The 57,671-nt window shown below is 49.6% G+C and carries 53 protein-coding genes and 1 tRNA gene (2 of these 54 cut by a window edge); 14 read left to right on the top strand and 40 right to left on the bottom strand.

What is annotated here, in order from left to right:
• A protein-coding gene (locus AC3Y23_RS18845; protein WP_379201894.1) for a calcium-translocating P-type ATPase, SERCA-type crosses the window boundary here: on the bottom strand, positions 1-1,095 show its 5' portion. The gene continues 1,725 nt to the left of window position 1, outside the view; the window shows 1,095 of its 2,820 coding nt (coding positions 1-1,095); it begins with the start codon at positions 1,093-1,095; the stop codon falls past the left edge of the window.
• Between the two features lie 193 nt (positions 1,096-1,288).
• Between AC3Y23_RS18845 and AC3Y23_RS18840 the strand changes: the two genes are divergently transcribed.
• Complete coding sequence (locus tag AC3Y23_RS18840; RefSeq protein WP_379201743.1) at positions 1,289-3,133, top strand: Rqc2 family fibronectin-binding protein; 1,845 nt, start codon at positions 1,289-1,291, stop codon at positions 3,131-3,133.
• A gap of 215 nt (positions 3,134-3,348) precedes the next feature.
• Here AC3Y23_RS18840 and AC3Y23_RS18835 read toward each other — a convergent pair whose 3' ends face one another.
• The 10 genes from AC3Y23_RS18835 to AC3Y23_RS18790 all read right to left on the bottom strand — a co-directional run bounded on the left by AC3Y23_RS18835 (position 3,349) and on the right by AC3Y23_RS18790 (position 13,456).
• Entirely contained in the window at positions 3,349-4,239 is an 891-nt protein-coding gene (locus AC3Y23_RS18835; protein WP_379201741.1) for a PHP domain-containing protein, read from the bottom strand.
• Between the two features lie 50 nt (positions 4,240-4,289).
• Positions 4,290-5,189: a selenium metabolism-associated LysR family transcriptional regulator gene (locus AC3Y23_RS18830; RefSeq protein WP_379201739.1), complete on the bottom strand. Its 900-nt coding sequence runs from the start codon at positions 5,187-5,189 to the stop codon at positions 4,290-4,292.
• Positions 5,190-5,282: 93 nt separating this feature from the next.
• A complete protein-coding gene (locus AC3Y23_RS18825) occupies positions 5,283-5,720 on the bottom strand; it encodes a hypothetical protein (RefSeq protein WP_379201892.1) in 438 nt (145 codons plus the stop codon).
• Positions 5,721-5,873: 153 nt separating this feature from the next.
• Positions 5,874-6,833 carry a GGDEF domain-containing protein gene (locus AC3Y23_RS18820; RefSeq protein ID WP_379201737.1) on the bottom strand — a complete coding sequence of 320 codons (960 nt, stop codon included), beginning with the start codon at positions 6,831-6,833 and terminating at the stop codon, positions 5,874-5,876.
• 204 nt (positions 6,834-7,037) lie between these two features.
• Positions 7,038-7,301 carry a YlbG family protein gene (locus tag AC3Y23_RS18815; RefSeq protein ID WP_066372879.1) on the bottom strand — a complete coding sequence of 88 codons (264 nt, stop codon included), beginning with the start codon at positions 7,299-7,301 and terminating at the stop codon, positions 7,038-7,040.
• A gap of 35 nt (positions 7,302-7,336) precedes the next feature.
• Positions 7,337-7,774, bottom strand: coding sequence for a YlbF/YmcA family competence regulator (locus AC3Y23_RS18810; RefSeq protein WP_379201735.1), 438 nt, complete (start codon positions 7,772-7,774; stop codon positions 7,337-7,339).
• Positions 7,775-7,790: 16 nt separating this feature from the next.
• Entirely contained in the window at positions 7,791-9,977 is a 2,187-nt protein-coding gene (locus tag AC3Y23_RS18805; protein WP_379201733.1) for a helicase-associated domain-containing protein, read from the bottom strand.
• Positions 9,974-11,665, bottom strand: coding sequence for a DNA repair helicase XPB (locus AC3Y23_RS18800; protein ID WP_379201731.1), 1,692 nt, complete (start codon positions 11,663-11,665; stop codon positions 9,974-9,976). Before AC3Y23_RS18800 ends, AC3Y23_RS18805 begins: the two co-directional genes overlap by 4 nt.
• A 117-nt stretch (positions 11,666-11,782) precedes the next feature.
• Positions 11,783-12,214: a CBS domain-containing protein gene (locus AC3Y23_RS18795; protein ID WP_379201728.1), complete on the bottom strand. Its 432-nt coding sequence runs from the start codon at positions 12,212-12,214 to the stop codon at positions 11,783-11,785.
• Between the two features lie 60 nt (positions 12,215-12,274).
• Positions 12,275-13,456, bottom strand: coding sequence for an amidohydrolase (locus AC3Y23_RS18790; protein WP_379201726.1), 1,182 nt, complete (start codon positions 13,454-13,456; stop codon positions 12,275-12,277).
• Positions 13,457-13,694: 238 nt separating this feature from the next.
• On the opposite strand from AC3Y23_RS18790, the gene AC3Y23_RS18785 reads away from it, so the two are divergent.
• Both AC3Y23_RS18785 and ftsW read left to right on the top strand, forming a co-directional pair.
• On the top strand, positions 13,695-14,042 hold the full coding sequence (locus tag AC3Y23_RS18785; RefSeq protein ID WP_379201724.1) for a YugN family protein: 348 nt from the start codon (positions 13,695-13,697) through the stop codon (positions 14,040-14,042).
• Positions 14,039-15,277 carry a putative lipid II flippase FtsW gene (gene ftsW / locus AC3Y23_RS18780; RefSeq protein ID WP_379201722.1) on the top strand — a complete coding sequence of 413 codons (1,239 nt, stop codon included), beginning with the start codon at positions 14,039-14,041 and terminating at the stop codon, positions 15,275-15,277. The genes AC3Y23_RS18785 and ftsW overlap by 4 nt, the downstream gene beginning before the upstream one ends.
• Before the next feature lie 215 nt (positions 15,278-15,492).
• Here the strand turns inward: ftsW and AC3Y23_RS18775 are convergent, their stop codons facing one another.
• Positions 15,493-15,858, bottom strand: a complete 366-nt coding sequence (locus AC3Y23_RS18775; RefSeq protein ID WP_379201720.1) for an Asp23/Gls24 family envelope stress response protein — start codon at positions 15,856-15,858, stop codon at positions 15,493-15,495.
• A gap of 153 nt (positions 15,859-16,011) precedes the next feature.
• Between AC3Y23_RS18775 and cax the strand changes: the two genes are divergently transcribed.
• The gene (cax, locus tag AC3Y23_RS18770) at positions 16,012-17,082 is read left to right on the top strand and encodes a calcium/proton exchanger (protein WP_379201718.1); all 1,071 of its coding nucleotides are present in this window, start codon (positions 16,012-16,014) and stop codon (positions 17,080-17,082) included.
• A 127-nt stretch (positions 17,083-17,209) separates the two neighbouring features.
• Here the strand turns inward: cax and AC3Y23_RS18765 are convergent, their stop codons facing one another.
• From AC3Y23_RS18765 to AC3Y23_RS18745, 5 genes are all read right to left on the bottom strand, one after another.
• Positions 17,210-17,500, bottom strand: coding sequence for an Fpa/YlaN family protein (locus AC3Y23_RS18765; protein ID WP_066370804.1), 291 nt, complete (start codon positions 17,498-17,500; stop codon positions 17,210-17,212).
• A gap of 223 nt (positions 17,501-17,723) precedes the next feature.
• The gene (locus tag AC3Y23_RS18760) at positions 17,724-17,969 is read right to left on the bottom strand and encodes an HPr family phosphocarrier protein (protein WP_175374537.1); all 246 of its coding nucleotides are present in this window, start codon (positions 17,967-17,969) and stop codon (positions 17,724-17,726) included.
• Positions 17,970-18,071: 102 nt separating this feature from the next.
• Positions 18,072-19,187, bottom strand: coding sequence for an aminopeptidase (locus AC3Y23_RS18755; RefSeq protein ID WP_379201715.1), 1,116 nt, complete (start codon positions 19,185-19,187; stop codon positions 18,072-18,074).
• A 97-nt stretch (positions 19,188-19,284) separates the two neighbouring features.
• Entirely contained in the window at positions 19,285-20,118 is an 834-nt protein-coding gene (locus AC3Y23_RS18750) for a hypothetical protein (RefSeq protein ID WP_379201713.1), read from the bottom strand.
• Between the two features lie 1,298 nt (positions 20,119-21,416).
• Positions 21,417-23,390 carry a sensor domain-containing diguanylate cyclase gene (locus tag AC3Y23_RS18745; RefSeq protein ID WP_379201711.1) on the bottom strand — a complete coding sequence of 658 codons (1,974 nt, stop codon included), beginning with the start codon at positions 23,388-23,390 and terminating at the stop codon, positions 21,417-21,419.
• A 394-nt stretch (positions 23,391-23,784) separates the two neighbouring features.
• Here AC3Y23_RS18745 and rpsD point away from each other — a divergent pair, with 394 nt between their 5' ends.
• Positions 23,785-24,384: a 30S ribosomal protein S4 gene (rpsD, locus tag AC3Y23_RS18740; RefSeq protein WP_066370830.1), complete on the top strand. Its 600-nt coding sequence runs from the start codon at positions 23,785-23,787 to the stop codon at positions 24,382-24,384.
• A 344-nt stretch (positions 24,385-24,728) separates the two neighbouring features.
• Positions 24,729-27,713 (top strand): transglycosylase domain-containing protein, encoded by a 2,985-nt coding sequence (locus AC3Y23_RS18735; RefSeq protein WP_379201708.1) that lies wholly within the window; start codon positions 24,729-24,731, stop codon positions 27,711-27,713.
• Between the two features lie 109 nt (positions 27,714-27,822).
• Here AC3Y23_RS18735 and acsA read toward each other — a convergent pair whose 3' ends face one another.
• Positions 27,823-29,547, bottom strand: coding sequence for an acetate--CoA ligase (gene acsA / locus AC3Y23_RS18730; RefSeq protein ID WP_379201706.1), 1,725 nt, complete (start codon positions 29,545-29,547; stop codon positions 27,823-27,825).
• A 163-nt stretch (positions 29,548-29,710) separates the two neighbouring features.
• On the opposite strand from acsA, the gene AC3Y23_RS18725 reads away from it, so the two are divergent.
• Positions 29,711-30,343 (top strand): GNAT family N-acetyltransferase, encoded by a 633-nt coding sequence (locus AC3Y23_RS18725; protein ID WP_379201704.1) that lies wholly within the window; start codon positions 29,711-29,713, stop codon positions 30,341-30,343.
• 13 nt (positions 30,344-30,356) lie between these two features.
• Here AC3Y23_RS18725 and AC3Y23_RS18720 read toward each other — a convergent pair whose 3' ends face one another.
• The 3 genes from AC3Y23_RS18720 to AC3Y23_RS18710 form a co-directional block, all read right to left on the bottom strand.
• On the bottom strand, positions 30,357-31,052 hold the full coding sequence (locus AC3Y23_RS18720; protein ID WP_379201702.1) for a 5'-methylthioadenosine/adenosylhomocysteine nucleosidase: 696 nt from the start codon (positions 31,050-31,052) through the stop codon (positions 30,357-30,359).
• Positions 31,053-31,149: 97 nt separating this feature from the next.
• A complete protein-coding gene (gene ccpA, locus AC3Y23_RS18715; protein WP_066370851.1) occupies positions 31,150-32,160 on the bottom strand; it encodes a catabolite control protein A in 1,011 nt (336 codons plus the stop codon).
• A gap of 296 nt (positions 32,161-32,456) precedes the next feature.
• On the bottom strand, positions 32,457-32,891 hold the full coding sequence (locus tag AC3Y23_RS18710) for a hypothetical protein (RefSeq protein ID WP_379201699.1): 435 nt from the start codon (positions 32,889-32,891) through the stop codon (positions 32,457-32,459).
• Positions 32,892-33,118: 227 nt separating this feature from the next.
• Here AC3Y23_RS18710 and AC3Y23_RS18705 point away from each other — a divergent pair, with 227 nt between their 5' ends.
• Positions 33,119-33,643 (top strand): type 1 glutamine amidotransferase domain-containing protein, encoded by a 525-nt coding sequence (locus AC3Y23_RS18705; protein ID WP_379201697.1) that lies wholly within the window; start codon positions 33,119-33,121, stop codon positions 33,641-33,643.
• A 90-nt stretch (positions 33,644-33,733) separates the two neighbouring features.
• Here AC3Y23_RS18705 and AC3Y23_RS18700 read toward each other — a convergent pair whose 3' ends face one another.
• The 6 genes from AC3Y23_RS18700 to aroA all read right to left on the bottom strand — a co-directional run bounded on the left by AC3Y23_RS18700 (position 33,734) and on the right by aroA (position 42,349).
• Complete coding sequence (locus tag AC3Y23_RS18700; RefSeq protein WP_379201694.1) at positions 33,734-35,155, bottom strand: DUF4179 domain-containing protein; 1,422 nt, start codon at positions 35,153-35,155, stop codon at positions 33,734-33,736.
• Position 35,156: 1 nt separating this feature from the next.
• A complete protein-coding gene (locus tag AC3Y23_RS18695) occupies positions 35,157-35,663 on the bottom strand; it encodes an RNA polymerase sigma factor (RefSeq protein ID WP_379201692.1) in 507 nt (168 codons plus the stop codon).
• A gap of 1,002 nt (positions 35,664-36,665) precedes the next feature.
• Positions 36,666-38,432 (bottom strand): phosphoenolpyruvate--protein phosphotransferase, encoded by a 1,767-nt coding sequence (ptsP, locus tag AC3Y23_RS18690; protein WP_379201690.1) that lies wholly within the window; start codon positions 38,430-38,432, stop codon positions 36,666-36,668.
• Positions 38,429-40,315, bottom strand: coding sequence for a glucose PTS transporter subunit IIA (locus AC3Y23_RS18685; RefSeq protein WP_379201688.1), 1,887 nt, complete (start codon positions 40,313-40,315; stop codon positions 38,429-38,431). The genes ptsP and AC3Y23_RS18685 overlap by 4 nt, the downstream gene beginning before the upstream one ends.
• A gap of 224 nt (positions 40,316-40,539) precedes the next feature.
• A complete protein-coding gene (locus tag AC3Y23_RS18680) occupies positions 40,540-40,974 on the bottom strand; it encodes a CoA-binding protein (RefSeq protein WP_379201686.1) in 435 nt (144 codons plus the stop codon).
• Between the two features lie 82 nt (positions 40,975-41,056).
• Entirely contained in the window at positions 41,057-42,349 is a 1,293-nt protein-coding gene (gene aroA, locus AC3Y23_RS18675) for a 3-phosphoshikimate 1-carboxyvinyltransferase (protein ID WP_379201684.1), read from the bottom strand.
• Between the two features lie 114 nt (positions 42,350-42,463).
• Here aroA and AC3Y23_RS18670 point away from each other — a divergent pair, with 114 nt between their 5' ends.
• Entirely contained in the window at positions 42,464-42,778 is a 315-nt protein-coding gene (locus AC3Y23_RS18670; RefSeq protein ID WP_379201682.1) for a rhodanese-like domain-containing protein, read from the top strand.
• A 23-nt stretch (positions 42,779-42,801) separates the two neighbouring features.
• Here AC3Y23_RS18670 and AC3Y23_RS18665 read toward each other — a convergent pair whose 3' ends face one another.
• The 3 genes from AC3Y23_RS18665 to AC3Y23_RS18655 form a co-directional block, all read right to left on the bottom strand.
• Positions 42,802-43,308, bottom strand: coding sequence for a shikimate kinase (locus tag AC3Y23_RS18665; protein WP_379201680.1), 507 nt, complete (start codon positions 43,306-43,308; stop codon positions 42,802-42,804).
• Positions 43,309-43,483: 175 nt separating this feature from the next.
• Entirely contained in the window at positions 43,484-44,899 is a 1,416-nt protein-coding gene (gene gndA, locus AC3Y23_RS18660; protein ID WP_379201678.1) for an NADP-dependent phosphogluconate dehydrogenase, read from the bottom strand.
• A 349-nt stretch (positions 44,900-45,248) separates the two neighbouring features.
• Positions 45,249-45,845 carry a hypothetical protein gene (locus AC3Y23_RS18655; protein ID WP_379201676.1) on the bottom strand — a complete coding sequence of 199 codons (597 nt, stop codon included), beginning with the start codon at positions 45,843-45,845 and terminating at the stop codon, positions 45,249-45,251.
• A gap of 275 nt (positions 45,846-46,120) precedes the next feature.
• Here AC3Y23_RS18655 and AC3Y23_RS18650 point away from each other — a divergent pair, with 275 nt between their 5' ends.
• The gene (locus AC3Y23_RS18650; protein ID WP_379201674.1) at positions 46,121-46,744 is read left to right on the top strand and encodes a YktB family protein; all 624 of its coding nucleotides are present in this window, start codon (positions 46,121-46,123) and stop codon (positions 46,742-46,744) included.
• A gap of 116 nt (positions 46,745-46,860) precedes the next feature.
• Here AC3Y23_RS18650 and AC3Y23_RS18645 read toward each other — a convergent pair whose 3' ends face one another.
• Complete coding sequence (locus AC3Y23_RS18645) at positions 46,861-48,147, bottom strand: MFS transporter (protein ID WP_379201672.1); 1,287 nt, start codon at positions 48,145-48,147, stop codon at positions 46,861-46,863.
• Positions 48,148-48,237: 90 nt separating this feature from the next.
• Here AC3Y23_RS18645 and AC3Y23_RS18640 point away from each other — a divergent pair, with 90 nt between their 5' ends.
• Positions 48,238-49,713, top strand: a complete 1,476-nt coding sequence (locus tag AC3Y23_RS18640; protein WP_379201670.1) for an aminotransferase class I/II-fold pyridoxal phosphate-dependent enzyme — start codon at positions 48,238-48,240, stop codon at positions 49,711-49,713.
• Positions 49,714-49,837: 124 nt separating this feature from the next.
• On the opposite strand, the gene AC3Y23_RS18635 is transcribed toward AC3Y23_RS18640, so the two are convergent.
• Complete coding sequence (locus tag AC3Y23_RS18635) at positions 49,838-50,161, bottom strand: DUF1292 domain-containing protein (RefSeq protein ID WP_379201668.1); 324 nt, start codon at positions 50,159-50,161, stop codon at positions 49,838-49,840.
• A gap of 92 nt (positions 50,162-50,253) precedes the next feature.
• Positions 50,254-50,805 (bottom strand): copper amine oxidase, encoded by a 552-nt coding sequence (locus AC3Y23_RS18630; RefSeq protein ID WP_379201666.1) that lies wholly within the window; start codon positions 50,803-50,805, stop codon positions 50,254-50,256.
• Positions 50,806-50,973: 168 nt separating this feature from the next.
• On the opposite strand from AC3Y23_RS18630, the gene AC3Y23_RS18625 reads away from it, so the two are divergent.
• Complete coding sequence (locus tag AC3Y23_RS18625) at positions 50,974-51,711, top strand: MBL fold metallo-hydrolase (RefSeq protein WP_379201664.1); 738 nt, start codon at positions 50,974-50,976, stop codon at positions 51,709-51,711.
• Between the two features lie 79 nt (positions 51,712-51,790).
• On the opposite strand, the gene AC3Y23_RS18620 is transcribed toward AC3Y23_RS18625, so the two are convergent.
• The 5 genes from AC3Y23_RS18620 to AC3Y23_RS18600 form a co-directional block, all read right to left on the bottom strand.
• On the bottom strand, positions 51,791-52,024 hold the full coding sequence (locus AC3Y23_RS18620; RefSeq protein WP_175374823.1) for a DUF3892 domain-containing protein: 234 nt from the start codon (positions 52,022-52,024) through the stop codon (positions 51,791-51,793).
• Between the two features lie 114 nt (positions 52,025-52,138).
• Positions 52,139-52,582, bottom strand: coding sequence for a GNAT family N-acetyltransferase (locus tag AC3Y23_RS18615; protein WP_379201662.1), 444 nt, complete (start codon positions 52,580-52,582; stop codon positions 52,139-52,141).
• 110 nt (positions 52,583-52,692) lie between these two features.
• Positions 52,693-52,926 carry a hypothetical protein gene (locus tag AC3Y23_RS18610; protein ID WP_379201660.1) on the bottom strand — a complete coding sequence of 78 codons (234 nt, stop codon included), beginning with the start codon at positions 52,924-52,926 and terminating at the stop codon, positions 52,693-52,695.
• Between the two features lie 460 nt (positions 52,927-53,386).
• Complete coding sequence (locus AC3Y23_RS18605; protein WP_379201658.1) at positions 53,387-54,028, bottom strand: stalk domain-containing protein; 642 nt, start codon at positions 54,026-54,028, stop codon at positions 53,387-53,389.
• A gap of 90 nt (positions 54,029-54,118) precedes the next feature.
• Positions 54,119-55,129, bottom strand: coding sequence for a site-2 protease family protein (locus AC3Y23_RS18600; RefSeq protein WP_483874851.1), 1,011 nt, complete (start codon positions 55,127-55,129; stop codon positions 54,119-54,121).
• A gap of 376 nt (positions 55,130-55,505) precedes the next feature.
• On the opposite strand from AC3Y23_RS18600, the gene AC3Y23_RS18595 reads away from it, so the two are divergent.
• On the top strand, positions 55,506-55,700 hold the full coding sequence (locus tag AC3Y23_RS18595; protein WP_379201654.1) for a hypothetical protein: 195 nt from the start codon (positions 55,506-55,508) through the stop codon (positions 55,698-55,700).
• Between the two features lie 119 nt (positions 55,701-55,819).
• Here AC3Y23_RS18595 and AC3Y23_RS18590 read toward each other — a convergent pair whose 3' ends face one another.
• Positions 55,820-56,797, bottom strand: a complete 978-nt coding sequence (locus AC3Y23_RS18590; protein ID WP_379201652.1) for a stalk domain-containing protein — start codon at positions 56,795-56,797, stop codon at positions 55,820-55,822.
• Between the two features lie 321 nt (positions 56,798-57,118).
• Here AC3Y23_RS18590 and AC3Y23_RS18585 point away from each other — a divergent pair.
• Positions 57,119-57,190: transfer RNA gene (locus tag AC3Y23_RS18585), tRNA-Val, on the top strand.
• Between the two features lie 401 nt (positions 57,191-57,591).
• Here the strand turns inward: AC3Y23_RS18585 and AC3Y23_RS18580 are convergent.
• On the bottom strand, positions 57,592-57,671 hold the 3' portion of the coding sequence (locus AC3Y23_RS18580; RefSeq protein ID WP_379201650.1) for a DUF1643 domain-containing protein. 532 nt of this gene lie beyond the right edge of the window; 80 of the gene's 612 nt are visible here — the last part of the coding sequence; its start codon lies off the right edge, out of view; its stop codon occupies positions 57,592-57,594.

Genomic DNA, 57,671 nt, shown 5'->3' with positions numbered 1-57,671 from the left:
CAAAATCTGACCGGTAGGTGAATATCCCTCTCCCGTGACCTCCAGACTGCGACCCCCGGTCCAAACCTGGGTCACGGTCATCTTGTTCTGGGTCAGCGTGCCGGTCTTATCGGAACAGATTACCGAGGCGCAGCCCAATGTCTCCACCGAAGGCAGCTTACGCACAATAGCTTTGCGCTTGATCATGCGCTGAACGCCTAGCGCCAGTGCAATCGTGACGATAGCCGGCAAGCCTTCAGGAATGGCCGCAACCGCAAGACTGACGCCGGCCAGAAACATCGCTGTGGCGGGCTGTCCGTGCATAATACCGGCCAGCACCACCACGACGGTTAGGCCAAGCGCAACATAGATCAGAATCTTGCCAAGCTGCTCCAGCCGATGCTGGAGCGGCGTTTCCTGCGCGTCCGTGTTCTGGATCAGATCCGCGATCTTGCCCATCTCGGTATCCATCCCGGTCCGGACTACGATGGCCTTGCCCGTCCCACGCGTGACCATGGTTCCCATGAAGCCGATATTCTTCTGGTCACCCAGCGGAATCTCTTCAGCATGGATCGGCTCCGAATGCTTGGACACCGGCAGGGATTCCCCGGTAAGTGCAGACTCCTCTGCATAGAGCGCGCTGCATTCCAGCCAGCGGACATCTGCCGGAATCCGGTCCCCGCTCTCCAGCAGCAGAATATCACCAGGCAACAGCATTTTGGCGGGAATGGTCTGACTTTTACCGTCGCGAATGACCTTCGCTGTGGGCGCTGACAGTTGCTTCAGCGCCCGCAAGGAGCGTTCAGCCCTGAACTCCTGCACGAAGCCAAGCACCCCGTTAAGTAGAATAATCGCAATAATAGTGATTGCATCCAGATACTCGCCAAGCAGACCCGAGATTAACGTTGCTCCCATCAGGACAAGTACCATAAAGTCCTTAAATTGATTCAGCAGCAATGTTAGCGGAGAGATAGCCTTGCCTTCGGTCAGCTCATTGTAGCCGCTCTCCTTGCGCCTTTCCGTGGCCTCCTCCTCTCGGAGTCCGGTCTGCGGATGAACACCGAAGATTTTCTGCAGTTCCTCTGCACCGAGCCGGTGCCAACTGTTTTGTTCCATGTCTTTTCTTTCCCCTCCCGGTCGTTTCTTGACTTCCGGCGGCGCACAGCTTTTCCACCTGTTCATGACCAAGTTTATTCGGGGTCGTCCCAAAATATCACCCTGCAGACTTCTCCTTTTGCACGAAGACCGCGAAGTATGGCATCATAGAGGGATAACAATTTCAATTTTATGGCGACAGGAGATCTATATCATGGCATTGGACGGAATCGTTACCCGGGCTATTGTGCAGGAATTGCAAGCCTTTACAGGGTCACGCATAGGCAAAATATATCAACCTAACACACATGACCTCATCTTTATTCTGAGAGGACAGGGAGGCGGAGGGAAGCTACTGCTGTCTGCGAACCCGACCTATCCCCGTCTGCATCTCACGGAAAGAAACAGCATCAATCCACCTGAAGCACCGATGTTCTGCATGCTAATGCGCAAACATTGTGAGGGCGGAACAATAGAAAGTATCACCCAGGTGGGCATGGAGCGGATTATTCATATTCACATTAAGCAAAGAGATGAGCTTGGCGATGTTTCCGCCAAAAAAATCATCATCGAGCTGATGGGCAGACATAGCAACATCATTCTTACGGACATGAACGGCACAATTGTGGATGGTATTCATCATGTGACGCCTTCGATCAGCAGCTATCGAATCGTTATGCCGGGCTTCTCCTATACTGAGCCACCCCAGCAGCACAAGCTGAATCCTCTGGAGCTGGGACGTCAGGAATTCCTGGAGCTGGTTGCTTCTGCTGAGAGAGACGCCGCTCTGCAAGTCACTGCCACTGACGAAACCGAGTCTGATGAGCTCTCGCTAGCACCGCAAAAAGACGGTTCGGGCGGACCGGCACCTTCTGCTGACCCTGTGGGGTGGATCGTGCATGCCTTTAGTGGTCTTAGCCCACTTGTCGCCGGCGAGATTGTGCATCGCTATCGTCAAGCCACTGATACAGTGGCAGCTGGTACAACAGAGGCAGAGACCTTATGGAACGCCTTTAACTCGGTCATGGAACCGGTACGGAATTTGTCGTTCTCTCCAGTTTCGGGTGCTAATGCAAGAGGCAAGCTGATCTTCTCTGCGATTCCTCTCACTCTCCCGGATGAGCAGGCGAAACACTATGAATCCATCAGCCAGTGCATGGAGGATTATTACGGAGACAAAGCCGAACGGGATACCGTCAAGCAGCGGGTCAGCGACCTAATCCGCTTCCTGACCAACGAACGGACGAAGAATATCAAGAAGCTGGCAAAGCTGCAGGAGGATCTGGAGGAAGCCCAGGAAGCGGATCGCTACCGGATTTGGGGCGAGCTGCTGTTCGCTTCATTGCATGCGGTATCCAAGGGTGACAAGCAGGCAGTGCTGGTCAACTACTATGATGAGGATCAGGCAGAGATTACGATTCCGCTTGACCCGCTCCTGAACCCTTCAGACAATGCACAACGCTTCTTCAAGAAGTACAACAAGTACAAGAACAGCTTGCTAGTCATTGATGAACAATTGATCAAAACGCATGAAGAGATCACCTATATGGAGAGCCTGCTGCAGCAACTCGATCACGCCTCGCTGAATGATATCGAAGAGATCCGCGACGAGCTGGTAGGACAGGGATATTTGCGGGATCGAAGCAAGAAAGGCAAGAAGAAGAAAAAAGCGACCCGCCCTACCCTTCAGGTATTCACTTCTTCAGAGGGCATCGACATCTATGTCGGCAAAAATAATCTGCAGAACGAGTACCTAACGAACCGTCTGGCCTCACCGAACGATACCTGGCTACATACCAAAGACATACCGGGTTCACACGTCGTTATCCGCAGCGAGAGCTTCGGGGATGCCACGCTGGAAGAGGCTGCGCAATTGGCTGCCTACTTTAGCCAGGCCAAGCAATCGAGCAGTGTTCCGGTGGATTGCACCCTGATCCGCCATGTGCGTAAGCCGAGCGGTTCCAAGCCGGGATATGTCATCTATGATCATCAGAAGACCCTGTTTGTGACACCGGTGGAATACATGATCAAGGGCCTGCCGAATACATTGAGAAGCTAATTGAAATAGACAGCACATGTCAAAAAAATAGAGCCTCCAGCCATCATCTGACAATATGCAGATGGGCCGGAGGCTCTTCTATTGATGGCATATGTACCTGGCTATAATAGCCAGGTTAATCTTTTACCTTGGACACGCTCAGCTTTTAGCTTTTAGCGTTTAGCTTTTAGCTTTTAGCTTTTAGCTTTTACCTTCTACTTTTCTCTTTTTACTTTCTATCTTTTTCCTAACTGATCCAGCACATCTACAGAAACGTTAACATTACCGAGCTCACCGTGAAAAACAACACCCTGTCGCTCACCATGAAAGTCCGAACCCCCGGTCACGGCCAGACTGTAATCCTGTGCCATCGCCAAATACCGTGCTTCTTCCTCCTGTCCATGATCCGAATGATAGACTTCGATGCCGGTAAAGGCCCCTTTCTGTAGAATGCTGCGTACCAGTTCATCATCACCGTAGAGTCCCGGATGGGCCAGCACTGCCTTACCGCCGGCTTCACCGATCCACGTGCAAGCTTCTTCCGGGGAAATACGAGGCGGTGAGACAAAGGCTGCAGCCCCTTCGGCCAAATACTTGTCAAAGGCCTCCCGCATATTTTGCACAACGCCCAGCCGAACCAGCTCATCAGCAATATGTGGACGCCCGACACTCTCATCTGGCCGCAGTTCCCGCCCTATGCCTGCTACTACCTTGTCCAAAGTAATTCCGATGCCTAGCTCCTGCAGCTTGCCAACAATCTGTTCATTACGCCGGTCACGGGTCTCTCTAAGCCCAGCCAGACGAGAGAGGAACCTTTCATCACCGGGATCAACATAATAACCCAATACATGGATATCCTTGCCCCCGGCACGTGTGCTGATTTCCACGCCTGGCACCACCGTGATACCGTACTCGGTTCCAGCCTGAAGCGCTTCCGTAATGCCCGCCACCGTATCATGATCCGTAATCGCCACCGCGCCAAGTCCTTTCGCCCACGCTAGTCTAACATTCTCCGCAGGGGGCTGCATGCCGTCAGAAGCCTGTGTATGCGTATGCAGATCACAGCGGCCCGCAAGGGCGGAACGCTCTGCAATCTTGTCTTCCTTATGCTTCGTGTCAATTTCCATAGTGCCACTCCGTTCCAGGTTAATAGGTTCCTGCTAATCTAGTATTCCCGTCAGTGTACGCCAGCATGCTCCCGCAAAAAAGTCAGGAACGTGACTGCCGAGATCGGCAACAACGTTGATTTGAGATGGATCGCATAGAATTGTCTTTTGAACGACGCATCCGAGATATTCACAATTTTCAACAAACCTAGCGTGACTTCATGCTTCACCGAGGAGGTCGAGATCATCGTAATGCCGAGTCCAGCTTCCACCGCTGATTTCACAGCTCCTGTACTGCCCAGCTCCATTACAATTTTCATAGACGAGGGATCAAGGCCTTTGGCCAAAAGCTGTTCCTCCATGACACGCCGTGTACCAGAACCCCGCTCGCGCAATATAAACGGATAGGCCAGTGCTTCCTCAAGCGTTACCTCTTCCCTCTCAGCCAGCGGATGGTCACGATGTACAATCAGCTTCAGCTCATCCCCCATAACAGGCTCGATCACCATATCCGGGTGGGTCACCGGGGCTTCAATGAGACCGAAATTCAACTGGTGCTTCGTAATCTCCTCTATGATCTGCGTGGTGTTGATCACTTTCATCATGATGGAGATGTGGGGATATTCCTTGCCAAAAGGGCCCAGTAACCTGGGCAGGACATATTCCCCAATCGTCAGACTGGCCCCAAGCTGGAGTCGTCCCTCAAGCATATGTGTAAATTCCGACATCGCCTGATCGGTCTCGCGCATAAGTTCAAGGCTGCGCAGCGCATAGGGCATAAGGGTCTGACCGGCCTCGGTCAGCATTATTTTTTTGGTGGTACGATTGAACAGCTTGGCTCCAAAATAGTCTTCGAGCGCCTGCACCTGCATGGTGACAGCCGGCTGGGTCATATGTAGCGTCTGTGCAGCCGCTGAGAAGCTGCCACGCTCAGACACGGTATAAAAAATATGCAGCTGATGAAAATTCATGCTCGCAACTCCTTCGTCCATTCTGATTCTGCCAGCTAGCGGGTTATAAAAAAGACATGCGGCTTACACCGCATGCCCCTGCTTCTGTACCCGCTATCTTCGTTTACGGCTTTTTCTAGCTAGCTGCATGCGGCGGGAATGACGCAGCCAAGAATAATACTGCTTCAAGTCCCGCAGCTCGGGAGCTTTCGAGAGGGAGCCGAGGAACGAAATGACGTTCATGATATACAACGGATGGCCGGAAACGGTTCGTTCACCCTCCAGTGCCGTGAATTCGGCAATGATCACCACATCGTCATCAATGAGGTACGCACTCTGTTCGCTGCCGGAATAGGCCTTCATCCGCTTCTGCTTCAGACACTGCCATAACCAGGCAGCAATCTGACCAGGGTCGGCAGCCTCCTCGCTAATCCGGTCCAGGTAACGGCTTCTTGCATGATTCGTGATCACAATATCTGCGACCCTATAGTCATTCAGCATGATGTGGAAGGGCTCATAGGTGCCCCACCGTTCCGTACCCTTGTCGCGCATCATCATCACACTCCACCGTCTAGGCATGCACTTATTGTTGTCATCTTACCTCATTTGCCGCAGCTTGTACAAGCACCTTGACCTCTGTATGGAGAATTACTCACGTACTATGATATATCTTTATTGTGACAGGGGCCTTGTCCCACCCCAAAACTACTTTACATGCACTGGCTCCGCATCATCGACATAGCAGCTGCCTGGCACCAGTTTGCATTTTTTCTTGATACGTGCGGCTTCCCCGGCAACCTCCTCAATGGAATCAAACTGCCGGAACCGATTCGTTACCACCGCAACGGATATGGACACCAGCGGGATTTCCCCGACAACCCCCGAGCGATCCTCTGTCAGAACATACTTCTGAGCCAGATGCTGAGAATGATAGAAATCCTTAATTGCTGCATCGAACTCTTCAATGAGAATTCTACAAGCCTCGGTATAGTGATGATTGTCAATGATAACGATAAAATCGTCGCCACCGATATGACCCAGGAAACCCTCCAGACGCAGTGCACAGTGCTTCGCAATCTCGGCGGTTGTCTGAATCATCCGATCGCCTTCCTTAAAACCATATGTATCGTTATAGGCCTTAAAGTGGTCAAGGTCAATATAGAGTACACTGAACCGCTCCTGGTGCAGGCACTTGACCAGACATTCATTGATGCTCATGTTGCCAGGCAGACCTGTTAACGGATTAAGATAGCTCGCTGCCATCGCCTGGATTTCGGCAAAATTCAGCAGCAGATCCCTGACGCTCACGGCCCCAAACATCTTTCCCTCATGGGTGACGATAACATTATCGTACAAATTCTCCACCTGCCGGTTCATGGCCAGCTTACTCACCTCGGTGATCGGTGTCTTGTATTCTACAATCAGCGGATCCTGGTCCATCACCAGTGAAACTGGTCTTCCCATATACAATGTATACCCGTACAAGGTTCCGATCTGCTGATAGAAGCGAATTCTCATGATCAGGGCCACCGGATATTCGTTATCGACCACGACCACTCCTTGAAGCTGGGGATCACTTTTGAAAATATGATCCACGGTTTCGCATTTGCTGGCAGGAGAAATCTGCGTAATATGCTCCGCAATATCCCCTATCTGGAGCAACATAGATTCAAAACCTCCTCCCTAGGTGACTATCACTCAGCATACACAGGTTATATTAACCCGCGATAAACTGTGTAAAAAGAAAGGGCGCGCGTCTCCAAAAGAGACAGGTTACTGTTCCCGTACAGATGCTAACTTGCTGCCCCCAATAAACCTTTACCGTTGTACAAAAAAACAGGCGCATAGCGCCTGTCCATATGGCAACAGTTATAGCCCGTAATAACGGCTCTTGTCCGGTCCGTTGCTGGTATACTCGGTCTTCAGTTCGTTACGGTAAGAACGTTCGATCTTCCGTACGTAGGAAAGTCTGCGGACGTTCTTCATCACTTCCTCAGCCCGATCCGAATTAACATACATTACTGCATAATGCATCTTCCGGGACACATAATGCAATGTGCCGTATTTCTCCAGATTGCGCGCCGCCTTAACGTCGCTGACCCAAACAATATATCCTGTACGTTCCGGAAACATAGTCTCATCCAACCTTTCTCTCTCTTCTGGTGACGCTATCCGCAGGAGCACTTCCCGCCGCTGCCACAACCGCCCTTGGGCGCCGGATCATTGCTTGGAACCTTGATGCTCTCCGATACAGAAAAAGCAATCGCTTCCGACATGGAATGCAGCATGTCATCCAGTGTCTTCTCTGCTGTCTTGAAGCGGACAACTGCCTCGAACTGTTCCAGCTCGATTTCCACAGCCAGCACCTCATCCTTGGCGGAATGATAGTTCGGATGGAAATGCCCAAACCGCTGGGTCTCTTCGAATAGATCCTTCTTGCTCTGGAGCTTTCTAACCATGGCCTGGATCTGCGGGTTAGCATCCACCTGACCCTTCCAGTATAGATAATCCGACACTTCGGCGGATTGATTAATCATATCGCCCAATTCATAGGCGTATGTCAGCACTTCGGCCATGTCAACCGTGTTAATCTCCGCTACGCTCATGAACTTCAACTCACTTCTATGTTAATGTTCTACCATTAGCAGTAGACTTTTCTATCATAACATAATCGGTTGCTCCAGCAGAAGAGGAATTTCTAGCAGCCGCTGGGAGAATAAGCTGTATTTCGTTCCACGCCGCTGCCGTCAATTCCACTTCCTCTACTTCATGGCCAGAATCCCGCAGCAGATGCCCCGTCACACGCCACGGATTACGCTGGATACGATGAGGAATGAAGTGGCATTCCTGCTCCTGCAAAGACATTCGCACCTTCACGCCCCAGCGCAGGCCCTGCTCCATCACCTTCTCTGCCGTCGTGACATGATAGACGCGCCACTCCCGGCTCCACATGGGCGGTACCTGCCCCTCATCCGCCAGAAATGAAGCCTCCAGCTCCGCATCAGCGAGAGGCAAATGGCGAAGCGGATTCCCCCTCACGGAAGAGAGCAGGCCCTGCTCCCAGGGCGGCACAGCATAGGCTGCAGGGGGGTGTTGTTCCTCTCGGTGATACAGCGGCATCTCCGCTGCCCGCTCTGGCTCCCGCCCATTGATCGTTCCCTGCGGTGACAGGCCTCCCTCCGCCAGCTCCTGGCGCACATCCTTCTCCTGCGCCCGCTGCACCAGAAAATGCAGCGGGCCAAGGCGGGTGAGCTTGTCCTGCAGCCGGGGATGGGCGGCGACCATCTCCGCTTCTGCCTCGCTAAGACAGCTCAGAAGCCGGACATCGGTAATGGCTGTACGGCCGATCCCCTGGCCCCATTGATTCAGCGAATACTCTACCTGCTCCGGGAGTCCGCCGGTCGTATGCTCCTGCAGCCAGGAGATGACCTCCCCAGGCGGCATTCCTTGAACCGCAGCATGCTCCAGCATCTCCCGGGTCAAGCGGAAGCTCCAGAGCACATCGCACTCGAGCAGCTCCGCACAGGCGGCCAGTGTCCAGCGCATGGCATAAGGAACTTCTGGGGGTACCAGCACCTCGAAGTCGGGCTGGACAATGAAGGCGGCCGCCAGGGCCTGTTCTTCCGCTGCGCCGGAAGGAGCAGGCCGGACGTCTTGAAGCTGCGGCTTTGCAGCCGTCCAGCGGAAGCAATGCTCCCCGGTGCGCAAGCTGCCCAGCTCGGCCCAGCCAAAGCCGGCCAGGGCGCGCAGCCAAGCGAGACAGGCCACTTCCAGGGCTAGCCGCTCCAGCAGGGCGGCGGGATTCATCGCCGCCAGCCAGTCCAGTACCCCGGCCAGAGCGTACCACTGGCCGGGCAAGAAGTCCTGGCGGGAGAGCAGCAGCCGGAAATGCTGCTGGGCCGGCTCCCGGCTGCCGTAACGTTCGGCTGCCGTTTCGTACAGGATGCCGCTCATCTGCGGCTCCGGCAGTTGCAACCAGTTCCTCAGTGCTTCCCGCTCAGGCGCATAGCCATTCTCCTGTTGGCTGATCAGCCCGAGGCTCAGCATAAGGTCCACAATGACCGTCACAGCAAGCGGATAGTCACCTGTGGTTTGGCCATTGGCTTGGCCTTTTGCTATACCCGTAGCTTGACCTTTAACTTGGCCTGTGACTTGGTCTATTGCTTGACCTGTAATCTGTCCTTTGTCTCGTACTTGGTCTCGCCCACCTTTTTTTCCTTCAGCTCGTCCTTGACCCAATGAACGTCCTTGCTCACGTCCTAATCCTGTCTGTTGTCCTGACTTTTGCAGTTGCACGTGCTCTCGCTCGTACCCTCGTTCATGCCTACGGCCTTGATCCAGGTCCGAACCAAGCGCTGTCAGGCCTTGCAGATGCTCATCTCCGAATGATAGCTGCCCAGCAAGACGGCTGACTTGCTTCTTGTGAATACTGCCCTTGGCCGTCATGGGCAGTCCTTCCCGGGCGGTGAACAGCAGCGCCCGGAATAGCTCACCGGACAGTCCCGGTCCGGCTTCCACCAACAGACTTACATCACCGGCCGCAAGCGGAGCCGGACTATAGGGGTAGAAGTGGAGTGACACGGCATCCAGAACCTCTGCCGTGATATGATACAGCTTCTCCCCCCATAATTTCTGCCGGGCCGTTAGCAGCCCGGCCCGGCGCAGCTCAGAGAGCGCCAGCCTCTGCTCCGCCCGGCTTAGATATGCGGGCCGCAGCTGTTCTTCTTTACCCTCTTCGAAAGCCTGACCACCGTACACCGCGCAGATTCTGCCTAGCAGCTCCAGCGCATCAGGTGTCAAATCCTTCATGTGATCTCCTCCCCAGACTGTTGTTCGCTGCGCACCTGATACTCATAACCCTGCTCCGTCAGGAACATCCGACGTTGTCTAGCAAATTCCTGCTCGCGGCTGTCTCCAGATACCAGCGTATAGAAATACGCCTTGTTCTCTCCCGCCTTCGGCCTTAGGATGCGCCCAAGCCGTTGCGCCTCTTCCTGCCGGGACCCAAACGCACCGGACACCTCAATCGCGACGGAAGCATCCGGCAGATTCACCGCAAAATTCGCCACTTTGGACACGATCAACACGGGGAGGGTGCCTTCATTAAAGGCGGCATACAACTCTCCCCGCTCCCGCTGCGGAGTCTTCCCCGTAATGAGCGGCGCTCCCAGGGCAGCTGAGAGCTGTGTCAGCTGGTCCAAATACTGTCCGATGACCAGCACACCCGCCCCCTGATGTGCTTTTAACAGCCGGGAGGCTGCATCTATCTTGGCTGGGTTCACAGCCGCAAGACGGAATTTCTCTCTTTTCCCTGCATAGGTGTACTCCCTCCTCCATTCCGGGTTCATCGGGACCAGCATTTCAGTACATTCCACGGAGGCGATCCAGCCTTGCTGCTCCAGCACCTTCCATGGAAGCTCATAGCGCTTCGGCCCGATCAAGGAGAATACATCCCCCTCCCGACCATCTTCCCGGACTAGGGTTGCAGTCAGACCCAGTCGACGTGTAGCCTGAATTTCCGCCGTTGCCCGGAACACCGGGGCTGGCAGGAGATGAACCTCGTCGTAAATAATCAGTCCCCAGTTCCGTTCATTGAACAGGCTCATATGCAGGAAAGGTCCGCCTTTAGAACGGCGGTGAGTGAGAATTTGATAGGTGGCGACCGTTACCGGTCGTACCTGACGCTTTTCCCCCGAATATTCACCGATTTCATCTTCCGTCAAGTTCGTACATCGCTCTAACTCCTCTATCCACTGCCTGACAGATGTAGTATTGGAGGTAAGAATTAGTGTTTCGCATTGGAGAGCCTCCAGCACGGCCATGCCAACGACTGTTTTACCAGCTCCGCAGGGCAGCACGACCACCCCACTCCCCCCACTGCCGACGGTTCCCTGGAATTGTTTCACCGCTTCTTGCTGATAATTCCGCAGTCGGAAGGGGATTCCATACTCTCCCTCACCTCTCCACTTCACCTGCAGCGCCTGTCCTTCATGGTATCCGGCATAATCAAGAACAGGATATCCCAGCCGGGTCAACTCCTGCTTTAATTCTCCCCGCAGCGCCGCCTTGCAAGTTAAGTCCTGCGGTCCCGTCCTCCACAGCCCCATATCTCCTAGTACTTTGCCGACCATCAGCTCATCAAGCAGCGCAGGCTCTTCGCTCCTAAGGACGATATGTCCGGGCTCATCTCCTGAGCTGTGAAGCGTCAATTTTCCATATCGGGACAGAAGCAGTCTGATCTCCTCCTCCAATCCCGCCGGAATTTCCCATCTGGAGAGCTTATGCAGTTGTTCAACAATGTTATCGGCGGTAGCCCCTAGCGCCGCTGCATTCCACAGAGTTAAGGGCGTTATTCGGTAAGTATGATAAGCTGATGGACTCTTGATCAGTTCAGCAAATACCGCCAGCTTCCGTCCTGCTGCCTGAGAGCCTGGATGAGCGCAATCCAGCAGCACCGTCCGGTCCCTACGTACAATACAGGATCCTGTCTCATTCATGACCCTTCCCTCCTCGCAATAAACTATTCTATGAGCAGTATGTACACACTCTGTTGTCGGAATAACAGGAAAAAGCCCACCTCCGCGAACACGGACATGAGCTTCCTGTATTAGTATTTAATGCAAGGTCTGCTGCGAGATGCTACTAAGCGCTTCTCCCGCTTCATCGGCAAAGATATTCCGTACGGCCAAGTCACCGATGGACACAATACCAATCAGCTTCTTGCCATTGACCACCGGCAGACGTCGAATCTGTCCCGCAGCCATTATTTCCGCAGCTTCATCTACGGAAGTGTCCTCTGTCACCGTACGCAGATCCCTGCTCATCACCGTCTCCACAGCAGTGGAGCCTGAATGCTTGGCAGCATACCCCCGGATGACAAGATCACGGTCTGTTATAACACCGATTAATTGGTTGCTGCTTTCTGAATCGACCACGGGAATAAAGCCGGTACCATTGTCTTTCATCTTGACAGCAACCTCATAAATATTATCCTTTTGCGTAACCGTCACCGGTCCTGCTGTCATAACTTCCTTAATTTTTTTCAACTGGAATCCCTCCTAAATCTCGCATAGTTCAGCGATTAGGTTGTCCAGTCGAGGTCAGCATTATGCTTCGGTTGTATCTTTAAGCCGGGAATCCGTCATGGCGATCAGCAGCTTAATGCCGTGCAGCATAGCGTCTTCGTCAAAATTAAAGCGGCTGTGATGATGCGGATATATAGCATCCTTATCGGGATTGCCTGCTCCTACAAACATAAAGCAGCCAGGTATATGATGCAAATAATAGGCAAAATCCTCCGCTGGCATCAATTTCTCCAGCGTCACAACCTGCACTTCTTCACCCAGCGCTCCAGGAGCTGTTGACTTAAATCGGTTGAACTCTTGTTCGTCATTCACTAGCGGCGGGTATCCAGTCATGAACTCAATCTTCGCTTCCGCTCCGTATGTAGCGGCAACAGCCAGTGCTATCTCCTCGATTCTGCGCCGGATCAACTGACGACTCTCATCATCAAAGGTCCGAACCGTCCCTGTTATACGGCACTGCTCCGCAATAATGTTCTGGGCGGTCCCGCCTTGAATGGTGCCCACGGTGACCACAGCCGGGCGCAGCGGATCAACGGATCGGCTAACGATGCTCTGGAGCTGTGTCACCAGAGCTGCTGCCGCAACTATGCTGTCTACAGCACGATGCGGGATGCCGCCATGACCGCCTTTACCGATGATGTTGATGAAGAACTCATCGGTTGACGCCATCAGGGGACCTGGGGCGCTGCCCACTGTCCCGACAGGCAGTGGTGTCCACAGATGCAAGCCGTAGACAGCATCCGCCCCTTCCAGCACGCCTTCGGCAATCATGCCAACAGCCCCGCCAGGACACACTTCTTCAGCAGGCTGGAAGAGGAAGCGGATCTCCCCCTCCACTTCACTGCGCCGGCTGCTGTAGTAGGCTGCTGCTCCTAGTAAAATTGCTGTATGCCCGTCATGACCACAAGCATGCATAACCCCGCTCTTGGTTGAGGCATATTCCACTTTGTTCTCTTCCTGTATCGGTAATGCATCCATATCTGCACGGAGGACAACAATCTTGCCGGGCCGAGCCCCTTTAAGAATCCCTGTCAAGCCGTAACTAGACGTACTTCTTCTAACTTCAATGCCGAAGCCTTCCAGCTTGGCCGCTACGTAAGCCGATGTTTCCTTCTCCTGATACGACAGCTCAGGATGGCTGTGCAGATGACGGCGCCACTCCACCATATCGTTCATCAATGCTTCAACTGTTGGCTGCTTCATGCCTGCTCCATTCCCTTCCTAGACAACCAGCCTTGGCACTAAGATGACAGCGTACTACACACGATCACCTTGCCTAAGCGGCTATATTTCTTCTATTGTAGCAGAAAGCAAAAAAACTGGGTATGTATGGCTAAACCCTGTCTTGCAGAACCTCTGGAAACATACTATCATGAGAATGAACGTCTGTAAGCGGATAAACAAATTAATCATTATACTTTATAAGGGGGATAAGTGCGCTATGATATTTGAGAACACGGGCCTCGTAGGCTTAAGAAGCGACCTTCTCTATCTGGACGAGAGTGCAGAAAAGGCCGGATTCATTCGCTGGCAATGGGAATATTACCGGGCTACATACGACTGCAAGATTGAAGACCGGAAGAACGGCGGAGAATACTTCCTGCGTGTCAACACACGCGCAGTCGAGGGGAAGCTGGAAAAGCCCGATGCGGTTCTCGCCATTGAGGCTGTATACCTTGGCAAAGCAACCTTCCCTCATGGACTAGAATACGAATCACCGGTACCGCAGCCTGTACTGGATATTGCAGCAGAGCGGATCCTTGAATTGAAGCAGCTGCTTGAGGCTTGAGTAACCGTAAGGGAAAGACGAATGCCAAAGTCAACCTGCCCAAAAGAGGAACACCCGACTTCCTGTTATTGATTCTGACCCTGCTGCTTGTCGGCTTCGGACTGATTATGGTCTTCAGCGCAAGCTCCAGTCTTTTCTTCAAAAATGATCCGCTCTACTTTGTTAAACGTCAGATCATCTGGATTGTCTTGGGAATAGTCACTATGTTCGTGACGATGAATATCCACTATAGCAAGTTTAAAAAATGGTATGCACCTATGTTCTTCGTGACTATTGTTCTGCTTCTATTCGTGGCCTTTACCGAACGAATCAACGGCGCAAGTAGCTGGCTTAATATCATGGGACTTGGGATTCAGCCTACCGAGCTTGCCAAAATAACCATTATTCTCTACCTAGCTGCCCTGATTACCAAAAAAGGGGAACGCCTTCGGGATCTCCGCACGGGGTATATACCGGTCATGGTCATAGTTGGTATCGTTGCAGGCTTAATTATGATGCAGCCTGACCTTGGTTCATGCTTGATCCTGGTGGCCACCAGCGGGCTGGTCATCTATGCAGGCGGCGCCAGTATGAAACATATTATGGGCTCGATTGCTCTGCTTGTGCTCGGCGTCGGAATTGTTCTGGGCGCCAAGGCCGCTATTGATTCACTGTCTCCACCTTCCGGTGAAGTCGTCGTCAAGCAGGATTATAAAAAAGGCCGGATCGACGCCTTTCTCGATCCCTTTGAGGTCGCTGAAGGTAGTGGCTTCAATATCCTGCAGTCCCTGACCGCTCTAGGCGAAGGAGGCGTCAGCGGTTCTGGACTTGGACAAAGCGTTCAGAAGCTGCATTACCTCCGCTACCCGCAAACTGACTTTATCTTTGCCGTCATCGGTGAAGAGTTAGGCTTTATTGGAACCTCCATCTTCCTGTTGTTGTACCTATTCTTCTTATGGCGGGGAATCCTGATTGCGCTCAGGTGCACCGATCCATTCGGGACGCTTGTCGGAATCGGAGTGATGGGGATGATCGCCATTCAGGCCTTTGTTAACATCGGTGGTGTGACCAATACGATCCCACTCACCGGTGTAACACTTCCGTTCATCAGCTACGGGGGCTCCTCACTGCTGGTAACCTTGATGGCCATGGGTATCATGCTCAGCATCTCCAGAGAGACCAACCGGCCAGCCAAAGAGGAAGTCACCAAATCTGTAACCACGGTAAGAAAACTCAGAGAAGTCCGCGGTCGCTGATCGTGTGATTACTGATAAACTATCAAGCAACCTCATCAACGAATAAAAAGTGTTCCACAGCTTCGGACAAGCTGGTGGAGCACTTTTTTATATTTAGCGACATTAACATAAGAAAAAGGTCTTCCAAGCCCTATTCGGCTCGAAAGACCCTCTCCTTGGGCGATTATGCCCCTGAACATCTTAATCCTAATTATTGATTCTGATTTTCAGCATTCTTACGAGATTTCGTCATTCTTGAACGCTACGCCTTCAACCTTAACGTTTACTTCAACAATGTGAAGACCTGTCATGCTCTCCACAGCTTCGCGGACGTTCTGTTGCAGCATCCGGCACACTTCGTGAATCGGAGTTTCATAGAGGACGATAATCTTCAAATCGACTGCCGCTTCGAGCTGTCCGACTTCAACGGTAACGCCCTTTTGCACGTTCTTGCCGCTCAGGCGCTTACCCCAGCCTTCCGACAAACCGCCGGACATGGCCGCTATCCCAGGAGTCTCCAAGGCGGCCAGCCCAGCAATTTTCGAGACGACGTCGTTTGAAATCCGTATATTCCCATTTTCCAGTTGAAGTTGTTCTGCCATGCCATATCCCCCCTACACTCAATATCAATTATTGTAATTCCAAAACAGGCTAAAAAGCAAATGACTTTCTCGCATTTCCGTTTACAGAGTGGAACAATTTGGGTATATTGAGTATGAAATCAACATACATACGCAGACTGGAGAGTGCGAGAATTGAAAAAATGGATATCCCCGGTGCTGTTGGTGGTCACTTTCGCCCTCAGCGCCATTGGACATTTTGCGGGCTGGGATCATACGCTGCAGTTCATTCTGTCAGCGGTCGCAGTCGTATTCGTGGCCGGTTTTTTAGGCCGGGCTACCGAAAGTGTGGCCCATTATGCCGGACAACGACTGGGCGGCTTCCTTAACGCCACCTTCGGCAATGCCGCAGAGCTGATCATCGCTTTTTTCCTCGTTAAAGAGGGTCTGTTCGACATGGTTAAGGCCAGCCTCACAGGTTCCATCATCGGTAATCTGCTGCTCGTACTAGGCCTCAGTATTTTTGCCGGGGGCATGAAGCATAAAGTGCAGAATTTCAACGTGACCCTCGCCGGTATGAATGGTTCCTTGATGATTGTCGCCGTCATCGCTCTGTTCGTACCTGCCATGTTCTTCAACACACACTCGATTACAGCAAAAGATACGGATGTCCTTAGTCTCGTAGTTGCTGGAATCCTGATCGTCTCCTACATCGCCTGGCTCTTCTTCTCGATGATCACACATAAGAAGTATTTGGACGATGTCACCGATGATAGGGCGGAAGAACTACCCAATGAGCATCCCCCGGCCTGGTCCAAAGGCAAATCCATTATGTATCTGATTCTTGCCACCGTCATGGTCGCTTTTGTCAGTGAGTGGCTCGTAGGCACATTGGAAGCTTTAACCGAACGCTTCGGCTTTAGTGAGCTGTTCGTGGGCGCCTTCCTGGTCGCGATTATCGGAAATGCTGCGGAACACAGCGCAGCCGTTCTACTCGCCATGAAGAACAAAATCGGCGCAGCGGTGGAAATCGCCGTCGGCAGCAGCCTTCAGGTCGCGCTGTTTGTCGCGCCAGTGCTGATTTTTGCTAGCTATTTCATGGGCAACACCATGGATATTGTGTTCTCCACCATTGAAATTGTGGCGATCGCTGTCGCTGTATTTATCGCCAAGTCCATTACGCAGGACGGTGCCACCAACTGGTATGAGGGATTGCTGCTGCTGGGCGTGTACCTGATTCTTGGCGTTTCCTTCTTTCTGGTATAGAGGACAGGCACTTTAGTTCCACTTATGCAACAAAAAAGCGCACAGGAGGAAATCCCCATTCCCTCGTGTGCGCTTTATCATTTTCGGATAATAATCTTGTCCGATAGAACGGCTGCAACCTATGACCTTAGTTTGCCTTGTTGTTCAGAGCTTCGTACAATACGGCCAGATTACGCTCCAGTTTACTTACCAGCTGCTTACCAGTAAGCTCAGGCACCAGTCCTGCACGGACGGCGAAATCGACCTCTTTGGAGAAACCATACATTTGGGTATCCAGCACTTCCTCATAGAGAGGGCAGTACCGTGTGGCCAGATTCTCCATCTGCACTTCGATGAGCTTCTGAATTTTATCGGCATCTTCTTGTAGAAGAGTGATCGCTTTAAGGTTAAGCTGTTCCTGCAAATCTGATGAAGTCATGCATCTTCCCCCCCATGTCCAAAAGTTACTGCTGCTTTGCCATTTTATTTAATATTAGTCGAAATCGGATGCCAATACAAGAATTCAGTTTGGTATATTCAAAATTCTGCACAATTATATCAAAATAGCCCCGTAAAGTGGAGTTTTCATTTAGCAATATAAGGATAAACATATAAAAAACGCCCCGCCGCTAACGGCAGGACGTCTTTAACCATTCATTATTTTACTCTGCGACTACAGAAAAGTTCAGACCGTGCTTCGCGAATACTTCGCTCATAGCCTTCTTAGCTTCTTCTGCGTCCGTTCCATGGACGTGAAGCTCATAGCTTTGGCTTGAAACCAAAGTAGTGAACAAACCAAGGATACTTTTAACATCAATGTACTTGTTGTCCGCTTGAAGAACGATGGAAGAGTTAAACTGGCTCGCCGTTTGAGCAATTTCCACGATTGCAGCATTGTTACTGGACATAGGAATCCCTCCGAAACTTATTATGAAACTAAGACTTACTAATCCATTCCATGATACCTTGAATCCGCTTACTCGCGCAAGGTATTTTCTTGTTATTACATTTTATTTCAGATTTTCAGGATTCAGACCTTCCAGCTCTGGAATGACAAAAATGCCATCCTTACGGATCAGAACATCATCAAAATAAATTTCTCCGCCGCCGTAATCCGGACGCTGAATCAGCACGAGATCCCAGTGAATGGAGGACCGGTTGCCGTTATCAGTAACGTCGTAGGCCTGACCTGGCGTGAAGTGCAAACTGCCGGCGATCTTCTCATCAAACAGGATGTCCTTCATCGGGTGCAGAATGTACGGGTTGAAGCCGATAGCGAACTCGCCGATATAACGCGCGCCCTCGTCGGAATCGAGAATTTCGTTCAAACGGTCTGTATCGTTACTGGTAGCTTCTACAATTTTACCATTCTCGAAGGTGAACTTCACATTCTCAAACGTAACTCCGTTGTAGATGGAAGCAGCATTGTAGCTGATTGTTCCGTTGACGGAATCGCGAACCGGGGCTGTGTAGACCTCTCCGTCCGGAATATTCTTCTGTCCAGAGCACTTCTCTCCACCGATGCCTTTGATTGAGAAGGTAAGGTCTGTTCCTGGACCCGCAATACGTACCTTGTCGGTTCTTTTCATGAGATCAGCCAGCGCGTCCTGCGCTCTGTCCATCTTGGCATAATCGAGATTGCACACTTCGAAATAGAAGTCCTCGAATGCTTCTGTGCTCGTATTAGCAAGCTGAGCCATGCTGGCATTAGGATAACGCAGAACTACCCATTTGGTGTGCTTAACGCGCTGCTCGCTATGTACCGGGTGCGAATACAGGGAATTGTACAGCTTCATATTTTCTTCAGGCACGTCCGACAAGTCGTTAACGTTCTCGCCGGCACGGATGCCAATATAGCAGTCCATTTGCTTCATGCGGTTCAGATCAATCTCGGCCCAAGTTTGAAGACTTTCACGGGTTGCATATTTCAGCATGCTGCGCAGGACGGTACGGTCAGTCAATTGTACAAAAGCATGGCCTCCGGCTTTACCGACCTCCTCCACAACTGCTTTAATCAAATCTCTTTCATTGCCAATCATTTCGACGAGCACGTTTTCGCCCGGCTGGACGTTTACGGAATAGCCTACCAGGTTTTCCGCCAGCTTTTGAATTCTGGGATCTTTCATTTCTTTCTCTCTTCCTTCCTCTTCCAACATAAATAAGCAAGCTTTACTATTGTAGCACGACCGTTATAGAGCGCAAGGCCCCATGTCATTTGCGGTGTTAATGGTATCCATAGAAGTTGACCTGTACGACTAAAGACTCGTTGTCCCCAGGTTTTTTCCCGTCGGCATAGCTGACAGTTCTGGTCCAGTCCAGCTTGCGGGGCAGATTCTGCTTCTTGTCTACGGTCAAATGATACACAGCCTTTACATTAGCCTTCGCAAGCTGCTGCTTCATCTCTTTGTTCTTCTTCTGCCATAGCGCCTCAATCGCCTTATTCGCCTTAGTTTGATGCGTATTCTTGGTCACTATTCCACTGTTTGCCGGACGGAGCGAATTCATTTCCTGTTCCAGCTCTCTGGAAAGTAACGCCCGCGCTGCTTCTGGGGTCAATTGGATTCGTAATACTCTGGTGCCTCTGGCCGCACCTGTCTCTTCTGTAACTGTTTTGTCTACATCTTTTAACTGGTCCAGTTGGAGAAGTGGATTCAAACGGGGGAGCGGATTATCTTCGTTGTTCCCGGAGGTCGCGGACAGTTCTTGCCACTGGCCCTCCCGCTTCTCCAGCTTGCTGGAATAAGATTTTTCCGCCGAATGGATATGTGTTGTCGCACCAGTTCTCTCCAGCTTCTGAAGACCTTCTGTTGCGGCCGTTTTGGAAGTTCCTTTGTCCGGAAGCAGTGTGTACAGGCTAAGTTGATTATGGTTCTCCACCTTACCTCCATAATACTGACTCAGCGCTGGCTTCGTCTCTCCCTTTCGATGTAACGCCGCTGACCCTTCGAAACTGACCCCATCACTCCCGGCCATCCCGGCCAATGCCAGCGACAAATCCTTTGGTGCTGGTTTATTGTTTACCTCCGTGCAACCACTACCTAGAATACCGGCTAACATCAATGCAATTATTCCGCTATGAGCTATGCTTTTCCTCATGGTCTATATCCTTTCATATTCGAAAGTTGATGGTTATCAGTATTTAGGGTTCTCTCTGCCCTGCGGTCTTATGCCCTCTATATAGGACGAACTTGAGATCTGAACTTTAGATCTGAACTTGAGGCTCGGTCGTCACTACGGTGACGGGAATGGCGAATGCCTGGGTAGAATATGCACTTGGGCGCTGTTTGGACTTCCGGCCGCTGTTGGACCCGCATTTCTTGGGATTGTACCGCTATTCGCGGATAAAATCCGTAGACTGCCAATGCTTCCGATGCCAGCTTTCCTGCGGAAAGCTTTCAGGAGAGCGCTTTCTCTTCTATAGCTCCAAATTTCCCCGTTCGTTCCTTCTCGCGTATTGTTAATTTCTTTTGTTCATCTTACTGGACAGCCAAAAGTTCTTGTCGAACGTAACCTGCTATACATTACAAAAGCAGTGTCTGCCTCATGTGGCTTATACACGAACAGCGTATAAAACGCACTTATCTGAATATGTATTGGGAACTTATTGGGAGCTTAAGCTGAGAAACAGACTGAACTGGGAACTTAACATCTAATCAACGGTTAAAATAACGGCATTTTTGCACCTTATATTGATCGTTTTAGAGTGAAAAAGGAAATTAAGAGCATTTTTGCACCTTATTTCCTCACTTTTCCCTCGAAAGGCACTGTATTGCAAGAATTAACATACAAAAATGCCCTTAATTGAAATTATCCATCCTTTATAGATAAATTAGGGTACAAAAATGCTCTTATTTCTGTATTCACGAGGCTGGAAGCAAACCGACGTTGAGCCAGGCCCCCCTCCCATGTCACTCAAAGGATGGGACAGGGGGACGCAGCTACGAAAGGATCCGGTCAAGCGCTGCTACTGTTGGATCTTGCCTTCTTGTACTGTAGTATTCGAGTTGAACTGTGGCTGATGCATATGACGAGTTGCTGCTGTTGGACCTTGACTTCTTGTGCTGTCGTATTCGAGGCTGCGGCAGCCGATTATTTACGCAAGTCTCTTTCCTCCTGTTTGCTCAGGCACCGGCATGTATCCCTAACGAAAATAATGAAATCCAAGCAGGATACCTCTAATATGGACAAGGATTTGTAGGCTTCTTAGTAATGTAGGCTTCTTAGTAATGTAGGCTTCTTAGTAATGTAGGCTTCTTAGTAATGTAGACCTTTTCACTGTCCAGCACCTTATCCATACAGAATTGTTCCTGAGGCAAAAAAAGAATCCTCGAGGCATCGCCTCAAGGATTCTTCAACTATTCTTCCGATTTCTTCTTGTCCATCACAACCCGATTACGACCGCTGTTCTTCGCATCATACAGGGCCATATCAGCCCGGTAGAACAGGGACTCTACACTGACACGATCATCGGTCCAGCTCCATTCAGCAATGCCACAGGAGACTGTGACAGCTGGCTTGGTCTCTTCCTGCACCCGTTTACGGATACGCTCAGCGACATAAGCCGCCTGCTGCACGCCAAGCTGGGGGAGATAGACCGCCAACTCTTCACCGCCCCACCGGGCAGCAATATCGCCTTGGCGAATCGAGGATTTCACGATGTCGCTAACCTGCTTCAGAATCTTGTCACCCTGCTGATGTCCATAGGTATCATTCACCATTTTGAATTGGTCGATATCCACCACGATCAGCGTTCCGCAGAAGTCGGTGGTCTGCCTCTCCTGAATCACTTCGTCCAGGTAATGCCGGGCATACAGGCCGGTCAAGGTATCACGATTCGCCAGGCGCCGCACCTCGGCATGCAGCCGAGCGTTACCCACTGCAAGCCCAATATGGCCCGCCATGGCTTGTAGCAATCTGTAGTTATCGTAGGAAAAATAATGAGCATCACGGTGTGACAGCATAATAGCACCGCGAATTTCTCCGCCAACATACAGCGGGGTCGCAATAAGAGACTGTGAGCAGGTAGCCTCCATCAGCTTGGAGTTAACCTTCGAATTCTCCAGATAATCTGACAGAATCAGCGACTCCCCAGTAGAATACACATGTCCGCCGAGTCCTCCCCCTACTTCCAAGATCTCATTCAGCAGTCGTGTATAGTTGCAGGCAATCACTTCAAGACCGCCCCGCTTTTCATTTAAATGCATGATGCAGCAGTAATCCGCCTCGAACATATCCAGCAATTCCTCGAGTGCAAATTGGAAAATGTCCCCGAGCCGCAGGCTCTGGTTTAACCGCGTTGTAAGTTCATTGCTCATACGCAGCTCACGAATGAGTTGATTTGACCGTTCATAGAGTTTGGCGTTCTCAAAGGCCGTTCCGGCCGTATCTGCCACCATGGAGAGAAACCGCACGTCAACATCGGGGAAATCCGGGTTATCGAGTACCATATGAAATACGCCATATACCCCTTGCTTTCCACCGAGCGGAAGACCTATCTCTACATAACGCCCGCCCTCACCGCTTGTATGAATAGCTACCTTGCCGTCTTTAAAGGCAATAGCGCACACATCATCGCTCGACCAGACCGGCGGCAGCGGCTTCACCTGCGGGTGGCTGGTCCTATGATCCTGTGACATGAACAACTCCAGACGTGCACCCGGATACATAGCGCAGATACTGTTGATCACCTCGCTCAGCACTGCATCAACATCAATATTGTCATGCATCCGCTGGACGATCTGAAACAACAGGGAACGCCGGTTGCTCTCCCGCTCTGCGTGCATGTGAACCCCTGCCAGGTCGGATACGAACACATGCTCAAACTGGTGGTAAAAGCAAGTCCGGTAATGCTGCGCCATGGCTTCAGCTATATGCCTGCCCCCGGCTTCATATTGTTCTGTCGACATCGTACAGCCAAGCAAAGCGAAAATCTCCCCGCGAGTACGTGTAACCACCGGGATCGTCAGGATAACCCTTTCTACCCCATCCTCCTCGATGGAGAGGAGCTCAGGCTGTCTGGAGGCAAGACTGAGCCTTCCTGTCTCCTCCCAAACTGCTCTCAGACGCTCCTGTTCTTCATTTATATCTTCTATCCATTTGGCTTCAAAATTCAGGACACACCATTCCCACGAAGCGGCAAATGGCAGAATAGCTTGTCCTCCCTGCCACTCATGAAAGCTATCGACAATCAGATCGGCTATATAAGGGAGATCGTGGTATACGATGTCTGTTTCCCTCAGCCAGGCGGCAGGATCTTGCGAATCTCCGCTTGATTGCACAGTGTCCTGTAAGAGCATACGATTGCGACCGCATGCTTCTTGTTCTGACATAAAGAGAATCCCCTTTGCTAATCATTTAAAATACGCACTTTCCGGTAACTTCTAAGTGGTTATATTTTACTCTCTTTTTCCCGGTAATGCATTATATTTTCCATAATTCCGGGATTTTTGTTAGGACCAAAGAACTATCGACAAAGATTGACAAATTCACTTTTAATCTCTACTTGACTTTACCTGTTATTTTCATATAATATTTATTGTTGAACAAGACTGTAATGGTCTTTTACTTGGGCGTAAGGTTGTGTCACCCTCACGCTTATCGTTACTGTCAGGGCAGCGGCTGAACTTCCCCGGCAGTGTGGACCTATTAACCTCCACTGAATACGTTAAGCGGCGCAAATAGGCCCTAACCTGAAATTTCAATTATAAAGGAGTCTACTTTAACATGGCACGTTACACCGGACCTAAATTCAAACTCAGCCGCCGTCTGGGCATTTCCCTTAGCGGTACAGGCAAAGACCTGAAACGCCCTTTCCCACCAGGACAACACGGCGCTAACCAACGTAGAAAAGTAAGTAACTACGGAATGCAGCTTTTGGAAAAACAAAAACTGCGTCACATGTACGGCTTGGGCGAAAAGCAATTTAAAACTCTTTTCACCAAAGCACAAAAGCTTCCAGGTATCGCGGGCGAAAACTTCATGTTCTTGCTTGAAAGCCGCCTGGACAACCTCGTTTACCGTCTTGGTTTTGCTAACTCCCGTGCTGGTGCACGTCAGTTGGTATCCCACGGTCACGTAACTGTTAACGGCAAAAAAGTTGACATCGCTTCTTACCGTCTGGAACTGGGCGACGTAATTGGTCTTCGTGAAAGAAGCCAAGGCTTGACTTCCATCAAGGAAGCTCTTGCTAACCGTTCCCACCTTCCTGGTTACCTGGAATATTCCGACGCTTCTTTCGAAGGTAAATTCATTCGTTTGCCAGAGCGTGCTGAACTGTCCCAGGATATCGATGAGAAACAAATCGTCGAGTTCTACAACCGTTAATATTTCGCTTACGGCGAGTATGCTGAAAGCCTCCGGATTTATCCGGGGGCTTTTTGTTATATTAGGGCACCCAACCGTTCCTATATTTTTCGCACAATCCTTATTTTGGGATCCTGTCCGCTTCTTGGTGCGCCTCCCTCTAGTTCGTAACCTCGAATTTTGGATTAGCAAATTAAGCTTCTAGTCGATTCCACCCAAATCCACATCGCTCCGCAAAGAAACCCAAGCCATTCCCCCTTTGTTAGCGTATGTCAACCCCTTCTAAAAACAGGATTACAACGGGAACGCATTCAAAATCGTCAATTTGTGCTATAATAGTTCCGTTAAAAGGAGGATTATCGTCGATGGTTGAGGAGAAGAAGAAAAAAAACGCCAAGAAGCGTCCCCCCCGCAGATCCTGGCTTCGCAGATTTGGTTCTGTAGTGAAATGGATGTTCATTCTCGGCGTACTGGGTACTCTGTTCGCCGGAGGTGCGATGGCCGGCTATATTACATCTATTGTGAAAGATGACCCAATTCGCTCCGAGCAGTTTATCCAGCAGCAAGTCAGCCAGAACGCTATCACTGGATTTGCCTATTTCCGTGACGGCTCACCGATCGGCCAGCTTCGTACAGAAGAAGACCGAAGGCTGGTTGAGTACAATAATATTCCCCAGATTGTGATTGATGCGGTCCTCGCGATCGAGGATAATAATTTCTACCAACATAAAGGAATAGATCTTAACGGTACTCTACGTGCTATCAAGCAGAAGCTGTTGAACGAATCCGTTCAGACTGGAGGCAGTACGCTTACCCAGCAGCTGGCTAGACGCGTATTCCTTAATCTGGACAAAACGGAAGATCGCAAAGTTAAGGAAATTCTGCTCTCGCTGCGACTGGAGCGCTTCCTGTCCAAACAAGAAATTATAACAGCATATCTTAATAAGGTACCCTTCGGCAATGGGTCCAACGGATACAACGTATACGGGATCAAGGCTGCAGCTAAGGGAATATTCGGTCAGGATAATCTGGATAAGCTGAATATAGCCCAGGCAGCTTATTTGGCGGGTCTTCCGCAGCTTCCTTCCGCCTATTCCGCGTTCAGCGGTACTGGCGAGTTCAACGAGACTGCATTTAAGCGGGCTCTGGACCGTCAGCGGCTTGTACTGCGCCGGATGCTTGAGGAGAACAAAATTACGAACTCCCAGTATGAGGAGGCGCTGGCCTTTGACATCAAGGGCTCCCTGGCTCCTTACACCAAGAAGGCTTATGCTACCTATCCATACCTGATGCTGGAGACCGAACGTAAGGCTGCGGAGATCCTTCTGTCACTGAATCAGAACAAGACGGATGCCAAGGGTACGAACACAACAGGCACCACAGGCACGAGCAAGACCCCTGCAGACAACAAACAGCTTCTGGAAGCAGCCAGACAGCAGTTGATGACTGGTGGGTACCGCGTCTACACTACCATTGACAAGAAGGTATACAGCGCGATGCATAGCATCTCCGAGGATAGTTCTAACTTCACTAAGGACAGCAAAACCAAGGGGATTGAACAGACCGCGGGTATGATGATCGATAACAAGACCGGGGCCATCCTCGGGATGATCGAAGGACGCGATTTCAACATCGAGCAGATGAACTATGCTACACAGATGGTTCGTCAACCGGGCTCCACCATGAAGCCAATCGCTGCTTATCTGCCAGCCCTGGATGCCGGTTTGATTCAGCCAGCAGGAATACTGGATGATGCCCCGATTATTTTAAAAGATGGCGGGAAAGGTTTCCATATTCCGAAGAACGCCAATAATCGTTATCAGGGCCTTGTCACCGCCCGTTATGCACTGAATAAATCGCTTAACCTGCCCGCTCTGAAGCTTTTCAATGAGAAGGTCGGAATTGATAATGCCTGGGCTTTTGCGAAGAAGCTTGGTATTTCAACGATTCAGGAACAAGATTACAGTGCCCAAACAGGGGTTCTCGGCGGATTGCGCTATGGTGTATCAGTCGAAGAGTTGACCAATGCATATTCAGCAATCGGCAACAAGGGTGCTTTTAACGATGCCTATATGATCGATAAAATCGTCGATTCGGAAGGCAAAATCGTCTATCAGCACAAGGTTAATCCCGATCAAGTATTTTCCGAGCAGACTGCTTATCTCATGACGGATATGCTGCGTACTGTAATTACCGACGGAACGGCCAGCACCGTTAAAAGTAAATACAAGCATTTCAAAGATATTCCAATCGTCGGCAAAACCGGCTCCACGCAAAATTATGCGGATGTTTGGTTTATGGGTTATACGCCTGATGTAACACTTGGAATGTGGGTCGGCTACAAAGAGCAGATTAACACGCTGCAAGGCGACACACAAAGACGTCAGGCGCAATCCTTGTGGGCCAAGGTCATGAATGCGGTCATTGAGAAACAACCTGATCTGTTCGTCACCGATAAATTTGTACAGCCGGAAGGTATTGTGAAGAAAACAGTGTCTGCATATAGCGGCAAGCTGCCAACCAGCCTGACAGATCGGTTCAATACCGATCTATTCAATGCCAAATATGTGCCAACCACCAGCGATGACGGCATTTCCAAAGCCACATATATCACCTACAACGGTGTCAACTATATTCCGCACGATGGGACACCTGATGATTTCTTGAAAGAAAAAATTGTGGTGAAACGTGAAAAGTCGATTCAGCAATTGGTTAAAGAGCTGCTGGCTGCCTTCACAAAAATGAAAGATCACGAATCGCTATCCTATTACATGCCAGCGGATGCGAAGAGCGATGTACCAGCTGAGGTTGATCCACGGGTAGATGATGGCAATCCGCCTACTCCTCCGGGTAATGTCAATGTGTCTTACAGCACCGGCAAAGCGGTGATCTCCTTCACACCAAGTGGTTCACCGGATGTAGTTGGCTATCGCCTGTACCGTTCACTGAACGGCGGCTCCTTCCAGAAGCAGGCGGTACTGTCAGTAGGTGAAGGCACCGTATTCCAATCAAGCACACCGGCTGGCGCCAATGCTAGCTTCTATGTCACTGCAGTTGATGTAGGCGGACATGAGACGGCTTCGGGCACTATAGTCAGTGGGCCGATCGCTACACCGGAACCGACGAATCCTCCGGATTCCACGGATAACGGTAGCGAGCCTACTCCAGGCTCCGATAATCCGGAGGTAGGCGGTCCGGATGACCCCGGTATTATCTTACAGCCAGCGGGAAGCACAGACACCCCGCCCGCGGGAGGCGCCAATAGTAATAACAGTGCCAACGCCCCGGGCGGAACTGGCGCCAATACAAGCGGAGCTGGAGCCAATACGGGCGGCGTGACTACCCACTAAAGACCTTACTGCTTACGCAATTGGTTTAATGGTTCAAGACTTACAGTGCATACCAAAAACACCGTTCCCTGATTTTCATAGGAACGGTGTTTTTTTGCTACCAATAGGCTTAATCCTCAATCGTCGACAAGTCACCTGCAGGAAGATGCAGCTCCCAAGCCTTGAGTACCCGCCGCATGATTTTGCCAGAGCGGGTCTTGGGCAGCTTCTCCCTGAACTCGATCTCACGCGGCGCTGCGTGGGCTGAGAGCCCTGCTTTGACGAATGCTGCGATTTCTTCCTTCAGCGCTGCCGTAGGCTCGTAGCCTTCGCGCAGGGAGATGAAGGCCTTGATAATCTCGCCTCGTGTCAGATCCGGCTTGCCGATGACACCAGCTTCCGCTACCGCCGGATGTTCCACTAGCTTGCTCTCCACCTCGAACGGGCCGATCCGCTCACCTGACGAGTTGATGACATCGTCGATCCGGCCCTGAAACCAGAAGTAGCCGTCCTCGTCCATATAAGCCGAGTCCCCCGAGATGTACCAGCCCGGAATACGGAAGTATTCCTCATACTTGGCCTGGTTGTTCCAGATCGTACTCATCATGGACGGCCAGGACGTCTTGATCGCCAGATTCCCCATGGAATACGGCGGCAGCACATTGCCCTTGTCATCCAGGATAGCGGCCTCTATGCCCGGCAACGGACGTCCCATTGAGCCTGGCTTGATGTCCATGCCCGGGTAGTTGCAAATCAGCTGTGCGCCGGTCTCCGTCATCCACCAGGTGTCGTGAATGCGTTGATTATAGAACTTGTCGCCCCAGCGCACTACTTCCGGATTCAGCGGCTCCCCGACGGACAGAACATGGCGCAGGCTGCTTAAATCAATGTCCTGCAGGAGACTCTCCCCCGCTCCCATCAGCATGCGGAAAGCCGTAGGCGCACTGTACCATACCGTGACAGCATTGCGTTCGATCGTTTTATACCAATCCTGCGGGCTGAAACGTCCACCCCGAACCACATTCGTTACCCCATTCAGCCATGGGGCAAAAATCCCATACGACGTGCCTGTGACCCATCCTGGGTCTGCGGTACACCAGTAGATATCGTCCGGGCGCAAATCCAGCACTACCTGACCCGTATAATAATGTTGTATCATTGCTCGTTGAACATGATAGACCCCTTTGGGCTTGCCCGTAGAGCCTGAGGTATAGTGCATAATCAAGCCATCATCCAGTGTAAGCCATTCCGGTTCCAGCTCCGGTGAGGCCTGGGACATTTCTTCCTCATAACGCAAGGTTCCCTCATAAGCATCCGGGCCGTCTCCCACCAAAATAATATGACGCAGGTTAGGAAGTTCCTCCCGTTTCACCCGGTGAAGGAGACCGGGCGTTGTCACCAGTGCAACGGCTCCACTGTCCTCAAGCCGGTCCTTGACGGCCGTCTCCATGAACGCTTCAAAGAGCGGACCCACCACGGCTCCGACTTTTAAAATCCCTAGCAGACTGAAGTACAGTTCCGGTTGGCGCGGCATAAAAATAAACACCCTGTCGCCTTTGCCGATTCCGTACTTTCGCAGCACATTTCCAAACCGGTTAGAACGCTCCCGCAGATCGGCAAAGGTATACCTTTCCGCACGTACAGCATCACTATAGAGCAGCGCTGTGGCGTTTCCCCGTCCTTCCTGAACATGCCGGTCCACTGCTTCATGGGCCATGTTGACCTTGCCGCTCTCGAACCAGGAGAAATGTCTATGCACATCCTCCCAGCGAAAATCGGCTACTGCCTGGGCATAATCCGGCATATTGGAGCTTTGTACACGCCCCGGCAAAATTTCGCTGTGAACTTGACCCATCACTCTTGCCTCCCTCACTTCTTTGAATTAAGCTTTAAGGGTGAGACTTCTTTCATAATTAATGATGTCAATGCAGCATTTGTGAATATTTTATGTCTGAATCAGTATATCATAGCAAACGGTTACATTCCATATTTTATAATATTCTTGAAAGGAGTCAGTTATGGAGCACCGTAAGATTCCAATTAGTCATTCCCTCAATTATAACGGTAAAACGCTCACAGTTAACGGTCCCTTGTCACCTGAAGACATCAGAGACCTGGACATCCACCGTGATCTGGATGCTTTTCGCAAGCCTTCAGAGCAGCTCGAAGCATTAATCGAAATTGCCGAACTGCCTGAAGGGCGTATTATTGCCGCAATAGATCAAGGAATTATCATAGGTTATGTAACTTTTCACTATCCTGACGAAATGGAACTGTGGTCTCAGGGCGGTATGAAAGATCTTGTCGAGCTGGGGGCCGTTGAGGTTGCAAATGAATATCGCGGAGCTGGACTTGGCAGGCTGATGATTTCCACCGCCTTTGAAGGAGAACAACTGGAGAACTGCATTGTATTCACTACAGAATATTATTGGCATTGGGATTTGAAGGGTAGCGGGCTGGATGTGTGGGGCTACCGGCAGATGATGGAGAAGCTGATGAAAACCGTAGATATGGTGTGGTATGCGACGGATGATCCGGAGATATGTTCCCATCCGGCCAATTGCCTCATGGTGCGAATTGGCCGGGAGGTACCGATGTCCTCACAGGAAACCTTTGACCGCGTCCGTTTCAGGCAGCGGTTCATGTATTAAGAAACAGCAGAATTTACAGGGCTTGCAGCATTTGTGCCAGGATGGCATGGGAACGCTGGGAAGCCTCAATGGTAAACTCTTTATAGTTAACTTCTGCAGAGCCGTCAGCACGGTCAGACATGGAGCGGATGACAACAAACGGTGTATCGTTCATGAAACACACCTGAGCAACCGCCGCTCCTTCCATCTCGACACAAGCACCATTCATTTCCTGTCTCAGCGAAGCTACTACCTCTCTGCTGGCAATAAATTGATCCCCGGACAACACTTTACCGATCTCGTAGTGGCAGTTCAGCTCACGGCAGGATTTTTCAGCCAGGGCAATAAGGTCAGCATCCGCAGGGAACGAGGACACTTCCTGATCCGGGATGATCCCTTTTTGATAACCAAGTGGCGTGACATCCATGTCATGCTGCATACATTCCGAAGAGATCACGATATCCCCAATGTTCAGATCAGGGTGTACTGCACCAGCAACGCCTGTGAACAGGACCTTGGATACCCCGAAGGAGTCATGCAGGATCTGTGTAGTTACTGCCGCATTAACTTTGCCGATTCCGGATCTGCACAGAACTACCGGTTTATCAAAAATAGTACCCACGTGGTAGCTGATGCCTGCTTTCACTACCGTTTCACGGTTCTTGATTTCCTCCAGCATCAATTGAATCTCTTCATCCATAGCCCCGATAATTCCGATTACTTCACTCATATGTAGATTCCTCCCATGGTTCAATAAAATTTATAGTGTATAAAGCATAAAAAGCTCCAGAAGGAGCTTTCCATGCTATACATATCCAAATCCGTAATTACTTATTCAGATGATTGACAGACAACCGGAGAATCGTCTCATGCGGCAAAATAACACGGGCATTCTCTACGGTCTCTTTCTTCATAAGCTTTGTTAAAAGTCTCATTGCTACCGCACCCAAGTCGTACATTGGCTGGGCTACGGTTGTCAGCAGCGGACGGACCATGGAGGCCATCCGAATGTTGTCGACACTGATGATCGAGAAATCATCTGGGACTTTCAGACCTTCGTCCTGGATACTATGAATGGCACCGATCGCCATTTCATCCGTTGCGGCAAAGATCGCGGTTGGCTTCTTCTTCAGGCCGAGGAAGTACTTCATGGCCTCGACACCGGATTCGTAACGATAGTTACCGATACGCACCAAATCTTCTTGATACTCAATGCCAGCTGCTTCCAAGGCTTTCTTGTACCCCTGGAATCGAGCATAGCCGTTCGCCGGATCCTGCAGAGTGCCACTAATCATAGCAATTTCACGGTGTCCGTGGCGGATCAAGGTGTTCACCGCGTCGAAAGCTGCCGTTTCGTGGTCGATATCCACAGATGGATACGTTCCCTTCTCGTCACGGGTTGCGCAGAGCACAATTGGAACAGCAGAAGTCTGGAATGCCTGAATATGCTCATCCGTTACTGTACCGCCCATGAAGAGCAGCCCGTCCACTTGTTTCTCAAGCAATGTGTTAATAACACGAATCTCCTTCTCTTTGCGCTTGTCCGCGTTACAGAGAATGATGTTGTAATGATACATGTTGGCAATATCTTCAATCCCGCGTGCAATTTCTGCAAATATCGAGTTGGAAATATCAGGAATTACGACACCGACAGTTGTCGTTTTCTTACTGGCAAGTCCTCTTGCCACGGCATTTGGACGATAGCCCAAACGCTCAATCGCTTCAAACACTTTCTTCCGGGTCTGCGGCTTCACGTTGGGGTTATTGTTCACAACCCGTGATACCGTAGCCATAGATACGCCTGCTTCTCGCGCTACATCGTAAATGGTTACCGTCAAATTACTCTCTCCATTGCGATAAATTTTATCGTTCGACTAATTAAAATTATGATACGACACTTTGTACATTTGTGCAATGATAACGCTTCATTTTCCTTTCAAAAATCTTTTCATGGCAGAAGCATTACCTCGGAACGTCATTCAACCCGCGTCCCTATTGGTGCAATCATGTAACCTCTTTCTATCGTAACAAAAAGTGAGTGAAAAATCCAACTTTCGTGAAAAATTTTCATTGATTTTGCAGAAAAATTTCCTGAAAACAAGAAAACATCCACTGCTCATCCTTTTCCTGTAACTTATTTGACACTTTGTGTCGATCTCAAGGTCAATTGTGACAGTCGCTCACCCGTTTCACGCATCCATTCACCATCCCCAGAGTTCCCCGCGAACCTGTAAATGTCCAGCAAAAGATCAATTCGGCTCTGAACCGTCTTGCGGATCTCCTCTTCAAGTTCCGATAAACTCTCGCCACTAAATTTAGAAAACGTCTCTTTCAGTACAAAGGCCCATTCACTGCCGTCCGCCAAGGATACCTTGCTGCCCGCAATTCCTTCTATCCCCAATTGCTGCACTAGTTCGCCCAATGCTGGCTTGATGACGGGTAGCGGTTCATAACGCGAACAACTCTCACAAGTATAGACGGGCACATCTGTGATTTTGATCTTTGTGTTGTACACAAGCGTATGCATATGTATAGTCATGTCACCGCCGCAACCGCATGCTTTTTCCATCAAGTTATCTTTCCACATCTGCCACACCTCAAGCCTATATTAAAAAGCACGCAGGTTCCGACTTTTTACTTCTATATTCGACTTCGCCCTCCCGAATCCTTCTCATTTGCATATAATGATTAATTTGGCAATTGAACTATACATATCCACAGCTTGTGTGACTTAAAATTTTAAATTTGATAGAATGAATGAGAATAGCTAATAGATGCAGGAAGGAGACTCCAGTAATGAGACTACACGGCAAGAAGGTCATTGCACTAGTGGATGACGAATTTGAGGATTTGGAGCTTTGGTACCCTGTCTACCGGGTGCGGGAGGAAGGCGCGGAGGTTCATCTGGCTGGACTCGAAAAAGATAAAACTTACATCGGCAAATATGGTGTTCCCGCCAAAGCCGAATATTCCTGGGACGAGCTTGACGCCGCCGATTATGACGGCATTCTAGTACCAGGCGGCTGGGCGCCCGACAAAATCCGCCGCTACAGTAAAGTGCTGAAGCTCGTACAGGATTTCCATGCAGCCAAGAAACCGATCGGGCAGATTTGCCACGCCGGCTGGGTGCTCATTTCGGCAAAAATCCTGGAGGGTGTGACCGTTACTTCTACTCCCGGAATCCGCGATGATATGGAGAATGCAGGCGCCATCTGGAAGGATGAACCTGTTGTGACTGACGGACACATTATCTCCGCCCGCCGTCCGCCCGATTTACCGCCATACGGCAAAGCCTTTTGCGACGCACTGGCTGGGGAGTAAAGACGCACGTTAAGCCTTAAAAGAATACATAGCAGGCCCTCCTTCAAGCTTGTCTTGAAGTGCAGGGCCTGCTGTTTTTTTCAGCGTCTATCACCGCAACCGAATGGTCTTTACGTTCTTAATGGCGTTAGGATAGCTGTCCAGCGTAAACGTCAACGGCTGAGGAAGTTTTTCTTTTCCGATAAAATACAGATTAAGGCCGGATTCATTCAACTCCGTTGGTTTGGATTTTAATAAATTAGTAAGGTCAAAGTTGTGAGGAGACTGATCATATTCATGGACTTGTCCCTTGCCATCCTTAAACGACATGTTCATGATTAAATTGCCATCACGGCTTAATTTGTTACTATCTGTTAAATGATGCTTCAAAACAATTAATTGATACTCAGCGGAATCCTGTACTATTTCTACTGTGAGTGCATTATCTGGTGCTTTCACAATTTGCTGCCTATCTGTATCAATGACTAGTTCTCTCTTGGAAGGCTCCAAGGCATAGATTCCGTCAACAGTCAGACGCAGCGGTGCTTTGGGAACAGTACTATCATTACTAAATACACTAAATTCCCTTCCCTCTTTCCGGATTCGCTGCGGCAGATAAAACCCTTGGTATTCTGATTCATCTCCCAGTAATATTCGCGGGTTCAGCATTCCGAAAACATCCTGGGTATTATCCTTATCATATGCAGTCTCTACATAGATGCCGGTAACACCCGCATACACTTGCTTGATATGTATCGTTTGCCCAGCAACCGTTAAGGGTTGATTAAATGCAATAGATTGTCCGCTCTCTGCCATTGCCTTCTTGTCTATTTTGATGGGTACAGATAAGTTGATAAGCTGCTCCGGAGTAACAGGCTGCTGATCATTCCCGGCGCTCTTGGCGAGTTCAATCTGAACCTCCACTTCGTCCGGTAAATTATTGGCATCTCCCGTCCAAGTCAGGCGTGTTACATTCAGGGTAGTGCCTAAGCGAAGATTCTGATGCATTCCAATTAGTTCAGAACCTATTACCGCTCCCTTACTATCTGTCAATGACATCTGGTGGGTCTTTGTTATTTGGTCTGTCTTGTTGTCTACAGAGTAGAGAATAATGATACCCATAGCATCGGCTGCTATACCGTCAATTGTCAGCACATGACCCTCTTTTTCCAAGGAGGAGACATCCACCCGCTGCATCAATCCCGCCTTAATCGCTGATGATACTGTAGTATCTGAAGTTAAAATGGCCTGGTATGCCCCCAGTGGATCACTCTTCGAAAAAGAACTGAGCGCACTCCGCAGCCCCGTACCTTCTACCACCCATGAACCCACAGAAGCCAGTAAGAGCACGGCAATTACCGCAGCGGTTGTTGCTGTCCACAGGCGCTTTTTCCATAACGTTCTGGCATGTTGTGATCTCCTGTTTAGGGCAAGACGAACATTCGCATGAATCCGGGACTCCGGTATCCGTTCCGCTTCTAATGACAACCCGTGAAAATAATCTTCAAGAAGTTTCTCCTCGCGCAGAGCCATATCATACTTCCCCCTTAATTTTCATTTTGCCACGCAAATGCTTTAGTCCTTTGTTCAGCCAGGTTTTGATCGTTCCTTCTGGCTTGTCCAATATTTCCGCAATCTCTGTGATAGTCATGTCCCTGTAATACTTGAGTACAAGCACCTGTCGATACTTTGGCTTCATCCCATCCAGCGCCAGCTCCATATCCAGTCTTAGATCGCTTTTCATTTCCATTATGTCGCTTGCCGATCCTGCTGGCTTCACGGTCAGTACCCGCTTCCTCCGTTTAAGCTCATCATTGCAGCAATTGATAACAATTCGAATGAGCCAAGGGGTGAACCGTGTCGGATCTTTCAGGCTCCTTCGCTTGATCCAGGCCCGACAAGTAGCCTCTTGTAGCACTTCAAGTGCATCCGCTTCACTTCGTAAATAACTGTAGGCGATCCCATACAGAAGTCTTTGTTGCTCCTGCACCATTAGCATAAAGGCTTCCGCTTCGCCTGTATCCATTGTTTTGGCTGTCATTATACTCTCCATTACCCAGCGTTACTCCTTTCATGCAGCATTTTTGCCAAACCCTCTGGCGTTGTGCTCTCCTATATATTGACTGCGACAAGACACAAACGGTTTTACTATTTGGAAAAATAAACCTCTCTATAATATAAACAGGGGTGGTTCCAAAAGCGAACGCTCCCCTTCAAGCAAGACAGCAAAACATGTCCATTAATAGAGTTAATCCTAGACGAAGACGCCCCTCTCACGGTAGACAGATATAATCATAAACGCTGTTATGCTAAAGGGGAGCTTTATCACACCAATTCAAAAAGTGGATGCGGTAGAGCAGGCCCCAGTTCAAACGCAAAACCTGAAGCTCAGGCATTGCAAATAGAACGAGACCTTGAACCGCCGTACGCATGTCGCGCAGCGCAGCATGATGGACTGATCAGAGCCCGGCGCAGGTCCTCATTGCTAGCTTGAAAGCTTGGCTCTGGTTTAACAGGAAAATGTACCGTTAATTCTCCCCTTTCAAGGTTTTTTCTCGAATTAACAGGAATTTCTCCAGTTATTCTTCGACTTTATAAGAAAATCGAGAGGGATCCTATGGATTAACGGGAGAATTTCCAGTTATTTTTGGAAACACTTCTTTTTTCGAATCAATAACAGGAGTTTTTCCAGTTGTTTAAGCGCTGCATGATATTCACTTTTATTTCACCTGATCTGCACGCCCGATGACCGAGTGGGGTTGGCTTTGACTTTGGCTTTGACTTTGGCTTTGGCTTTGGCTTTGGCTTTGGGTTGGGTTGGGTTGGCTCTAGTTTGGGGTTGCCCATTCCCTTGTTCCAAAATGTGGTCAAACACAAATAGAACATGGCGGGTTCAGGAAATCTCCTGGACACCGCCATGTTCTATTTTCGCATTATTTTTAAGTAAATGGGCTTCTCATCAAGGAATATGCCTGTTATAAGACAGCCTCTTCAATCCAATATCTGTATCTGCTATTGACGCTACAACAGGTATTCGGCAGCCTCAGGAGGTCTTCTCCTTCGCTTCCGAACTGCTCCCAAGCGCAGTGGCACTAATCTTGGCATACGCGCTGAGCTTCGCTTCCGTCTCTGAGCTTGTACGCATTCGGAAGCAGGCCTTTGCTACTTCCCGAGCCTCAGCGGCGACGGTGTTCAGCGTGCGGTGCTTCACCTTCAGCAGCGCCTGTGGCGACATGCTAAGATTATTAATACCTAGCTCCAGCCACAGCGGCAGCGAACGCTCGTCCGCAGCCATTTCCCCGCATACGCTAACCTCAATCCCGGCATGCTTCGCCGCTTCCACCGTCATACGGATCAAACGGAGAACTGCGGGGTGATAAGGATGATACATATGGGCAATTTGCTCGTTCATGCGGTCTACCGCCAGTACATACTGCACCAGATCATTCGTACCGATACTGAAGAAATCCACTTCCTCAGCCAAAATATCCACGATCATGACTGCCGCTGGTACTTCGACCATAATCCCGACCGGAATATTCCGGTCAAAGGGAACGCCTCGCTGTTCCAGTTCCTCCATAACTTCGGCCAGCACAGCTTTGGCTGCCTGCACTTCTTCCAGAGAAGAAATCATGGGGAACATCATCTTGACCTTTCCATAGACACTGGCCCGCAAAATCGCGGTCAACTGGGTCTTGAACATGTCCTTTCGGTCTAGACTGATACGGATCGCGCGATACCCCAGGAACGGATTCTGCTCCTCTGCCAGCTGGAAATAATCCAGATGCTTGTCTCCGCCGATATCAAGGGTGCGAATCACCACCGGATGATCGCCCACCTTCTCCGCCACCAGTTTGTACACTTCGAACTGTTCTTCTTCACTTGGGAAGGAGTCACGATCCATGTAGAGGAATTCCGTGCGGAATAATCCCACACCTTCTGCGCCATATTTCAGTGCCAGATTCAGTTCCTTCACCGAACTGATATTGCCAGCCAGACGCAGGTTCACCCCGTCTCTTGTCACGGCTTCCACCGTGGCCAGCAGTTCTAGTTGCTCCCGCTTTTTATGCTGTTTATCACGGATAGAAGTGTAATCGATCACCGTCGCCTCGTCCGGATGCAGCTGCACCGACCCGTTATCTCCGTCAATGACCAGCATATCTCCGGTCTGAATGGGATTTGAAAGTTTGTTCTCAAGCCCCGCAACAAGTGGAATCCCCAGTGCCCGGGCCATGATCGAGGAATGCGACGTCTTGCCGCCCATCATCGTCACGATGCCAAGGACATAAGTAGGATTCAAATGAGCCAGCTGAGATGGAGATAGCTCCTTCGCAACGAGAATATACGGCTGAGTGTCGGACGGGAGGGTGACCTCAGGTGCGCCCAGCAAATGCTTCAGAAGACGATTGCCGACATCCTTGATGTCCACCGCCCGCTCCTTCATGTACTCGTCGTCAAGCAGGTCGAACATAGCTACAAAATGGTCGATAGCCTCCTTGACCGCCACCTCTGCTGCCTTGTACTGACGTTCAATAATCCCCCGAATCTCACTCATGAACACCGGATCATCGAGGATGGCCAGGTGAGCGTCGAAAATACTGGACTCTTCCGGTCCGACGACTTCTCTGAACTCTCTTTTAATAAATTCAATTTCATCTCTGGAGGTGCGGATACCTTCGTATAAACGCTCAAATTCTTTAGCGAGATCTACCGGGTTGACTTGCGTGTCCGGTAGGCTCCATTCCCAATTGGGCAGGACAAAAGCCTTCCCGATGGCAACACCTGCTGCGGCGCCTATGCCTTGTATCATGCTTCAATCCCTCCAACATTACTTTCGTGTAATACAACGGACATTACAGAAGTTTGCCCCTTTTTCACATTTTTGAATGGAGCATAGCTCCAGGATTTCACACGGTCAGGGTTCGTAATCACCATCGGTGTAGCGAGTGAAGCTGCATGCTCCCGCAGATAGCCGAGGTCAAATTTGACCAGCAGCTGACCGGGTTCCACACTGTCTCCCTCCTGCACAACGGCCTCGAACGGCCCTTTCAGCTGCGAGGTATCTATACCGATGTGCATCAGTACCTCAAGCCCTTCCGGTGTCGAGATACCCACGGCATGCATGGTTGGATATACGTGCATGACCTTGCCGAAGACTGGAGAGACCAGCTCGCCTTTTTCCGGGAAAAAAGCCACCCCATCGCCAACCAGCTTGGCCGCAAAAATATGATCCGGCACTTCCTCGATCGGCAGCATCCGGCCCTGCATCGGGGCACTGAACAGCACCTGCGGCAGATCGCGCAGCAGCAGCTTATTGATCTCCTCGCGGATCAGCTCCGAATAGGTTCCGAATACCACCTGCACATTGCCGCCACCCAGCTTAATGATCCCGGCAGACCCAAGACCTTTGAGCGCCCCGGCATCCACATAGCGGTCATTATGAACAGTCAGGCGCAGCCGGGTAATGCAGGCCTGTACCTGTACGATGTTCTCCTTGCCGCCAAGTGCCTCCAGAATAAGAGGAGCCTGATACGGTATATTACCTGCCCAATCGCCAAGCTCCGAGCCTTCCTCGCGACCTGGAGTCGGGATCTGAAAGCGGCGGATCGCCCAGCGGAACAAATTATAATAAACAATGCCATAACCGATTCCTATCGGGATCAATAACCACGCCCGTTGGGACAAGTGAAGATTCAGAAAGAAATCAATGGCCCCGGCAGAATATGAGAATCCGTGATGAATACCCAGTGAATAAGTTAGCACCATGGCCAGACCCGACATGACGGTATGTACAGCGAACAGATACGGCGAAGCGAACAGAAAGGCAAATTCGATCTGCTCCGACACCCCGGTTAAAAAACACACCAGTGCCGCACGCAAAAACGTCTTTTTAATCTTCGGCTTCAGGTCTTCACGAGCTTCCTGAATGATCGCAAACGCAATGGCCGGGAGCGCGAACATCATAATCGGGAATAGTCCCGCCATGAAAATCCCCGCTGTAGGGTCACCTGCGAAAAAGCGCGGCAGATCGCCCTGTACAACAGAGCTACCGTCAGGCGTCGTATACGTGCCCATCTGGAACCAGAACACATTGTTCAGGATATGATGCAGCCCAAAGGCTGTCAGCACCCTATATAGCACCCCGTACAGGAATACGCCATAGCCGCCGGTCCTCAGAATTCCCTGGAACAGTTGATCCAGTCCGCTTTGGAGCAGCGGAGCAAGACCGAGCATCACCCAAGCGAACAGGGCTGAGAACAGCCCCATGAACAGCAAAACAAAGCGCGACCCGCCAAAAAACTGAATCGCTTCTGGAAGCTTAATATTTTTGAACCGGTTATGTGCTACCCCGGCGACAATCCCGAGCAGAATTCCGATAAGTGTTGCGGGCTGAACATGGCCATCTCCCATCCCCGACACGATCCGGTCGTAGGTGAACATACCTGCGAGAGCGGCCAGCCCTGCTGGTCCGGCCTGGTTGGATAGTCCCCAAGCCACCCCTACTGCGAACAGATAGGGCATAAAGTAGAATACCCCTTGCCCAGCATATGTAGCCACTTCGGATACTGAAGAAAGTCCCCATGCAGACCACGGCAGGCTGCCAACACTCAGCAGTATGGCTGCGGCCGGAAGCACCATGGTAGGAAGCATTATGGCTCTGCCCAATTGCTGCAAAGATCCGAGCCAATTCAAGGCGACCCTCTCCTTTCTTACTATAATAAATGGTACGCGCTGCGGCAGGTTTTGTCAAAAGAATACATTTATCATTTCCAAGATTGCTCACAGACATCTATTATACTGAATGTCCGCTGGTTTGTGCATCGTTTATTTATCAAAAACGCCCTTCACCACAAATAACTTGCGGTAGAAGGGCGTTTTAAGCCTAGACAGACTCCAGTTTGAACATGATGCTGTGCTTACACGCGGCTGCGCCCGTGCATCGTAATGGCTTCCTCCACCTTGATACAGCGGTCCATGATAGCCGTCATGCCGTTCGCTGCGGCAATATCCGCCGCTTCTTGATTGATGATGCCTTGCTGCAGCCAGAGCACACGTGCGCCGATGTCTGCAGCCTCCTGCGCGACCTCTGCACAATACTCACTGCGACGGAAGACGTTGACGATATCTACCGGTTCAGGAATCTCCGCCAGCGTGTGGTAACACTTCTCACCAAGGATTTCCCCATCTACTGTAGGATTGACCGGGATAATCCGGTATCCTCTGCTCTGCATCGCCCCTGCTACCATATAGGAAGTGCGATCAGTTTTATCAGACAACCCGACCACTGCAATATTCCCCGCAGATGCCAGAATATCTCCGATCTGCTCCCGGGAAGGATTCTCAAAGCCCATGTTCATATCCCCTTTTCTAAATAAGGTTGATCTCATCATATGGTGCATCATCAAATCTTGGGAAGCGTGGCTCCCTGTCTAGTTATTTTACCCATTCCACATCGGCACCAAGCGCCTTCAGATGGTCAAAATATTGTGGGTACGACTTGGCCACGTGATGCGCATCCTTGATTAGCAGCGGCTGGCGTGCCCGCAAGCCGACAACAGTCAGCGCCATGATCACCCGGTGATCATAGTGAGCGTTGATCGTCACTCCGCCTTCAACCCCGTCCGGTTGTCCGTGTACGATAATCTCGTCGCGGCGCTCCTCAACCTTCGCTCCAGCGCGGGTCAGCTCTGCCAGATAGTCGGTGATCCGGTCGCATTCCTTGTAGCGCAGGTTCTCTACATTGTAGAAGCGTGAAGTCCCCTCCGCAAATACTGCAGCGGCTACCATAGCCAGTACAGCATCCGTCGCCGCATCTCCGTCGAACTCAACAGCCTTCAGAATGCCGTTACCCTGCACATGTACAACGTCATTCTCATGAGTAAGCGGAACTTCCATCATCCGCAATACGTCGACAATTGCTCGCTCTCCCTGCTTACTCTTCTCGGCAAGGCGCTGAATCGTCACATCCGATTTTGTTACTGCCGCAGCAGCAAGTACAGCTGCAGAACCCGGATAGTCTCCTTGCACCGTGTAAGTCTTGGCAGCATACTTTTGGCCGCCTGGCACCTTGAACGACATGTAATCGTCAGCAGCATGCACCACGATTCCCGCCTGCTCCAGAACTTCCAGCGTCTGCCCTACAACCACTTTCGATTTCAGATCATCCAGTACGATAATCTCGCTGTCCTCTTCCAGCAAAGGCGTCAGGAAGAGCAGTGCGCTGAGATACTGGGAGCTGACCGCACCAGAAACGGTGATTTTTCCACCTTTTGGCTTGCCGCCGCGGATGGTGATCGGCAGTTTGCCTTCGTTATGCTCTACCTCTACGCCAATTTGGCCTAGTGCGGTAATGAGATCATCATGCGGGCGCTTGCCCAGAGAATCCGGGTACGTGTTCACGAAGGTAACTTCAGGGCTAAGGGCAGCGACAGCCATTAGGAAGCGCAGTACTGCTCCGGCATTGCCTACATTCAGTTCCTTAACATTGCTCGGGCGTGCACCGAAGCCCTGCACGACAATCTTCTCTTCATCTTCAGTTAGCACTGCGCCTAGATCGGCGATACAGCGGCGGATAGCATCACTGTCCTCACTGTGAGCCGGATGATAGATTGTGCTGGTCCCTTCAGAAAGGGCAGCAACCAGCAGATAACGGGTGGTGTAGTTTTTAGAAGAGAGGGCTCCGATTTCACCTTGCAGGTTTGGCGTGGGTCTGACAATAACGTCCATAGTAATTAGCGCTCCTTTTTGTATAAATAAGTCGGGTGTATGGCTCCGTTTGACACGGTATTCCATGCTTGTGTTATCATTAAACCATTCTTCTGACGAAAAGAGGTCACAACCATGAACCCTATTCCCCAAATTACAGCACAGGAATTACGGCACCGTCTAGCCACTGGCGAAGACCTTGTCCTTATCGACGTGCGCGAAGATGATGAGGTTGCCTTCGGCATGATAGATGGCGCACAACATATCCCAATGGGTGAGATCCCGCAGCGGACAGAGGAAATTCCCGCCGATGCTGAGGTCGTCTTCATTTGCCGTTCCGGTGCCCGCAGCCAACGTGTCTGCGAATACCTGCAGCAGCAATTCGGTTATAACTCGATTGCCAACCTGAGCGGTGGCATGATTGATTGGAATGAAACTGCGGAGGGCTAAGCCTCGCCAATATACTTAAAAGCTCAACCGCGGTGATGCATTAAAATATGCTGAGACACTTCTACAGCAGTAAGCCCCGTTGTATCGACCGTGCAATGCGCGAAACGGTAAGCATTACGGCGCTCTTCCATGATGCGTGCGATCCGTTCTTTCGCGTTGCCGGCGAGCAGCGGACGATCATGATTTTCACTAGTACGTGCGAAAATCTCTTCCTCTGTGGCGGTCAGCGCCACCACCAGACCGTGCTTCAGCATCAGCTCTGCATTTCCGGGCGCCAGTACAGCACCGCCTCCGGTTGAAATGATCTGTTTCTCCCCTTGCAGCATACGCTCCAGTGTCTGTGATTCAAGCCTTCTGAAGTAGCCTTCGCCATGCTCTGCGAATATCTCTGGAATACTCCGGTCTTCACTCTCGGCAATGACATGGTCGAGGTCGACCAGTTCATAGCCCAGTTCCTCTGCCAAAATAGCTCCAACCGTAGACTTTCCTGTGGCCATCATGCCTACTAGAATAATGTTATTTGAAGTCATTGCGTTCCTCCAAGCCGCGACATTTGTCATATCATAACACAGGGTTAAAAGATTAGACAATCGGCTTTCCTTGGCCTGTCGCCAAGCGGGATATCATGTTTGTTTAAAAAAAGCCCGGAAGGTTCCCCTTGTTGCAGGGCCTTCCGGGCCGCCCGTTACGGCTATTTCAATTGTCTTATTCAGCAGACAACCAGTTGTGGTGGAACACGCCTTCTTTGTCCACACGTTTGAAGGTGTGAGCGCCGAAGTAATCGCGTTGAGCCTGAAGCAGGTTCGCAGGCAGACGCTCTGTACGGTAGCTGTCGTAATAAGCCAGCGCGCTGGAGAAACCAGGAACCGGTACACCTTGAGCAACCGCTGCAGTGATAACTTTACGCCAAGCATCTTGGTAAGTAGTCATGATGTTCTTGAAGAACGGATCAAGCAACAGGTTCTTCAGATCTGGGTTAGTTTGGTAAGCATCAGTGATGTTCTGAAGGAAACGGGAACGGATGATACAACCGCCGCGCCAGATTTTAGCCAGCTCGCCGTATTTCAGATCCCAATTATATTCATCGGAAGCTACACGAAGCTGTGCAAAGCCTTGAGCGTAGGATACGATTTTACTTGCGAACAATGCTTTACGCACGTTTTCAATGAATTCAGCCTTGTCGCCTTCAAATTTCGGAGCATCAGGTCCGCTAAGCACTTTGCTTGCTTCTACGCGCTCGTCCTTCATAGCAGACAAGAAGCGGGAGAATACAGATTCTGTAATCATGGACAATGGTACGCCAAGATCCAAGGAGCTTTGGCTTGTCCATTTACCTGTACCCTTTTGACCAGCAGCGTCAAGAATAACATCCACCATTGGCTTGCCAGTTTCTTCGTCATATTGTGCGAAGATGTCAGTAGTGATCTCGATCAGGTAGCTATCCAGCTCACCGCTATTCCATTCCTTGAAGATGCTGTGCAGTTCTTTAGCATCCAGACCAAGTACGTCTTTGAGCAAATGGTAAGCTTCACCGATCAGCTGCATGTCGCCGTACTCGATACCGTTGTGCACCATTTTCACATAGTGACCAGCACCGTCCGGTCCGATATATGTAGAGCAAGCCTCTCCGTTCACTTTAGCGGAAATAGCTGTCAAGATTGGTTCTACGAGCTTATACGCGCTCTCTTGTCCGCCTGGCATGATGGAAGGTCCTTTAAGTGCGCCCTCTTCACCACCGGATACCCCTGCGCCGATGAAGCGGAAACCTTTCTCTTCCAAATCTTTGCTGCGACGAACAGTGTCAGGGAAGTAAGCATTACCTCCGTCGATGATGATATCGCCTTGGTCAAGATGTGGCAGCAAGGACTCAATTGTCGCATCAGTTGCTTTACCAGCTTGTACCATGATCAAAATTTTGCGCGGCGTTTCCAAGGAAGCTACAAACTCCTCAACGGAGAAGGCACCTGTCAAATTCTTGCCTTCTGCCTCTTTCAGAAGCTCATGAGTCTTCTCCGGCGAACGGTTGAATACCGATACGGAAAAGCCTTTGCTCTCGATGTTTAGAGCCAAGTTCTTACCCATTACCGCCAAGCCAATAACGCCGATTTGTTGTTTTGCCATCTGGTCCTCCACCCTTTGCACCCTATATTTTTGTGAAATCCATTTTCTCGCTGAATCGAGAAGAAACGGCATTGTCTCCCTTTGTAGGTACTGCCTGTCCGTTCCTGTCGAAATATAGACAAGCTTGACTTGCCTATATGTAAGAATACCACCCTTTGCCAGAGACTGCAAAGCACATGGCGAAATAGAGAAGCGTTTTATTCTCTCGCTCTCGGCAGGAATAGATTCACAATGACTATTTTAACGTTTTTACGCACAGAAGTGAACCCCCTGAACGTATAAATTCAGCGCAAACAGAAGACACCCTAAAGCCACAGGGTGCCTCAGCATCTGCTCTTGGCGTCCGCATTCACCATTCCAGCATGTTCAATTCCTTGATCAATAAGGCAAGTTTCTCTTTACACTCGGCAGCCTGTACGGCATCTCCAGCAGCCAGTGCCTCACTCAGCAGGTCCAGCTGCTCGTCAACCTCAATCCGGCAAGAACGAATTCGCTCCTCCCCTTCCACCGAATAGAACAGCTTCGTCAGCTCCTGATCTGACAATAACGGTCCCTTCTGATACAGTACACGCTGCTGATAACCGGAGATTTCCACAAGCCGGATCACTTCGCCAAATAAAATATTCTCAATGATAATCTGCCGGTCGCGGAACCGCTTAACAATGGCGTGGCCCCGCTTGTCGCCGATCAGCTTCTCCATCCACTCGGACAGCCGGGCATCGCGGATCATATAATCTCCGACCAGCTTGTAGCCCTCCTTGATCCGCTGAAAGCGCAGCTTCACCAGCTTGCGTCCTGTACGAACGGATATAACAAAGACATTCTCGTTCTCGCTCCAATACAGGGAATAGCCTTCTTGAATCAAATCCTTAATCAGGTCCTGGATATGCTCTCGTTCAAACCTCAGCTCCAGATTGCAATATTCCACCTCGTCGTTTTTGTTCATGGCACTCCCCCCTAACTGCTTTGCTCCGGCAAAGCCAGCTTCACAAGCCTAAGCCACGTTGATCCGGAAGTAACAATGATCACAGAACCTCCACTGGCGACAAAATGCGTTTTGCGTTACTCTTACTCTTATTTTATACTTCAGTTTATGTAGCGGTAACTTGGTTTATTGACTATTTTTACCCGCAACGGCACTGCTCCAAACGTTTTCGTACAATTATCCCGCAAGTAGGCGGCTTTGGAGCAGGCCGCAAACCGATTACAAGGAGAAACGCCATGCCATTCACCGGATTTACTGAGGAAGACTTTGATGTATTTCATATTCCCGGCCTAGAGCCGCGGATGGACGCTCTGATTGCCCGGGTTCGCCCGAAGCTGACTGACCTGGGCTCCGAACTGGTCCCGGTACTGTCCGCGCTCTGCGGGGAAGAAATGTTCCCCCATGTTGCCAAGCATGCCCGGCGTACCGTCCATGCCCCTAATGACACTTGGGTCGCCTGGGGGCCCAACAAACGCGGATATAAAGCGTTGCCCCATTTCCAGGTAGGAATGTTCCATAGTCATTTGTTCGTAGTCTTCGCCATTATCTATGAAAGCTCCAACAAAACAGTGTTTGCCGAAGCGTTGAACAGACATCGTAAAGCTATCCGCCAGCAGCTGCCCGGCAATTACTTCTGGTCGACAGATCACCTGGATCCACGCGGAACCCTTCAAGCCGAGATGGGGGACAAGCAATATGACGAGCTGGCGCGCAAGCTGAAAGAGGTCAAGAAAGCTGAAGTCACCTGCGGTCTGCGTATTGATCGGGACGATCCTATATTAAGCGACGGAGACAAGCTGCTCCATGTGATTCAGGAGACCTTCGAGACTCTTCTCCCGTTGTATCGCTATTCATTCTAAAAGGCTTTGCAGCTTCATCCGCTTCAATTCCTGTAAAAAGCCGCCTGTTGTACGGAATCCATCCGTGCAACAGGCGGCTTTTGTTATAGTGTCAGCCTGCTTGATGCAGCAACTGCTTAGAGCGCCTGAACCTTCCTGCCCGTTCTACGTACGATAAGTAGGTGCAATCCGAACAGCAGCAGCATCACAAAAGCGCTGACCAGGAAGGGCACCCCGTGACCCACCGCATCCCAGAGCTTACCGGATAGCACCGGGCCAGCGACCATTCCGGAGCCTTGGAGGGTCAGGAACAATCCCCATACCGTTCCGCGTTCTCCCTTTGGCACCTGCTTGGCCAGAAAAGCGTTCCAGGCTGGGAGGATCAGCGCATAGCTGATACCGACCAGTGCCACGGCGCCGAAGACAAAGGGCAACCAGCGTACAAACGAGAACAGTGTCATGGAGAACGCAGCCAATAAGAAGCCAATGTTCAGGAACAGGGAGGTACCGATACGGTCCACAAGACGTCCTGCCGGAATAAGCGTCAGCACCGTGACCCCGCCTCCGGCAATGAGCAGCAGGCTGAACTGATTCGGCGAGACATGCAGCTCTGTGCGTGCGAACAGCGTGACAACCGGTGTCATTAAGCCGATGGCGAACGCCTGCAGAAAGAGCGCCGGGTAGAGCAGCCTGCTCACCTTGAGCGAGGTCTTGAGCTGCGTCAGCGTGCGTTTCAGGCTCTGCAGCGGGTGAGTCTGTTTGGACGATAAGTCTGCGCCGTCCACCGCATTGGCGCCCTTGACAGATGCCGGATGTGCTGGATCGATTCGCTTGGGCAGTAGAAGAGCCACTGCAATGACAGCCACCGCACAGACCAGCAGAACGAAAAAGGTCGTGCGGTAGCTGTAGCCACCATGATCCATGAGAAAGTTCACGGTAATGGGACCAATTCCGGTCCCGGCCAGGGAGGCCATCTCTACTGCGCCCATAGCTGCGCCACTGCTGCCGCTCTGCGTAGAACCGGCCAGCTCCGTTACACCCGTCATCACGCAAGGCCAGAGCGGGGATGTCCCGATCCCCAGAATGAGGCAAGCCAACGACAGCAACGCCGCATTTTTAGCAACGATAATCAAGGTTAAAGCCAGAAGAATCAAGAGCAGCGCGCCAGTCATTGTCCAGCGGTACCCGATTCGTTCCATTACCCAGCCTGAAGGACTGCGGAACAAGTTATCTCCCAAATACTGCAGCGCGAAGGAAAATCCGACAACGGTGACCGACAGTCCCAGAATATGCTCCATATACACAGGGAGCAGGGCAACCAGCAGAGATCCTTTTACAAACTCCACTAAAAAGATGATAACCCACATTTTTACGATAAACGGCGAAGTTAAATTAATATGCATTTGCTGTGCTTTGCCGGACATTCTATCACATCCTAGTATTATGGTCAGTGATTTGTTATACTGATGCTTGCTTGAAAAATTACTCTTCACGAAAGGTTGTGACAGCATTAAATGAATCAACACCGTACTCCCCTCTTCGACGCTCTAACAAAGCATGCCGCCGGCAATCCCGTTCAATTCCATATTCCGGGGCATAAGAAGGGGCAAGGAACCGATGCCGAATTCCGTGAGTTTATCGGCGATAATGCTCTATCCATAGACCTGATCAATATTGCGCCGCTTGATGATCTTCATCAGCCCAAAGGCGTAATAGAGGAAGCTCAGAAGCTGGCTGCGAAAGCTTTCGGCGCTGATTACACGTATTTCAGCGTACAAGGCACGAGCAGCGCTATCATGACGATGATCCTCTCTGTTTGCTCGCCCGGTGATAAAATCATTGTACCGCGCAACATTCATAAGAGTGTTATGTCGGCCATTATTTTTTCCGGAGCCAAGCCTGTGTTCGTCTCTCCTGTTCAGGATGAGAATCTAGGGATAGATCACGGCATAACCACCAGCGCCCTGGAGCGAGCCTTGAAGCGTCACTCGGACGCCAAAGCCGTTCTGGTCATCAATCCGACGTATTTCGGCGTATGCGCCGACCTGCGTTCCATTGTGAATCTGGCCCACAGTCACGGCATTCCCGTACTTGTGGACGAGGCGCATGGAGTACTGATTCATTTTCATGAAGATCTGCCGACATCGGCCATGCAGGCCGGAGCGGATATGGCAGCTACCAGTGTACACAAGCTGGGCGGCTCCATGACCCAAAGCTCGGTATTGAATCTCAATGCGAAGACTGGCCTGATCAACCCGCAGCGGGTACAGACCATTCTCAGCATGCTGACTACGACGTCAACTTCCTACATTTTGCTTGCTTCATTGGACACCTCCAGACGCAATCTCGCCCTGAATGGACATCAGATTGCCGCGGAAGCGATTCGCCTGTCCAACTATGCCCGCGATGCTGTCAACAGCATTGAAGGCCTGTACAGCTTTGGCAAAGAAATTCTCGGGACAGAAGCTACTTTTGACCATGACCCAACCAAATTGAACATTCATGTCCGCCACCTCGGTATCACCGGCTATGAAGCGGAGAACTGGCTGCGTGACAAGTACAAAATCGAAGTCGAGCTGAGCGACATGTATAATATTCTTTGCCTTATTACCCCTGGTGATACCCAAGAATCCGTGGACAAGTTAATTGCTGCCTTGCGGGTATTATCTGCCATTCATTACAGCAAGGGAGAAATATACGAGCTCAAGGTTCAGGTACCAGAGATTCCACAGCTTGCCCTGATTCCAAGAGATGCATTCTACGCCGACACTCAGCTCGTTCCATTCCGGGAATCTGCTGGTTATATTATCGCGGAATTCATCTATGTATACCCGCCGGGTATTCCGATTCTCCTCCCTGGTGAAGTTATTACCCAAGATAACATCGATTATATCATCGACCATGTAGAAATCGGGTTGCCGGTAAAAGGACCTGAGGACCGCACCATCACCAATGTGAAGGTAGTTGTAGAGGCCGATCCGATCTCCTGATCGGCTTTCTCTTCACACCATCGCCAACCATACAAAAACCCGATACTGCAAAGTATCGGGTTTTTGCTTATGAGAGTCAACTTCCAGGAAAATCCCAGAATAGTCCTTTTCTATCACCGAAAATCTATTCTTGCTGGGCGAGCAGCTCGTTGTATGCTTCTTCAACAGCGTTCCATTCAGCTTCATCTTCGATATTGTAAAGCACCATTTCTTCATTCTCTTCTTCCAGACGCAGAATAATGCCGTCCGCCTCAGGGTTTTCGCGTTCCAGCAGCAGCGCGTACAATTTCTCGCCTACGTCGAACGTTTCTACCAGCACCATCTCTACATCTTCGCCCTGCTCGTTCGTCAAGGTCAGCACAAACTCCTCGTGCTCATGGTCGTGATCATGTCCGCAACCGCATGCTTCCCCATGTTCATGGCCATGCTCATGTTTGTGATCGCTCATTGAAATACCTCACTTTGAATTGTATTAGCCTACAGAACGTATCGTAACACGTAGGACAACTTCAGGTCAATTTTGGGAGTGATCCAACTTCACTAATTTAGTGCAGTTATGACTTTCTCCGACACAAGAACGTAATCTCCGTTCTTAGTTGGCCTGATATAGAAGCCTACCCGGTATTTTCCCGTTTCCTTGAAGTCATACGTAATCTCAGAGCTGGAGAACCAGAAGTCCTCTTTCTTCGTTCCTTCCATGTTGCGGGAGTCGATGTCCTTGGTGTTTCCCGAAGGGTCTGTGATCGTCACCTTGACCGAAGAAATCTCGTCTGTTAGACTATCTACCTGCGAGAGCACCTTAAACTTAAGCTTACCCAAATTCACATTGCCGAACACTGTGTCACCCTTGAAGAGGACAATATGCACATTCGGTTTGAGAATGGTTACTTTACCGGAGCCATCCCAGATTACAACTCCGCCTGCCTCCCGAGCAGGAATGTACGTCTTCCCGTCAATCAGATAACCGCCGTCCGTAATTTCTTTTCCGTTGCTCCAGACTCTAATCTTCTGGCTCACCGAATCAGCAAATAATAACGAACCGCCCATCAGGGAAAAGACGAGCACACATAAAGCTATTTTTTTCCATCTCATCGCTAGAAACCCCCAAGTAATTCATACTGTTAATGTATACTAGCTTCCTCCCTGCAAGTTGCGCTCGTGGAAGGAAAAAGTTTCATCCCTGTCCTACAGCATGATAACATCACGCAAACAAACCCATGATATAGTATGTCTATCCCCTTATTATTGGAGGTTCTTCCGATGAGTATAAGCCTGCAGATGCTTGGTACCGGTAGCGCCCTCGCCAAAAACTATTTCAACAACAACGGGCTTCTCCTGGACAAGAATTATACCCTAATGATTGACTGCGGCGTTACGGCCCCTCTGGCGATGCACGAACTAAGCAGATCCTTCCGGGATGTCAATGCCACACTGATTACCCATATCCACGCCGACCATGTCGGTGGACTGGAAGAGCAGGCCCTCACCCTCAAACATAAATACAATCGCAAGATGACCCTCCTTTTGCCGGAAGCCCTGGTAGAGCCCTTGTGGGACCATACGCTGATGGGCGGCATGTATCAACAAGGCGTTGCGTCCTCACTAGAGGATATCTTTGACGTTATACCGCTATCTCCTGGCGTTCCCCATCGTTTGTCGGAAGGTCTTGTCCTGGAACTGCTGCAAACCCCGCATGTGCCAGGCAAAGACAGCTATTCCATGATCGTGAATGGCGATATTTTCTATAGTGCAGATATTATATTTCAACCTGATCTGCTAATTGACCTGGTACGGGAACAGGGTATCCGCCGAATTCTACACGACTGTCAGCTTGGCGGAACTGGACATGTTCACACGACGCTGGAAGAATTGTTATCCTTGCCGGAAGATGTCCGGCGGGTAATCTACCTCATGCACTATGGGGATGAAAAGCCAGATTATGTAGGCCATACCGGAGAGATGGAGTTTCTGGAGCAACATGTGATGTACACCTTATAACTCATGGTCCTATGTATAAATAAAAAGCCGAACAGTAACGTCCTTCGAGAAGACGCCTGTCCGGCCATTAATATCACCGCTAAAATAACGGAAGCTGATCCAGATTATTAGTCGGGTCGCCATCCGCATCTCCGCGGATGTGCAACGCACCGTCCTTGCCTTTGAACACATTGACTCCGGCAATTTTGCCAGCTTGTACTTCCTGCAGTGCCTGCTCGTAATCAAGCACCCGTCCGGAAGAGGTCTGAAAGCTCGTCAGATCCCCGTCCCCGTTCTTCTGGGTCGCTATAAAACGTTCGCGTTCATCGCTGATCGTCACGCAAGATCAACTCCTTGGACATAGATTTGCCATCATCAGGCAACCTTTAGCATGTCCGCAGCTTCATTGGAATATGCGCGTGACTAGAGGGATGCTAGCTACGCGGACCTAGAGTGTTTTTTGCATCCGCACATGCAGAATACCTGCATCGTAGAACGGCTCGGTCGAGATCACTTCATATCCCAGCTTGCGATAGAAATTCTCCGCCTGGCATTGTCCGTCCAGGATGGAGTACTGAAGTCCAAGCTCACGAGCAAGCTCCTCCAGCGCCAGCAGAAGCACCCGTCCATATCCTTTGGAGCGGTAATCTTTCATCACAGCGATTCGCTGCATTTTGGCCGTAGCTTCTTTATAATAAATCAATCGCCCCGTCGCCACCGGAATCCCGTCATCTATCAGCAGAATATGGTGCACATCCGGACTGATCACATCATACTCATCGATCTCCTCTTCCTCCGGTACCTTTTGTTCTTCCACGAACACTTTCTTGCGAATATCAAACCCCTGCCGGAGCTGTTCCTCATTCGTTACACGTACGATTTCTGCCGCCATGACCTTAAAACTCCTCTCTATGTAAAAGACAATAGTCGGTCTATTATACAGAATATACGTTTTTCTGTATAGTTCAGGTCTAGCTGGCAGCACAGGCAACGCGGTATAGGCTAATCGCCCGAATAAACCTCCTGCGGGATTGAGCGATCGTAGACATCTATCAACACCGGTGAAGGCTCCGGGGAGTGATCCAACTCTCCATCCAGCGTAGATAGCTTGTTGACTTCCTGATATTTCAACGTCGGCGCATCCGTACTGCACCCGGTTAATCCAATAAGCACAGCAACGCATAGGCCCAAGCACCACGCTGACAGTCCCCTACGTCGATGAGATTGTGTATTCATAGCCATTCTCCTTTCGCCCTTTTCCTGCAGTTCTTTCTCTACAGTTTTGACGATTCAGAGATTTTTTAAAACAAGGCTCCACCTTCCCAACTAAGAGCATTTTTGTATCTTAATTTTCCCAAAATCATGCTGAAAGGGGTATTGGGGAGGATTTAACATACAATTCTGCACTTAATTCCCACTAACCCTTAGCTGCAGAGTATTTAAGGTACAAAGATGCCGTTAATTACACTTCGGGAATCATTATAATAACCCACTCTGTATAATTGATTAGCTGGTTCAAGTATGCAATATCAATAGAACGTGCTATAACTTCTCGATAGGGAGCAACAAAGACCAGTCACCGTTATGATCTTGCCTAAAATAAAACCCCACCCTCCGCTTGGATTCGGAAAATGGGGTTCAGCTCATATTGCATTTCTTATGTAAATGTATAAGTAAATTTGGATTGAAGTTTCCTTTATCCTTCCGACCATGTAATCGTAATTTCAGTGTATCCTGCTTTAGTTGCAGACAATCCTCCGATGATAGAGACCGGGCTTTTGCCACCCAGCTTACCCGTAATCATCATTGAGCGGTTATCTATAACCTTCGAGGCTTGGGTGATGTTCTTGCCATCGACGTAATCGGTATACTTTTTACCAACAGTTTCAATGCTGTCCTTTGTCAAATAAACCAGTACAGCCTTTTTCTTACCGTCCACCACACTGTCCGTCAAATCCGTAATAATGGCATCCCCGGATATCGGAAAATCTGCAGGTAGATTCTTCGATTTCTTGACACTGTTTGTCGGCGAACCGCCTGTACTTCCCGAGTCACTGCCGATGATCACCTTGTTGGCTACTGCATCATAGGACACGGGAACCCCAAGCGCTCCGGCAATGGCACGTGTCGGCAGGTAAGTCAAACCGTCATACGTGATCGGCGCAAGCTTCTTGCCATTTCCATCTAATGGTACATAAGCATTCCCATTGACCTGAATGGCGATGCCATGATTAAGGAAGGCTTGAATCTGCTGCAGATTGCTGCCAGCATATACGCCTACTGAACCCGTAGCGAGCATGCCGACAACGGCGGAAGCGATACCCCATGTCTTTTTCAACAAAAATCATCTCCAGACGTTAATCATTGGCGAATGTAATCTATTAACCACTCTGGAGATTTTCAAATCGCTGGACTTCCCTTACCGCCATTAAAGATTCACATTCCCCACCAGGTGTACCATATAGATCATACCTCCAAGGAAGCCCGCCAGCGCAAAATAAGCTATTCCGTACTTCCAGCGAGTGGCGGCAGGCACATCATAATATTTGTCATTCTCAAAAGGAGTACAGTGAATCTCGCAACTCATCCTCAGATGTGAGCCATTCTCCAGTTCGGCCTGCTCCAGTTGGATGACCTTCACTTTCTCAATAATGACCTGCTGGGGCAGCATGGCTGTACCATAATAATCCAGACTATCCCACTTCACCCCGATATATTGCTGGTGGTTCAAATCGCTATAAGTTGTAAAAGGCAACTCCCGCTTGTGTTCCGGCCCCGGGATCATATATCCTTCCTCGATAAGACGCTCCACAGGAATCATAAAACCGCGGGTGACCGTCTGGCTCTTACTTTGCTTGCGCCGTTTAACGTATTTGGTATACAAGTCATAGGCGAACAAGCCCCAGATAATCAAAAACAAAATCGATTTCAGATAAATAATGACCGCAAGTCCTCCCACAAGTCCAACCAGCCATAACCATCGTGTAACCGCCGTGACAATACGGCCTCCATCCAGCGGATGAATAGGCAGCAAATTAATCAGATTTAGCAAAAATCCCACGTATGCCAAAGAGTACAGCAAGGGGCTATCCAAGTAATAAGCAGCCCCGAACACCGCTGCCGCCCCAATGCTACCCAGTATAGGACCACCGAAGGCAATGTACGCTTCGCTCTTGGCATCCAGCGGCTGCCTTTTCAAAGCGATTAGAGCCCCCATAAACGGAATAAACAACGGTGCGCTGACGGGGAGCCCCATCCGCTTAGCTGCGAATACGTGGCCCAGCTCATGAACAAGCAGCAGTAGTACGAAGCCTATCGAAAAGCTCCATGGGTAAATGAATGCATACGCCCAAATGGACACCATCATCGAAATTAACGGGCCTGCGATCTTTCCTATTTTTAACAGCGACAGAATCGCCTTTCCCTTCAACAGGAGCATTGCTGCCCCACCGCCCAGCCATTTCAGCGGAGTGGAGGAAGATTTTTTATTCGGCACATTTTGCGGCAACAGTCTCGAGCTCCTTTGTTGATTCGTTATTAGATTTACGTATTTTACCATACCTATTAGAAAAATTCCTTCTATATAAAGGGGGGATATTCGTACCGGGTAATACGGAGCAATGGTGAAAGAGTTTCATCACGTCCTAAATGCAGCGAATTTTTACAAACAGTTAAGATGTTATGAGAAAAAATACATGGGAGGTACATTCGTGGTGAAAAGCACTATTACGGCGCTATTATAGAAGAAGGACTAAACGTTGTTAAATTTCCATATTAATACTATAATTATAAAAAAACCTAAAGGGGCATGACCTATGAAATGGGTTAGCTTAATAATCACCGTATTATCTGTTCTTGCGCTGGTCGGTATGTTTGGCTTCTCTCTCTTTACAGTCATCATGGGGATTATCGGCGGGCTCATCGCTTCCTTCACCATCACAGGATATCTGCAGAGGGTTAACAATGATTTCTCCGAAGATTATTATGAACAGAAGAACCCCAGATATTAATTTGATGTTATCGGATATTAAAAGCAAAGGGCAGACTCATAATCTTTATGTTAAGAAGCGGCTCTTTGTTGTGCAATTTACAAAAAGAAAAGCTACCCGAAGGTAGCAAGAGAAAATTATTAAATGGTTATATAATAGTATAATGTCACTATAAAATTCGGCTTAGATACAGAACCTGAATTTTTTAATTGTACAGATATAGAAACATCTCGGTATTCAAAATTAGTAATTAAGACTAGGTCTCGTTGAAGCAATGCAGTACCTATTTTGGTATCATAATCGCTACCGTACATATCATTATAAAATTCCCTCATATATTTATCTTTCCAAAGTTGATCATCCCTATAATCATCTGTTGTTGGTTTATAAATTTTGCTCAAATCAGAAACTATTTGTTTGTAAAGTCTATATTGATCCCCTGGATATTCGTCACCTTCTGTAATGTAGAACATGTCTTCTAACTTCCCACCTGCATCATGTGCATACCACAATTGTGCCGGTAGCTCGTCATTCCCAAGATACACTCTGTACATCAACGTTTTTTCACCATTAGTACCTGTTCTTGAGGTTATGTAAGTCTTATTCTCTGCCTTTTTAACATCTGCAACGCTTCTCCCCCACTCTATTTCTTTATAGGGATCTTTCGTATTAAAATAAAACGGACCTATGTATATTCTGCTAGCATATTCATCCAATACTAAACTATTATTACTTGCTGATAGCAAAAATTTCAGAGGAGCAAATGTATAACCTTGGATAATTTTCGGAGCAATGGTTAAAGCAGTTTTCTTTCCATTTACGACTCCAGTCTTACTACCTAATGTAAAAGCAAACGATGTATTATTCACCTTATCGGTTACTGTAGTCGTTTTAGTGTTTTTATCGTAAGTGAACGTTAGTCCAAGTGCATTTAAGAGTGGTGCCGTTTGCACAAGCATTGTACCATTCTCATAGACTGGATCTTTATCGAATACAATTCTTTTATCATTGAAAAATATTATCTTTCTGCTTGAGTCTGCATGAATAACAGACCCAAATGAATTAAAAGCAATAATGAAAATAATAAAAGCACTAAACCATAACTTGCACTTCTTCATACAAAAATCCCCCAAATAGTGTTTTTTTAACTATAGTACCATCACAAATAAAGTAGGTCTATAGAGTTATAAAATGACTAGGAAGAGGAATTATTCCTACGATACCTCTGAGACTAGAGTGCTTATACCTTCTCTTATGCGTAAATTATGAATTGTAGCAAAAAAACATTTTCACAGGCGAATGATTTATTTTCACATTAGTACTTATGAAGGGAATCTGCTCATTTTTAGAGCAAATCAAAAATGGTTACAATGCAATTGTTTTTTCATAAAAAACAATTGCATTTATCGCCCAATCTATGGTATATTATTTCTTGTCGCAGGACGGTAGCTCAGCGGGAGAGCACTATCTTGACAGGGTAGGGGTCATGGGTTCGAACCCCATCCGTCCTATATTGAAAAAGCCTTGTTTTATAAGGCTTTTTCTTTTGTTTAGGAATACGTTGGAGTGTAACACGAGGAGTAAAACTGGTCTTTGGTCAAGAATAGTTTTTAGAGTATTTTGCAGATGAAAATTGCTCCATTAACGAGATATACTAATTAAAAATCAAAATCATGAGATAAGAAAATCCGACCATGGGTCGGATTTTCTTAGTTTTAACCATTTACTAAATGATTATTCTATCTCTGAAATAATAAACTAATGTGTACCTTCGGCTTAATCACAACAATTATTAATGACACTGAAAAATGCGATTTCAGTGGTTTTTCATTATTCATTTAATACTGAAAAACCAGGTTTTTAATTCATAACCAAGCTGCAGTATTCCTATAATTCTCCAAGGGGATTTAATTCATAAAAACTTTATCAATTTTAAATCCTGCTTAGCCAAATACTTAGGGTGTCTTGGTTGTCCTTTTTTGGTTAATCCAG

The organism is Paenibacillus sp. MAHUQ-45 (genome assembly GCF_058133325.1).
The sequence above is the reverse complement of the archived record's forward strand: the minus strand, read 5'-3'. Positions and strand labels throughout refer to the sequence as shown.

What these genes read in the sequence shown, in the direction of transcription:
- AC3Y23_RS18840 (WP_379201743.1), top strand. Translation starts at nt 1,289, where the DNA reads ATGGCATTGGACGGAATCGTTACCCGGGCTATTGTGCAGGAATTGCAA.
- AC3Y23_RS18835 (WP_379201741.1), bottom strand. Translation starts at nt 4,239, where the DNA reads ATGGAAATTGACACGAAGCATAAGGAAGACAAGATTGCAGAGCGTTCC.
- AC3Y23_RS18830 (WP_379201739.1), bottom strand. Translation starts at nt 5,189, where the DNA reads ATGAATTTTCATCAGCTGCATATTTTTTATACCGTGTCTGAGCGTGGC.
- AC3Y23_RS18825 (WP_379201892.1), bottom strand. Translation starts at nt 5,720, where the DNA reads ATGCGCGACAAGGGTACGGAACGGTGGGGCACCTATGAGCCCTTCCAC.
- AC3Y23_RS18820 (WP_379201737.1), bottom strand. Translation starts at nt 6,833, where the DNA reads ATGTTGCTCCAGATAGGGGATATTGCGGAGCATATTACGCAGATTTCT.
- AC3Y23_RS18815 (WP_066372879.1), bottom strand. Translation starts at nt 7,301, where the DNA reads ATGTTTCCGGAACGTACAGGATATATTGTTTGGGTCAGCGACGTTAAG.
- AC3Y23_RS18810 (WP_379201735.1), bottom strand. Translation starts at nt 7,774, where the DNA reads ATGAGCGTAGCGGAGATTAACACGGTTGACATGGCCGAAGTGCTGACA.
- AC3Y23_RS18805 (WP_379201733.1), bottom strand. Translation starts at nt 9,977, where the DNA reads ATGAAGGATTTGACACCTGATGCGCTGGAGCTGCTAGGCAGAATCTGC.
- AC3Y23_RS18800 (WP_379201731.1), bottom strand. Translation starts at nt 11,665, where the DNA reads ATGAATGAGACAGGATCCTGTATTGTACGTAGGGACCGGACGGTGCTG.
- AC3Y23_RS18790 (WP_379201726.1), bottom strand. Translation starts at nt 13,456, where the DNA reads ATGAAGCAGCCAACAGTTGAAGCATTGATGAACGATATGGTGGAGTGG.
- AC3Y23_RS18785 (WP_379201724.1), top strand. Translation starts at nt 13,695, where the DNA reads ATGATATTTGAGAACACGGGCCTCGTAGGCTTAAGAAGCGACCTTCTC.
- AC3Y23_RS18775 (WP_379201720.1), bottom strand. Translation starts at nt 15,858, where the DNA reads ATGGCAGAACAACTTCAACTGGAAAATGGGAATATACGGATTTCAAAC.
- AC3Y23_RS18765 (WP_066370804.1), bottom strand. Translation starts at nt 17,500, where the DNA reads ATGACTTCATCAGATTTGCAGGAACAGCTTAACCTTAAAGCGATCACT.
- AC3Y23_RS18760 (WP_175374537.1), bottom strand. Translation starts at nt 17,969, where the DNA reads ATGTCCAGTAACAATGCTGCAATCGTGGAAATTGCTCAAACGGCGAGC.
- AC3Y23_RS18755 (WP_379201715.1), bottom strand. Translation starts at nt 19,187, where the DNA reads ATGAAAGATCCCAGAATTCAAAAGCTGGCGGAAAACCTGGTAGGCTAT.
- AC3Y23_RS18750 (WP_379201713.1), bottom strand. Translation starts at nt 20,118, where the DNA reads ATGTTAGCCGGTATTCTAGGTAGTGGTTGCACGGAGGTAAACAATAAA.
- AC3Y23_RS18745 (WP_379201711.1), bottom strand. Translation starts at nt 23,390, where the DNA reads ATGTCAGAACAAGAAGCATGCGGTCGCAATCGTATGCTCTTACAGGAC.
- rpsD (WP_066370830.1), top strand. Translation starts at nt 23,785, where the DNA reads ATGGCACGTTACACCGGACCTAAATTCAAACTCAGCCGCCGTCTGGGC.
- AC3Y23_RS18735 (WP_379201708.1), top strand. Translation starts at nt 24,729, where the DNA reads ATGGTTGAGGAGAAGAAGAAAAAAAACGCCAAGAAGCGTCCCCCCCGC.
- acsA (WP_379201706.1), bottom strand. Translation starts at nt 29,547, where the DNA reads ATGGGTCAAGTTCACAGCGAAATTTTGCCGGGGCGTGTACAAAGCTCC.
- AC3Y23_RS18725 (WP_379201704.1), top strand. Translation starts at nt 29,711, where the DNA reads ATGGAGCACCGTAAGATTCCAATTAGTCATTCCCTCAATTATAACGGT.
- AC3Y23_RS18720 (WP_379201702.1), bottom strand. Translation starts at nt 31,052, where the DNA reads ATGAGTGAAGTAATCGGAATTATCGGGGCTATGGATGAAGAGATTCAA.
- AC3Y23_RS18710 (WP_379201699.1), bottom strand. Translation starts at nt 32,891, where the DNA reads ATGGAAAAAGCATGCGGTTGCGGCGGTGACATGACTATACATATGCAT.
- AC3Y23_RS18705 (WP_379201697.1), top strand. Translation starts at nt 33,119, where the DNA reads ATGAGACTACACGGCAAGAAGGTCATTGCACTAGTGGATGACGAATTT.
- AC3Y23_RS18700 (WP_379201694.1), bottom strand. Translation starts at nt 35,155, where the DNA reads ATGGCTCTGCGCGAGGAGAAACTTCTTGAAGATTATTTTCACGGGTTG.
- AC3Y23_RS18695 (WP_379201692.1), bottom strand. Translation starts at nt 35,663, where the DNA reads ATGACAGCCAAAACAATGGATACAGGCGAAGCGGAAGCCTTTATGCTA.
- ptsP (WP_379201690.1), bottom strand. Translation starts at nt 38,432, where the DNA reads ATGATACAAGGCATAGGCGCCGCAGCAGGTGTTGCCATCGGGAAGGCT.
- AC3Y23_RS18680 (WP_379201686.1), bottom strand. Translation starts at nt 40,974, where the DNA reads ATGGGCTTTGAGAATCCTTCCCGGGAGCAGATCGGAGATATTCTGGCA.
- aroA (WP_379201684.1), bottom strand. Translation starts at nt 42,349, where the DNA reads ATGGACGTTATTGTCAGACCCACGCCAAACCTGCAAGGTGAAATCGGA.
- AC3Y23_RS18670 (WP_379201682.1), top strand. Translation starts at nt 42,464, where the DNA reads ATGAACCCTATTCCCCAAATTACAGCACAGGAATTACGGCACCGTCTA.
- AC3Y23_RS18665 (WP_379201680.1), bottom strand. Translation starts at nt 43,308, where the DNA reads ATGACTTCAAATAACATTATTCTAGTAGGCATGATGGCCACAGGAAAG.
- gndA (WP_379201678.1), bottom strand. Translation starts at nt 44,899, where the DNA reads ATGGCAAAACAACAAATCGGCGTTATTGGCTTGGCGGTAATGGGTAAG.
- AC3Y23_RS18655 (WP_379201676.1), bottom strand. Translation starts at nt 45,845, where the DNA reads ATGAACAAAAACGACGAGGTGGAATATTGCAATCTGGAGCTGAGGTTT.
- AC3Y23_RS18650 (WP_379201674.1), top strand. Translation starts at nt 46,121, where the DNA reads ATGCCATTCACCGGATTTACTGAGGAAGACTTTGATGTATTTCATATT.
- AC3Y23_RS18645 (WP_379201672.1), bottom strand. Translation starts at nt 48,147, where the DNA reads ATGTCCGGCAAAGCACAGCAAATGCATATTAATTTAACTTCGCCGTTT.
- AC3Y23_RS18640 (WP_379201670.1), top strand. Translation starts at nt 48,238, where the DNA reads ATGAATCAACACCGTACTCCCCTCTTCGACGCTCTAACAAAGCATGCC.
- AC3Y23_RS18635 (WP_379201668.1), bottom strand. Translation starts at nt 50,161, where the DNA reads ATGAGCGATCACAAACATGAGCATGGCCATGAACATGGGGAAGCATGC.
- AC3Y23_RS18630 (WP_379201666.1), bottom strand. Translation starts at nt 50,805, where the DNA reads ATGAGATGGAAAAAAATAGCTTTATGTGTGCTCGTCTTTTCCCTGATG.
- AC3Y23_RS18625 (WP_379201664.1), top strand. Translation starts at nt 50,974, where the DNA reads ATGAGTATAAGCCTGCAGATGCTTGGTACCGGTAGCGCCCTCGCCAAA.
- AC3Y23_RS18615 (WP_379201662.1), bottom strand. Translation starts at nt 52,582, where the DNA reads ATGGCGGCAGAAATCGTACGTGTAACGAATGAGGAACAGCTCCGGCAG.
- AC3Y23_RS18610 (WP_379201660.1), bottom strand. Translation starts at nt 52,926, where the DNA reads ATGAATACACAATCTCATCGACGTAGGGGACTGTCAGCGTGGTGCTTG.
- AC3Y23_RS18600 (WP_483874851.1), bottom strand. Translation starts at nt 55,129, where the DNA reads ATGCTCCTGTTGAAGGGAAAGGCGATTCTGTCGCTGTTAAAAATAGGA.
- AC3Y23_RS18595 (WP_379201654.1), top strand. Translation starts at nt 55,506, where the DNA reads ATGAAATGGGTTAGCTTAATAATCACCGTATTATCTGTTCTTGCGCTG.
- AC3Y23_RS18590 (WP_379201652.1), bottom strand. Translation starts at nt 56,797, where the DNA reads ATGAAGAAGTGCAAGTTATGGTTTAGTGCTTTTATTATTTTCATTATT.